Here is a 56,565-nt window from a genome sequence, read left to right as displayed (position 1 = left end):
TCACGATGCCGCCCGGGTGCTTCAGCCAGGCCTGCTCTGGCGCAGCGGCCTTGGGCGGCGGCGCCGCGTCATAGGCCGGCAGCAGCGGGTTGCAGGAAAAGGCATGCAGGATGTCCGTGAGCAGCAGCTCCTGGTGCTGCTGCTCGTGGTGGCAGCCCAGCTCGATCAGCGTGCGTGATTCGGCGGGCGCATGGGGCAGCAGGTCGGCCAGGGCTGCATCGACATGGGCGCGGTAGGCCTTCACTTCCGTCAGCGACGGCCGGCTCAACAAGCCGCGCTGCGGTCGCGCATGCCGTGGGCCCAGGCTCTCGTAATAGGAATTGAAGAGCCGCGGCCAGCGTTCGTCGAAGACGCAGTAGCCGCGCAGATAGGGCGTCAGCACCATCGTCTCGAAGAACCAGGTGGTGTGGGCCAGGTGCCATTTCGCGGGGCTGGCATCGGGCATGGACTGCAGCTGCGCGTCCTCATCGGACAGAGGCGCGGCCAGGGCCAGCGTGTGGGCGCGAGTGGCCCGGAGCAGGTCGGTCAACATGGGGTGGAACCGTAGCGCAATCTGCTGCCAACGGTATGTCAGTGCAGGGCCACTGGCTGTAGGACGGCATCCCTAGGGTGGCACCCGTCCGCTTTCCACCCGGGGCCGCGACGTCGGACGCTGCTCGGAACCCTCAGCGGCTGCGTGCCAGCATGGCCGTGATCGGCAGCGCGACGAGCAGGCCCAGGGCAATGCCGGCGCCGTCCGCGAGCAGGTCGGCCCAGTCGCCCTCGCGCGGCGGCAGGAAGCTCTGCGCGATCTCGATGGCGCCGCCGAAGGCCAGCAATGCCAGCGCCAGCCAGGCCCAATCGCGCGGCCGTGGCCACAGCGCCCACACGCTGACGAAGCCCAGCGCGGCGAAGGCCATGGCGTGGTTGGCCTTGTCCCAGCCGGTGTCGACGGTCCTGGGCGGGGCCGGCGACAGGGCGAGCCAGAGGATGACAGCGACCAGCAGCGCAAGCAGCGCGCGCCACAGGGCGCGCTGGCGAATGAACAGATTCAATAGAGCGTCGGGCATGGGGGCGGCATTGTGGCGTGCCCGCATGTCACGCCAGGGACAAGACCGGCGGGCGGGCGCTGCCTAGAATCGAACGATCGTTCTATTTCACCCGCCTTCACCGCATTGAGGTCTCGCCCATGACAGCCCACTACGAAGTCCGCGGCCCCGTCGCCGTGATCACGCTGGACAACCCGCCGGTCAATGGGCTGGGTTTCGCCACCCGCGCCGCCGTTGCGGCCGGCGTGGAGCGTGCCGAAGCCGACCCGGCCGTCACGGCCCTGGTCATCACCGGCGCCGGCAAGGCCTTCTCGGGCGGTGCGGACATCAAGGAGTTCGGCTCGCCCAAGGCGCTGGCCGAGCCCAACCTGCTGAGCCTGATCGCGCTGGTGGAGGCCTGCAGCAAGCCGGTGGTCGCGGCCATCCACACCGTCTGCATGGGCGGCGGCCTGGAGCTGGCGCTGGGCTGCCATTACCGCGTGGCGCAGAGCGGCACCAAGGTCGCGCTGCCGGAAGTGAAGCTGGGCCTGCTGCCCGGTGCCGGCGGCACGCAGCGCCTGCCGCGCGCGCTCGGCGTGGAGCCCGCGCTGAACATGATCGTCAGCGGCGAGCCGGTGGAGGCGCAGATGCTGGCCATGGTCCCGGGCCAGAAGCTGTTCGACAAGATCGTCGATGCCGACGTGCTGGACGCGGCCGTCAAGTTCGCCGAAGAGGTGTCGGAGAAGCGGCCCTGCCCCAAGGTGCGCGACCTCAAGGCGCGCCACCCCAACGCCGAGGCCTACCTGCAGTTCGCCCGCAACATGGTGGGCGGCATGAGCAAGAACTTCCCGGCACCGCTGCGCTGCCTGGAGACCGTGGCCAACGCCGTCAACATGAAGTTCGACGACGGCATGCGTGCCGAGCGCGAGGGCTTCATGGCGCTGATGATGACGCCCGAATCCAAGGCGCTGCGCCACTTGTTCTTCGCCGAGCGCGTGGCCAGCAAGATCGCCGACGTGCCGGAGGACACGCCGCTGCGCACCGTCGCCAAGGTGGGCGTCATCGGCGCCGGCACGATGGGCGGCGGCATCTCGATGAACTTCCTGAACGCGGGCCTGCCGGTCACCATCCTGGAGACCAAGCAGGAAGCGCTGGACCGCGGCGTCGCGACGATCAGGAAGAACTACGAGTCCCAGGTCAAGAAGGGCAAGCTCAAGGAAGACAAGTACGCCCAGCGCATGGCGCTGCTGAGCACCACGCTGAACTACGCCGACCTGAAGGATTGCGACCTCATCATCGAAGCGGTGTTCGAGGAGATCGGTGTCAAGGAAGCGGTGTTCAAGCAGCTGGACGAGGTCGCCAAGCCCGGTGCCATCCTGGCGTCCAACACCTCGACGCTGGACGTTGACAAGATCGCGTCGTTCACCAAGCGGCCGCAGGACGTGGTGGGCATGCACTTCTTCAGCCCGGCCAACGTGATGAAGCTGCTGGAGGTCGTGCGCGGCAAGGCGACGGCCAAGGACGTGCTGGCCACGGTGATGGCCATTGGCAAGAAGATCAAGAAGACGGCGGTGGTGTCCGGCGTCTGCGACGGTTTCATCGGCAACCGCATGATCGAGCAGTACAGCCGCCAGGCCGGCTTCCTGCTGGATGAAGGCTGCACGCCGCAACAGGTCGACAAGGCGGTCGAGAAGTTCGGCTTCGCGATGGGCCCGTTCCGCATGGGCGACCTGGCCGGCAACGACATCGGCTGGGCCATCCGCAAGCGCCGTTATGTCGACAAGCCGGGCATGAAGTACTCCGCCAGCTCCGACCGCCTGTGCGAACTCGGTCGTTTCGGCCAGAAGACCGGCGCAGGCTGGTACGACTACCAAGCCGGCAAGCGGGACGCCATCCCGTCTCCCGTCGTCGACGAGTTGCTGAAGAAGCACCGCGAGTCCATCGGTGCCAAGACACGTGACATCAGCGACGAGGAGATCGTGCATCGCCTGGTGTTCGCGCTCGTCAACGAGGCCGCGCACCTGCTGGAAGAAGGCATCGCCCAGCGTGCTTCCGACGTGGACATGGTCTATCTCACCGGCTACGGCTTCCCGATCTGGCGCGGCGGCCCGATGTGCTACGCCGACACCGTGGGCCTCTTCAACGTCGTGCAGGCGATGAAGCGCTTTGCCAAGAACCCGATGGACGACGGTGCGTTCTGGACGCCCGCTCCCTTGCTTGCTCGCCTCGTGGCTGAAGGCAAGAGCTTCACGTAATCAATCTGATGGATTGCGTGCCAGACCGATCGAGCGAAGCGAGTAGCTCTGGCACCAACTGACTAGGAAAAAAGATGAGCAACGCACTGATCGTCTCCACCGCCCGCACGCCGCTGACCAAGAGCTGGAAGGGCGCGTTCAACATGACCCATGGCGCCACGCTGGGTGGCCATGCCGTCAAGGCCGCCGTCGAGCGCGCGGGCATCGAAGCCGGTGCCATCGAAGACGTGCTGATGGGTTGCGCCAACCCCGAGGGGGCCACCGGCGCCAACATCGCGCGCCAGATCGCGCTGAAGGCCGGCCTGCCGGTCACGGTGAGCGGCGTCACCATCAACCGCTTCTGCTCCAGCGGGCTGCAGACCATTGCGATGGCCGCGCAGCGCATCATCGCGGGCGAGGGCGATGTCTACATCGCCGGCGGTGTGGAAAGCATCTCCTGCGTGCAGCAGGAAATGAACAAGCACATGCTGACCGACCCGGCGCTGCTGAAGATCAAGCCCGAGATCTACTGGAGCATGCTGCAGACCGCCGAGAACGTGGCCAAGCGCTACAACATCTCGCGCGAGCGCATGGACCACTACGGCGCCGGCAGCCAGCAGAAGGCGTGCGCCGCGCAGGCCGCCGGCCTGTTCAACGACGAAATGATCTCGGTGACGACGACGATGGGCGTGGCCGACAAGGTCATGGGCCTGATGAGCAAAGAGGTCACCGTCAGCGCCGACGAAGGCCTGCGCGATGGCACGACCTTCGAGAGCATCAAGGACCTGCGCACGGCGCTGCCGGGCGGCGTCATCAGTGCCGGCAATGCCAGCCAGTTCAGCGACGGCGCGGGCGCCTGTGCGCTGGTCAGCGAGCAGTACGCGTCCACGCACAGCTTGAAGCCCATCGGCCGCTTTCTCGGCTTTGCGGTGGCCGGCTGCGAGCCCGACGAGATGGGCATTGGCCCCGTCTTCGCGGTGCCCAAGGTGCTGAAGAAGCTGGGCCTGACGGTGGCCGACATCGACCTGTGGGAGCTGAACGAAGCCTTCGCCGTGCAGGTGCTGTACTGCGCCGACACGCTGGGCATCCCGATGGACAAGCTCAACGTCAATGGCGGCGCCATCGCCGTCGGCCACCCGTATGGCGTGTCGGGCCAGCGGCTGACGGGCCATGCCCTCATCGAAGGCAAGCGTCGTGGTGCCAAGCGCGTCTGCGTGACGATGTGCATCGGCGGCGGCATGGGCGCGGCGGGCGTGTTCGAAGTGCTCTGATGAGCGTCACTCCAGAGGTCTTCCTGGCGATGGGTCGCGAGATCCTCGCCAAGCAGCCGTTCAGTGTGCTGCTCGGCGCGGAACTGGCAGACCTGTCGCCCGGCAAGGTCGATCTGCAACTGGCGCTCAAGCCTGAGCATCTGCAGCAACACGGCTTTGCCCATGGCGGTCTCGTCAGCTACCTGGCCGACAACGCGCTGACCTTTGCCGGCGGCACGGCGATGCAGGTGCCGGTCGTGACGTCGGAGTTCAAGATCAACTACGTGCGTCCCGCGGTGGGCGAGCGCCTCGTTGCGCGCGCCACGGCGGATGCCGTCAGCAAGACGCAGGCGGTGTGCCGCTGCGAGGTGTTTGCCGTCAAGGACGGTGCCGAGAAGCTGTGCGCGTTGGCGCAAGGCACCATCGTTCGACTCGCCCAGGATTGACCCGTGCGTGAGACTCTCGACTTCCTCTTGTTCGACTGGCTGAAGGCCGCCGACCTGACCGCGCGCGAGCGCTTCGCCGAGCACTCGACGGAGACCTTCGCCGCCGTGCTCGACACCTGCGAGCGCATCGCCCGCGACAAGTTCGCGCCGTTCAACCGCCTGGCCGACACGCAGGAGCCTCATTTCGACGGCGAGCGCGTGCACCTGCCGCAGGCCACGCACGACGCGACGCTCGCGTATGCCGAGTCCGGCATGCTGGCCGCGGCGCAGGACTACGAGTTCGGCGGCATGCAGCTGCCCTGCGTCATCGAGATGGCGGGCAACGCCTTCTTCAGCAAGGCCAGCGTGGCCATGGGCGGCTACGCGATGCTGACGTCGGGCAACGCCAGCCTGCTGATGGCGCATGGCACGCCGCTGCAGCGCGAGGTCTTCGCGAAGAACGAGTTCGCCGGCCGCTGGTTCGGCACGATGTGCCTCTCCGAGCCGCAGGCCGGCTCGTCGTTGTCCGACGTGGCGACGCGCGCCGAGCTGGAGGACGAGGCCGATGCCCTAGGCCCGCGCTACCGGCTGACGGGCCACAAGATGTGGATCTCCGGCGGCGAGCACGAGATCACCGAGAACATCGTCCATCTGGTGCTGGCCAAGGTGCCAGGGCCGGACGGCAAACCGATCCCCGGCACCAAGGGCATCTCCCTGTTCATCTGCCCGAAGTGGCTGGTCAACGAACGCGCCGAGCTGACCGGCGAGCGCAACGACATCGTGCTGGCCGGCCTGAACCACAAGCTCGGCTACCGCGGCACGACCAACTGCCTTCTGAATCTGGGCGAGAAGGGCCAGGGCGCCGTCGGCTATCTCGTCGGCAAGGTCGGCGACGGCCTGCGTTGCATGTTCCACATGATGAACGAGGCACGCATCGGCGTCGGGCTTGGCGCGGTGATGCTGGGTTATGCGGGCTATGAGGCCAGCCTCGAGTACGCCAAGCAACGCCCGCAGGGGCGGCCGATGACGGCGGCCGGCAAGGATTCGGCAAGCCCCCAGCGGCCCATCATCGAACACGCCGACGTGCGCCGCATGCTGCTGGCGCAGAAGAGTTATGTCGAAGGCGGCCTGGCGCTGGAGCTGTACTGCGCGCGCCTGGTCGATGAGTTGCACACCGGTGACAACGCGGCCGAAGCTCAGGCCGTGCTGGACGTGCTGATCCCCATCGCCAAGAGCTGGCCCAGCGAGTGGTGCCTGGAGGCCAACTCGCTGGCCATCCAGGTGCTGGGCGGCTATGGCTACACGCGCGACTTTCCCGTCGAACAGTACTGGCGCGACCAGCGGCTGAACATGATCCACGAGGGCACGCACGGCATCCAGGCGCTGGACCTGCTGGGCCGCAAGGTGGTGCAGCAGGGCGGGGCGTCCCTGGCGGCGCTGGCCGCGCGCATCCAGCAGACCATCGAGCACGCCATCCAGACCGACTGGGCGCCTCAGGCCAACCAGCTGGCCGCCGCGCTGGCGCAGGTGGGTGGCGCCACCAAGAAGGCGTGGAGCACCGGCGAGCCCGAGGAGGCGCTGGCGAATGCCGTGCCCTACATGCAGGCCTTCGGCCACACGGTGCTGGCCTGGCTGTGGCTGGACGTGGCGCTCAGCGTCGACGGCACCAGCGACTTCGCGCAGGGCAAGCGTGCCGCGGCGCGCTACTTCTTCGCCTACGAGCTGCCCAAGATCGGCGCCTGGCTGGACGTCGTCGCACGCCGCGAGCCGCTGTGCCGCGACATCAAGGCCGAATACTTCTGAACCGGAGACATGAGATGACGAGCAAAGTCCAAGACCTCTTCGACCTGAGCGGCCAGGTGGCCCTGGTCACCGGCGGCTCGCGCGGCCTGGGGCTGCAGATCGCCGAGGCGCTGGGCGATGCCGGCGCCAAGGTCATGCTGACCTCGCGCAAGGCGGCCGACCTGGAGGAAGCCGCGGCCCACCTGCAGGCGCGCGGCATCGACACGCGCTGGATCGCCGCCGATGCGTCCAAGCCCGAGGAGGCGCAGCGCGTCGTCACCGAGACGATGGAGCGCATGGGCCGCATCGACATCCTCGTCAACAACGCCGGCGCCACCTGGGGCGCGCCAGCCGAAGAGCATCCCATCGAAGCCTGGGACAAGGTCATGGACCTGAACATCCGCAGCCTGTTCGTGTTCGCGCAGGCGGTGGCCAAGGCCAGCATGATCCCGCGCAGGTCGGGCCGCATCATCAACGTCGCGTCCATCGCCGGCCTGTCGGGCAACTCGGGCGCGATGCGCACCATCGCCTACAACACCAGCAAGGGCGCGGCCGTCAACTTCACGCGCGCGCTGGCCGGCGAGTGGGGCCAGTACGGCATCACCGTCAACGCGCTGGCGCCAGGCTTCTTCCCGAGCAAGATGACCAAGGGGCTGCTCGCCAGCATCGGCGAGGAGAAGCTGGCCGCGCACGCGCCGCTGAACCGGCTGGGCGACGACGAGGACCTGAAGGGCGCGGCACTGCTGTTCGCATCCAAGGCCGGCAAGCACATCACCGGTCAGATCCTGGCGGTGGATGGCGGCGTCAGCGCCGTGCACGGGGGATGATCGACGGATGGAATTCCCCGTCTCCATCCCCTTCGTCCAGCAACTGGGCTTCACCCTGCACGCCATCGGCGACGGCGAGGCCGAACTGCGGCTGACCGTCACCGATCAGCACCTGAACTCCTGGCGCGTGGCGCATGGTGGCGTCGTCATGACGCTGCTGGACGTGGCCATGGCCCACGCCGCGCGCAGCGTGAACCGCCACCAGCCGGACCTCGGCCCGGGCGTCGTCACCGTCGAGATGAAGACCAGCTTCATGCGCCCGGGCGAGGGCGAGCTGCGGGCGGTGGGCAAGCTGCTGCACCGCTCCACGACGATGGCCTTCTGCGAGGGCTCGGTGTTCGGCGCGGACGGCAAGCTCTGCGCCCACGCGACTGGCACGTTCAAGTACTTGAAGGCGCTGCCGACGCAGGGCCGCAAGCTCAAGCCGCTGGGCGGCGAGGGCGATTAGCTTCCCCCCGCATCGCTCTCGGGTTTGAGCGAAGTTATTGAAACGCCGTTCCGATAACGGGCACAATCGCGCCTGCGCCAGCACCTCTCCTGGGTGCACGGTTGGCCAGGTCGCTCAGCCGGGACCATGCAGTCCCGCCCTTCTTGGGGTTGTCGCCTGGCATGACGGCCCGCGCTTGAGGCCCTCTGGTCCGAGCCGCGCCATCTTCGCCCCATTCCGCTCAGCCCCGAAAGCCACCCGCCATGAAGATCGCCCTCATCATCGAGAACAGCCAGGCCGCCAAGTCCGAGATCGTGCACAGCGCGCTCAAGACCGTCGTCGAACCGCTGGGCCACAGCGTCCACCACTACGGCATGTACACGCCGGAGGACAAGGCCTCGCTCACCTATGTCATGAACGGCCTGCTGGCCGGCATCCTGCTGAACTCCAAGGCCGCCGACTTCGTCGTCACCGGCTGTGGCACCGGCATGGGCTCCATGCTGGCCTGCAATTCCATGCCCGGTGTGTTCTGCGGCCTGGTCATCGACCCGACCGACGCCTTCCTGTTCGGCCAGATCAACGACGGCAACTGCCTGTCCATGCCCTATGCCAAGGGCTTCGGCTGGGCCGCCGAGCTGAACCTGCAGGACTGCTACCGCAAGCTGTTCGAGAACGAGCGTGGCGTCGGCTACCCGAAGGAGCGCGCCGCCATCATGGCCAAGAACCGCGGCATCCTGAAGGACCTGAAGGCCGCCTCCTGCAAGGACATGCTGACCACGCTGAAGGCCGTCGACCAGGAGCTGCTGAAGGCCGCCGTCTCGGGCGAGAAGTTCCAGGACCTGTTCTTCACGAACTGCCAGGACGACGCCATCGCCGCGCACATCAAAAGCGTGCTGAAGAGCTGATCCCGGTCGCGACGGTCTCGCGGGCTGCGAGACTGTCGCGATGCCTGCCGCTCCTCCCCATCTCACGCTGCGCACGCTGACGCGCGGCGATGGCCTGCTGGGCCTGCGCCCGCACGGTGCCCTTGGCCCACGCGGTGAACAGGTGACGGTGGCCACGCTGGCGCGGCGGGATGCCGACGCCGAGCAGGCGCTGCAGAAGCTGGGCCTCATCGCCCTCGACCCCGCGCTGCTGCAATGGCGCGGTGCGCCGCCCCCGCTCGGTGGCGAATCCCTCTGGACGCTGGTCCAGGAAGAGTTCTTCGGCGATTTCCATGCCGAGAAGGTGCCCGAGCTGCAGGCCCTGGGCTGGCAGGTCACGACCGAGCCCGGCTTTGCCCACCACAGCCAGTTCGTCGACGGCTGGCAGCTGAGCCTCAACGAAGCAGCGCCCGAAGTGCCCAAGCCCGGCCGCCGTGTCGAAGGCCTGGGGCTGGAGCGGCGCACCGGCGCCTGGCTGGTCAGCCTCGGCATGGAGGTGGACGGGCAGCAGCTCGACCTCGCGCCGCTGATCGCCAACCTGCTGCGCCGCGACAAGCGCTGGCTGGACGCCGTGACCATCGCGGCCATCGAGGACGACGCCCTCGTCTCGCTGCGCGCCCCGGGCGGCCGGCGCTATCACGCGCCGGCCGCGCCACTGAAGGCCATCATGCTGGCGCTGCTGGACCTGCTCAAGCCGGTGCAACTGGAGAAGGGCGAACCGCTGCGCCTGAGCGACTGGGACGCCGACCGCATCCGCTGCATCGAGGAGGAGTCGCGCGGCCACTGGCAGATCCACGGCGACGCCGGCCTGAAGGCGCTGGGCCGGCGCCTGCTGGCGGCCGGCGCGCCGTCGTCGCTGCCGCAGCCCGCCGGTCTCGGCCTCATGCTGCGGCCCTACCAGCTGCACGGCCTGGCCTGGTTGCAATACCTGCGCGAGCAGGGCCTGGCCGGCATCCTGGCCGACGACATGGGCCTGGGCAAGACGGCGCAGGCGCTGGCGCACATCTGGGCCGAGAAGCAGGGCGGCCGGCTGGACCGGCCGGCGCTCGTCATCGTGCCCACTTCGCTGCTGTTCAACTGGCAGCAGGAGGCCGCACGCATCGCGCCGGGCCTCAGGCTGGTGACCTGGCACGGCGCCGGCCGTGCCGCCGTCGACCTGGCTGACGCCGATGTCGTGCTGACCACGTACCCGCTCGTCTGGCGCGACCTGCGCGCGCTGTCGGCCCAGCCCTGGCACCTGCTGATCCTCGACGAGGCGCAGGCCGTCAAGAACGCGCAGGCCCGCGCCGGCCGCGCGCTGCGTCGCCTGGACGCGCGCCACCGCCTGGCGCTGACCGGCACGCCGCTGGAGAACCACCTCGGCGAGCTGTGGTCGCTGTTCGACCTGCTGATGCCCGGCTTCCTCGGCGACTCGCGCACGTTCGCGCGCCACTGGCGCAAGCCCATCGAGGTCAACCGCGATGGCCCGCGCGCCCGGCTGCTGGCGGCACGCGTGCGGCCTTTCATCCTGCGGCGCATGAAGACCGAGGTCGCGGCCGAGCTGCCGCCGCTGACCGAGCTGGTCAAGCGCGTGCCGCTGGTCGGGCAGCAGAAGCAGCTGTACGAGAGCGTGCGCGTCGCGGCCGACCACATGGTGCGGCGCATCCTGGCGCGGGACGGCTTCAGTGCCACCAGCCTCATCAGCGTGCTCGACGCGATGCTCAAGCTGCGTCAGGTCTGCTGCGACCCGCTGCTGCTCAAGGGTGTGCAGGTACCGCCCGGCGTGGAGCGCGCCAAGCTGGCCTGGCTGCGCGAGCACCTGCCCGATTTCGTCGCGCAGGGCCGGCGGGTGCTGGTGTTCTCGCAGTTCACCGAGATGCTCGACCTGATCACCGCTGAACTGGATCGCATGCAGCTGCCGCACCTGCGGCTGACCGGCCAGACGGCGGCGTCGGCGCGGGGCGAGGTGGTGCGCCGCTACCAAGCCCGCGAGGTGCCCATCCTCCTTGCCAGCCTGAAGGCCGGCGGCGTGGGCCTGAACCTGACCGCCGCCGACACCGTCATCCACGTCGACCCGTGGTGGAACCCGGCCGTGCAAGCCCAGGCCAGCGCGCGCGCCCATCGCATCGGCCAGGACCAGCCCGTCTTCGTCTACCAGGTGGTCGCACAAGGCAGCATCGAGGAGCGCATGCTGGAGCTGCAGGCGCGCAAGCAGGCGCTGGCCGACGGCCTGCTCGGGCGCGACGACGGCGCAGCCTTGAGCAAGTTCAGCGCAACGGAGCTGAACCTGCTGCTGGCGCCGCTGGAGGCCGCCGAGCTGCCCGACGAAGCCGTCGTTCAGCAGCGTCAGTAGCCCTTGGTTTCCTGGGGCAGCAGGCCCGCCAGGGTGCGAAGGCGCGCGCGCTGCTCGTCCTTCATCAGCCGGCCGTTCGCGACGTGGCGGACGATCCAGGGCAGCGGCTTGATGCGGCCGCCCGCTGCCATGGCCAGCACGCAGGCCTTGGCGCATTTCTCGAACAGCTCGGCATTGAGGGCCAAGCGCGCGCCCGTCATGCCCAGCACCAGGGGCTGGTCGTCCAGCATCAGCACGTTGGTGCCGCCGCGCAGCGCATGGGCCAGGTCTGCGGTGCCGCGGACGGGCGATGGCATCGCGCCGAGATGCCGGACCTGCTCGTCGAACACCCCGGCCAGGGTGCCGCCGAAGTCGGCAAGCCGCAGGCCGAAATCGCCGCCGCCCGTTGCGACGGCACACACGTCGTGGCGCTCCGCGTAGGCCGCCGCATGCAGTCCGTCGCCGTCCACCGCCAGGCGTTGCGGCTCGGCGTCGGTCGCGGTGCCGAACCACATCGCGGCCGTGCCCGGGATGCGCAGCGACAGGCTGGGCGCGGGACCGCCCAGCAGGCGCTTGACGCACAGGCGCCCGCGCACATCGCACCACTGGATCTTCAGCGCTTGTTCCGTATCCATCGGCGTTCAGACCAGCGCGAACACGTCGTCGAAGCGGTTGAGCGCGTCGTCGATGACATCGTCGGTGTCGGCCAGGCTGGTGTAGATGCGGCTGCCGGCCAGCGTCACCAGACCGTGGGCGGTGTAGGCGGCGCCCATCTCCTCCATCATGTGCTTGCGGCGCCTGGCTTCGTCCTTGACCTTGAGCAGCTTCCACAGGCTGCTGGTGTCCAGCAGCAGCACGCCCGCGGTTTGCAGGTGCACGATGGAGCCCATGTTGTAGGCCACGTAGGGCAGCTTGCGGCGCTGGATGATCTCGTCCAGCCCGGCCCGCAGGCGGTCGCCGGCCCGGCCTGCGACGACGGCGGCGTTGCTGCGGTCGGCCTCCTGCAGCGCGTGGTAGCCCGCCACGCAGGACAGCGGGTTGGCCGACAAGGTTCCGCCGACGAAGGCGCGCCGCGAGGTCGTGCCGATGCCGCCGACCAGCGCCATCATGATGTCCTTCCTGCCACCGATGGCGCCGGCCATCGGGTAGCCGCCGGTCAGGCATTTGCCCAGCACGGTGATGTCCGGCGTGACGCCGAAATACGCCTGCGCGCCGCCCATGCCGACGCGAAAGCCGGTCACCACCTCGTCGAAGATCAGCAGCGCGCCGAACTCGTCGCACAGCGCGCGCACCTGGCGGTTGTAGCCCGGGTGTACCGGCCGCGTGCCGCTCTCGGGGCCCAGCGGCTCCAGCAGCACGGCCGCGGTGCCGCCGCGCAGGCGGTTGAGCCGCAGCGTGCGGCGCAGCGCGTCGAGGTCGTTGGGCAGGCACTCCTGCGTATGGCCGGTGGCGCCGCGCGGGATGCCGGTGGCCTCCATACGGCCGGTGTTCGGCAGGCGCATGCCGTAGACGAGCTGGTCGCTCCAGCCGTGGTACGCGCCGCCGACCTTGATGATCCATTTGCGGCGGGTGTAGGTGCGCGCCAGCCGCACGGCGCCCATCACCGCCTCGGTGCCCGAGCCCAGCAGCCGCAGCATCTCCACACCCGGCATGTGCCGGCAGACGAGCTCGGCCAGCTTGACCTCGTACTCGTGCAGCAGCCCGGTCACCGGGCCGCAGCGGTCGATCAGCTCATGCACCTTCTGCCGCACGGCGGGGTGGTTGCTGCCCAGCAGCGTGGGGCCGCCGGCCTGCAGGAAGTCGATGTAGCGGTTGCCGTCGATGTCGGTCAGGTGGGCGCCCTCGGCCTGCACCACGGCCAGCGGGAAGGGGTGGTTGAAAGCCAGGTTGTGCTGCACGCCGCCGGGGATCACGGCCTTGGCCTGCTCGGCCAGCCGCCGGGAGCCGCTGCACTTCTCGTCGAAGTAGCGCATGACCTGCGGCATCGCATCGGCGCGGATGGGGCGCATCGGCTGTGCCACCAGCTCGGCGAAGCGGCGGTAGAGGGCGTCGACGTCGGGCCATGCGGAGATGCCGCTGCGCGGTGCGGTGGCCGCGGTGTGGGCGGAGGCGAGGTTGCTCATGGCGGATTGCGAAGTGTCAGGAAGGGGTGCGGCGCTGCAGCGCGTCCAGGACGCGCTGCAGCGCCGGGGCCGCGGCGGCATCGGCCGCAGCGCGCGCAGCGATGCGCGCGCGCAGACGGGCACTGGCCAGCTGCTCCAGGTCCTCGACCGCCTGCAGGGCGGCGGCGCTGTCGCGCCCGCAGCACAGGATGCCGTGGTTGCGCATCAGGTAGGCGTTGACGTCCGGCGCGACCTGCCGGGCCAGCTTGGCGGAGAGCCAGGCGCTGCCCGACGGCGCGTAGCCGGCCACCGGCACGCGTGCGCCCAGCGAGGCGCGCAGTTCGGGCGGCACGGCCAGCTCGCGGCCGAGCAGCGCACAGGCGCTGGCCACCGGCTGGTGGGTGTGGATGCTGCAGCCCACGTCGGGGCGCGCGCGCAGCAAGCGGGCATGCAGCGAGGCCTCCACCGTGGGCGCCTGGTCGCCGTCCACCTTGGCCAGGTCTGTCAGGCGCAGCACGCAGACGTCCGCCGGCCCCATCGCGAAGTAGTCCATCGCCGACGGCGTGACGGCCACGTGCTGCGCATCGATGCGCAGCATGATGTTGCCGCCCGTGCCGGCGAAATGGCCGCGGCGCGACAGCACCAGGCAGAGCTCGACGACATGGGCGCGCGGTGCTTCGAAGTTCATGGAGCGCTCGCCCGCGGCGCGTTGAGGCGGTGGTACAGCGGGGCCAGCCGGGTGCGCACCTCCTTGAAGTCGGCGAACTTGTCGCCGTACAGGCGCCGCAGCGCTTGCGAAGGCTCGAAGACGCGGCGCACGCGGCGCAGCCGCGTCAGCTCGTCGAAGCGCAGTGCGCCAATGCCCACGCCGGCGATGAAGGCGGCGCCGATGGCATTGGCCTGGATGGGGCTCTCGACCTGGCGGATGGGCTGGCCGGTGACGTCGGCCATGATCTGGCACCACACGGCGCTTTGCGCGCCGCCGCCCACGGCCGTGACGGTGCCGGGGTCGCGGCCCAGCAGCTTGGCGAAGGGCTCCATCATCCAGCGCGTGTTCAGCGCCACGCCTTCGAGCACGGCGCGGAAGATGTCCTCGCGCGAATGCTCCAGCGACAGGTTGAGCAGCCCGGCGCGCAGTCGCGGGTCGTCGACGGGCGTGCGTTCGCCGAACAGCCACGGCGTGTAGATCAACCCGCGCGCGCCGGGCGGCACGCGCGCGGCGATCTGGTTGAGCAGGTCGTAGACGGCGGGATGCTCCTCGTCGCTGGCCAGCTCGTCGGGGTGGTAGAGGATGCGGTCGCGCAGGAAGGACAGGTTGGCGCCGGCCGTGGACTGCAGCGCCATCGCCAGGTAGCGCCCGTCGACGGCGCAGGGCACGGCGGCGATCTTGCGCCGGATGTCCGTCTTCATGAACGGCACATGCGCGCCCAGCCATGACGACGTGCCGAGGTAGAGGTGCGATTCGAAGTCAGCGACGGCGGCACCGACGGCCACGGCCGAGTTGTCCACCGCACCTGCCACGACCGGCGTGCTGGCGCGCAGGCCGAGCGCCTGGGCCACCGCCGGCAGCAGCGTGCCGATGATGTCGGTGGACTTGACGATGTCGGGCAGCTTGTCCGCGTCGACACCCAGCAGCCGGATCAGCGCCGCGTCGTAGCGCACATGATTCACGTCGCGGTTGTCCGTCACCCAGGCCGTGAGGATGGAGTCCTGCGTCGCGCAGGTGCGGCCGCACAGGCGCAGGTTCATGTAGTCCAGCGCATTGAGGAACTTGTGCGTGCGCTCGTACAGCGCCGGCGCCTCGTCGCGCACCCAGGCGATGTGGCCGGCCAGGTCGCGGCCGGTGCTGGACGGCGCGCCGCCGGTCAGCCGCAGCCAGCGCCACAGCTTGAGCGGCCCGTAGCCCTCGACGTTGACGAAGGCGCCGCGCGCCCGGCGCGCGATGGCCGCCGCGCCGCGCGCGTCCAGCCAGCTGATCGCGCGGCCGATGGCCTGGCCGGCTCGGTCGACGCAGACGGTGACCTCGGTCTGCGTGGAGCAGCAGACGGCCACCACGCGGCCGCGGCGCGGCGCGTCGGTGGCCAGCAACTCGCCGGCAGCGCCCAGGAAGGCCTGCCACCAGTCCAGTGGCTCCTGCTCGGCCATGGCGCCCTGGGCATGCAGCGCGACCGGGCGGAAGGCCCAGGCCAGCACGCTGCCGTCCAGCGCCACCAGGGCGCATTTGCAGCCCGACGTGCCGAGGTCGACCGCCAGGACCAGCCGCTCGTCTCGCTCTGGGAGCATCAGAACTTTCGCGACACGGAGACGATGAAGCGGTTGCCGTCGGTGGCGCGCAGCTGGTCGCCGTCGACGGCGATGAAGAGCTCGCGCACCTTGGTGCGGGTCGTCACCCACTCGGCGTTCCACTCGAAGCCCCAGTGCTTGTGCGTGAGGCCGATCGAGTAGTCGCTGAAGTTCGCCTCCGCGAAGTTCTTCACCTTCTGGTAGCCGGCGTGCAGGTTCAGCGTCGTCGTCGGCGAGAGTGAGTGCCTGTAGCCCAGGTCCAGCAGCCAGGTGCCGCGCGAGCCGTGGTCGCCGCGCGCGTAGCACGCCAGCGCGGCCGTCGGGTCGGTGCTCAGCGCCAGCATCGTGCCGCAGACCCCGCCGGTGTTCGCGCCGCGGTAGGTCTTGGAGAGGACGTGGAGGATGCGGCCCTCCAGCGCGCCGTAGCCGACCTCCAGCACCGCGAAGGCCGAGTCGTACTTGGTGCGGCGGAAATCGGCCGGCGCACCCGCTTCGAGGTCGATCGCATGCGGGGCCTCGAACTTGGCACCGGGAAAAATCTCGGCGGCGAGCCCGACGCCGAAATGCCAGCCGTCCGGGTCGCCGAAGCGGTAGCCGCCGCCCAGCAGCAGGTCGTAGCCGTCGCTGTCGAGGAAGACCTTCTTGCTGACGGTGTTGATCTCGATGAGGCCGATCAGCCCACTCTCGTGCGCGGCCTGGACCGACAGCTTCACGGCCGGCCGGTTCATCGAGTCGGACACGCCGCGCGTGCGCAGGTCGGACAGCAGCTTGACCTCGGTGTCGATGGCGAAGCTCGCCGTGTCGGCCGCGCAGGCCGGCATCGCTGCGGCGGCGGCGATGAGCAGGGCGATGGAGCTCTTCGGGTGCATGAGGCGGGCCTTTCTGAGGCAGGTGGCGGGTATGGGAGGACCGGGGAATCAGCGCTTGCAGACCGGCGACGCGGGCAGGGCGGTGACGCGCCGGAGCTGCTCCGTCTGGCCGAGGATCTCGGTGCCGATGTAGGCGCGGATGTGCAGGTCTCCCGACTTCACGCGCAGCGCGCCCTTGTATTTCTTGCCGTCGCGCGGGTCGAACACCCAGCCGTCGCGCCAGGCCTCGTTCTCGTAGCGCTCCAGGCGGGCGATCTGCACGCCGCAGGTGTCGTTGGGCTGCCCGGCGTCCTTGTCCCAGACGATGTGGCCGCACAGGGCGCCGGGCTTGTCGGCGCAGGCCTTGAACTCGATGACGGCGTCCTTCTCGGCTGTCAGCCACTGCCCCTTGGCATCGTCAGGGCTGGCGGCGAACGCCGGCAGTGCCAGTGCCCAGGCGAGCAGGGGAACGAGGCGATGGGGGCGTGGCATGGTCGTGGCTTCCCGTTGATTGGATAGTCATAGCTACTGTATAGCGATGACTATCGTTTCTCAAGAAGCCAGTCTCGGGACAAACCCGCGAGGCGCTGCCGGCTGGGCCGCGCGGGTGGGCGCGTCAGGCGGCCCGTGCCAGCGTGCGCCTTGCAGACGCCGATGCGACCAGCGCCAGCGCGGCGGCTGCGGCGAAGGCCGCGCTGACCATCGGCACCGCGGCGGCGCTCTCGCCCTCGACGACGAACGACGCCACGAGCGGCCCGAAGGCGATGCCGAACAGCTGTGCAGCCGGCACCAGCGAGGCTACGCGGCCGCTGCCGTCGGCATCGAACGCCAGGCCCATCTGGTAGGGCGCGATGAAGAGCCAGACGAAGGCGAATGCGGCGCACAGCGCGGCAAACTGCCATGTGCCACCGCTGGGTGTGCGCGACACGGCCAGCGCGATGGCCGCCAGCAGCGCCGAGCCGGCGAGGAGCGTGGGCCACGCGTGCAGCCGGCGCACCAGCGCGGACCCGGCGCAGCCGCCCACGATCTGCATGCCAAGTGCCGCGGCGATCAGGGTCTGGATGTCCTTGGCTTCGAAGCCGGCGTCCTTGCCCAGCGGCTCGAGATAGGCCCACAGCGAGCCCAGCGTGGCCATCTGCAGGAACACGGTGAGCAGCGGCAGCCCGGTCTGCCGCGACCAGCGAAAGCCCGTCTGCGCCGGCGCTGCCAGTGGCTGCAGGCCGCGCGGCATGGCGCGAGCGAGCAGCAGCGGCAGCAGCATCAGCGCGGCGACGACCTGGAAGGCACCCTGCCAGCCCAGCGTCGGGATGACCCAGCGCGCCAACGCCAGGCCGGTCAAGGCCTGGACGGCGGTCTGCACGACGAAGAACACGCCCGCCAGGCGGGCCGGGTTGGCGCAGCGCACGATGACCGCCGTGGTCGCCCACACGAGCAGGCCCTCCGCCAGCCCCGCGGCTGCGCGCACCAGCGCGAAGCCGAGGTCGCCGCTGACCCGGGGCGTCAGTGCGTCCAGCGCCAACGCACACAGAGTGGCCATGGCGGTCACGGTGCGCAGGTGTTTCAGGGGCCGCGCGAGGTCGCCCAGCAGCACGCCGATGCCGAGCGCGACGATCTCCGCCATCGCGACCAGCCCGACGCCCTCCAGCGTCACCTGCCGGGCCTCCACCAGCTCGCCGAGCAAAATCGGCTGCAGCCCCAGGACCAGCAGCGCGGCCGAGCCGGCCAGCAGTGCGGTCACCATTTCGGCGACGGAGATCTCCGTCTTCAGTGTTTGCGTGTGCAATGCAGGCCCCTTGGGGTGGCGTTGCTAAAGTATAGTGATGACTATCGTCTTGAGATCGCCCTTGTCCCTCAGGGAATGCCCGGTATGACCCGCAACGCCACCGCCAAGCCTTCGCGTCGACGCACGCAGCATTCGCTGGAACCCAAGGCCCAGCCGGTGCAGCAACGCGCTGCCGACACCCTCGAGCGCATCCTGGAGGCCGCGGCGCAGACCTTGTCGGATGTCGGCATCGAACGCCTGTCGACCAACCTCGTCTGTGAGCGCGCCGGGTTGACCCCGCCGGCGCTGTATCGCTATTTCCCGAACAAGTACGCGCTGTTGTCGGAGCTGGGGCAGCGGCTGATGCAGCGCCAGAACGAATGCGTCGGGCGCTGGATGACCGAGGAGGTGCTGGCGGGCGGCGTGGCGACGCTGGAGCCGGCGCTCGCAGGCGTGCTGCTCGACACCTACGAGGTCACGCGCGAGACCGAAGGCGGCGTGTGGATCATGCGTGCGATGCGCGCGGTGCCGGCGCTCCAGGAGGTGCGCCTGGCGTCGCACACGGCCGTCACCGAGGCCCAGATGAAGCTGCTGGTGCGCGCGCTGCCGGGGGCCGACAAGCCCGAGCTGCGCCTGGCCAGCCGGGTCGTCGTCGAGCTGGTGTATGCGGCCGTGGAGATGCTGTTCGACGAGGCGATGGACGCCAAGGCCGTCGCGCGCGTTGTGGCCGGCATGTTGAGCAGCCATCTCGAACGCGTGCCCAAGGCGCAGCCCGCGCGGGGCCGGCGCAAGGGCGCGGCTGAGGGCGCCTGACATCGCCGCTGGCTTGCGCGCCGTCAAGGCCGCGCGGCTGAACTCCGCGCATGCTGAGCGCACCTGTGGTCGAGGGCATGGCGCCCGTCGCAGGCGACGCACATGGCCAAGAAATTTCCCATCAAGCCTGCCAACCCCGAGCGCATCTGCTGGGGCTGCGACAGGTACTGCCCATCGGATGCGCTCCAGTGCGGCAACGGCACGCTGGCGACGCCGCATCCGTCGGAGCTGTTCGGCGATGACTGGATGGACTGGGGCCTGGATGCGCGAGCCGCGGCCGTGCCCGACGCCGCTGTGGGCGAGACCGCGCCGGAACAGGAACAGGCTTAGGCGGTTTCCTGCAGTGCCTCCGGCACGATGGCCGGCCGGCGCAGCACCGGGCGGACCATGAACACGCCGGGGTCGCGGCCGTAGTCCAGCAGCAGGCAGCGCACTCGCGCCTGCCAGAGCGTTCCCAGCTCCGCTTCTTCCACCGCGCTGGCCTTGCCGGCGGCGACCTTGGCCATCAGCGGCTCGATGGCCGGTGCGGCAGCCACCTTGGATGGCTCGGCGCCCACGTCCACGGCGGCGCGGGTGTCCTTGCGGGTGAAGCGCAGCAAGGCCAGCAGGTCGGGCCGGTAGCGCATCAGGCCGGCGCGGCCGAAGCGGCCGCCCAGGCCCTTGAAGCCGGTGCTGCCGGCCGCACCAGTCAGCATCTGCACCACCATCGCGATGACGCCGTTGTTGCCATGGCGCGCATCGTCACGGAACTCCACCTGCAGCCCGCCGCGCTGCGGCAGCGAATCGGGGTAGAGGTGTTCCAGTGCCAGATAGGTCATCCAGTAGGCCGACGCGACCGTCGGGCAGGCGTGGCCCGCGAGACGCACCGCATCGGCGAAGCCGTACTCGAGCACACCGTCCCGGGCTGCGCCGAGCACGCGAGCGAGCGGGTCCTGCACGCGCAGCCGCGGGATTTCGTCGAAGTAGGGCGGTAGTTGCATGGTTGTAGGTGGGGATGGCTGTCAGATGACCTTGGAGAAGCGGTGCCTGTCCTTGGCCTGCTGCAGGTGCTTGTCGAACACCATCGCGATGGCGCGGATGAGGAACCAGCCGGCGGTGGTGACTTGGATGGCGCGCTGCTGCAGCTGCACCAGGCCGGCGTCGACCATGCCCTGCAGCGCGGCCAGCTCGCGTTCGAAATACTGCGGCACGGCGATGCCGTGTGCCCGCTCGATGGGCTCGAACTCGAGGCGCCCCTGGCACATCAGCGCCATGATGACGTCGCGGCGCAGCGCGTCGTCGGGGTCGAGCGCGTAGCCGCGCACCACAGGCAGCCGGCCTTCGTCGAGCATTTCGTAGTACTCGGGCAGCGTCTTGGCGTTTTGGTAATAGGCAGCGCCGACGCGGCCGATGGACGACACGCCGAGCGCCACCAGGTCGCAGTCGGGCTGCGTGCTGTAGCCCTGGAAGTTGCGGTGCAGACGGCCTGCGCGCTTGGCGACCGCCAGCGAGTCGTCGGGCAGCGCGAAGTGGTCCATGCCGATGTAGTCGTAGCCGCGCGCCAGGAAGCCGGTGATGGCGTCGCCCAGCATCGCGATGCGGTTGCCCGGTGCGGGCAGGTCGGTGTCATGGATGCGCCGCTGCGGCTTGAAGCGCTCGGGCAGGTGGGCGTAGGCGTAGAGCGCGATGCGGCCGGGGCGCAGCTCGCCGATCTGCTGCACCGTGCGCGCAAAGCTCTCGGGCGTCTGCTTGGGCAGGCCGTAGATGAGATCGGCATTGATGGAGACGTAGCCGAGCTCGCGGGCGCTTTGCATCAGGTCGCGCACCATCTCGAAGGACTGCACGCGGTGCACCGCCTGCTGCACCTCGGCGTCGAAGTCCTGCACGCCGAAGCTGAGCCGGTTGAAGCCGAGGGTGCGGAAATGCGCCAGCCGTGCCGGCGTGACGGTGCGCGGGTCGACCTCGATCGAAACCTCGGAATCGGGCGTGAGCTGGAAGCTCGTGCCGATCGCATGCATCACGCGGGTGAGTTCATCGTCGGACAGGAAGGTGGGCGAGCCGCCGCCGAAGTGCAGCTGCGAGACCGGGCGCCCGGCGCCGAGCGACTTCACCACCAGGGCGAGCTCGGCCTCCAGGTAGTCCAGGTACTGGGCCGCGCGCTCATGGTGCTTGGTGATGATCTTGTTGCAGCCGCAGTAGTAGCAGAGCTGCTCGCAGAATGGGATGTGCACGTACAGCGACAGCGGGGCGGCGGAGCTGCCGCTGCTCAGCTGCGTGAGGACCGTCAGCGTGTCCTGCGGCCCGAAGTTCTCGGCGAAGCGGTCTGCCGTGGGGTAGGAGGTGTAGCGCGGGCCGGGGGTGTCGAACTGACGCAGGAAGTCCTCGGTGAGCAGGGTGCGGACATCGGCGAGGGAGGCGGTGTTGGCAGGCATGCGTCATGGTCCCGAAAGCGGCGGGCTGCGGGCTTGACCTCGGTCAAGGCAGGCGCCTAACCCAGCACCGCAACGAAGCCCCATGGGCTTTTTGTCATGGCGACCGACGCGATCCAGGCGACGACGGCCAGCGCGCCCGTCCATGCCGCGGCACGCACCGCCAGCGGCCGGCCCGGGCGCAGCGCGACGACGCCGAGCGCCACATAGACGACCAGCCCCAGCAGCTTGGCAAGCAGCCAGGGCGCGCGGTCCGGCGTCAGGCGCAGCGTCCACGCCAGCATCAGCGCCGACAGCAGCAGCACCGAATCCACCAGGTGGGGCAGCGTCCGGGCCGCGCGGCTGCGCACCCAGGAGGCGCCCGCCAGCGACGCCGCGCCGCGGATGAAGAAGCCGGTGATCGACAGCGCGACGGCCGTCTGGTGGACCAGCTTGAGCGTGAGGTAGTCCATGGCTCAACCCGGCCGGCCGTCGATGCGGGGCCGCGACAGCACCGGCCAGTAGCGGATGGCATAGAGCCCGAAGCCGGCCGACCACAGCACGGCCGACGCCATCACGGCATGCAGCATCAGCGTGGGCGCCACGAGCGGCACGGCCACGCGCACGACGGCCGACAGCAACACCAGCACGTAGCAGGCCGTCTCGTAGCGGTCGGCGCGCAGTGGCCGCCCGGTGTGGCCGCGGGCGGTGCGGGTCATCATGCCGATGATGAGCCCGCCCACCGCGCCGACCGTCAGCGCATGGGTGGCCGCGCTGGAGGGCACCTGGCCGAGTTCGCCGAGGCCGCGCAGCAGCAGGTGGACGGGCACCCAGGCATAGGCCAGCTGCAGCACCCAGACCAGCGGGGCGCGCAGCGTCTTCCACGGCTGCCACAGCGCCCAGCGCCAAGCATGGGCGACGAACGCCACCGCGGCGATGGCCGCCACCGGCCAGCCTTGCAGGCCGATCACGTCGACGGCGAGCAGTGCCAGCACGGCGCCCAGCGCGGTTTTCTCGACGCGGGGCTGCCGGGTCGCGTTCGTGCCGGGGACGCCGTTGTTGGTGAACATGGGGATGACGCGACCGCCCATCACCGCGAGGATGAAGAGCATCACGTCCAGCGCGACGCGGATGCCGGGCCACGCGTGCGCGGCAAGCAGGCCGAGCTGCGAGAGGTGGATGAAGGCGGCGGCCAGCGCGAGCAGCGCCAGCAGGCCGACGAAGAAGTAGTTGCGCTTGTTCTGCGCCTTGACGAACGGGATGGCCAGCGCGATGGCGGCGGCGAGCGGGAAGGCGACGTTGGCCACGGCCGCGGCGACGCCGTACGGCGTCAGCACCAGCACGCGGGCGGCGAGCCACAGGCCCGCGAGCAGCGCGAGCTTCCAGCCCTTCGGCGTCGGCAGGCCGGTCCAGTTCTGGCCGGCGGTGAAGAGGAAGCCGACGACCACGGCCAGCGTGAAGCCGAACAGCATCTCGTGGGCGTGCCACAGCGGGCCGGCCAGGTAGGGCTGGCTCAGAATGCCGGAGAACTGCAGCGCCCACAGCGGGATCGACAGCGCACCGAAGAGGCTGGCCAGCAGGTAGAAGGGGCGAAAACCGAGTGCGAACAGCGCAAAGCCCTGCGGCGCGCGCCGGGGTGGTTCCTGGATGTTCAGCAGCGTTGCCATGGGGCACTCAAGCGATGGCGGTGGCGACTTGCGGCCGATGGATATGCAGGATGCCCGCGAGCTCGCGAGGATTGCGGGTGATGTCGGCCAGCGTGTAGCGGTCGAGCACCGCATAGAAGGCCTTGACGGCTTCGGCGAGCACGCCCTTGAGCCGGCAGCAGCTGACGATGGCGCAGCTGCTCTCCTCCTGGGCGAAGCACTCGGCCGGCGCCGCCTGGCCCTCGGTGTCGCGGACGACATGGCCGACGCAGATCTCGCTGGCTGCCTTGGCCAGCACCAGGCCGCCGCCCTTGCCACGCGTGGTCGCGACCCAGCCGCGCTTGCCCAGGTGGTGGACGACCTTGGTCAGGTGGTTTTCCTTGATGTCGAAGGCGCGGCAGATCTCGGCGATGGTGGCGCGGCGGTCCGGGTCCGCGGCCAGGTAGATGAGCACGCGCAGGCTGTAGTCGGTGAATGCAGTGAGCTTCATGTGATCTCCAACCAGAAGGAAGGGGAGGGCGCGAGCCCTCCCGATCGTGTCAACGTTCGGCCGCTGCGGGAATCGCCCCGACCGGTGCCGCCTTGCTCGACGTGCGGCGCAGCAGGTGGATCGCGTAGACGGCGAGCAGCACGCTGCCGGCCGCGAACACGATGTCACCCGGAACGCGCAGCCACACGAAAGTCTCCATCACCTTGGAGTGGATGACTTCCGGCGAGCGCGCGTACCACAGGCCGGTCGTGATGGCGTGGTAGGCCTGGTAGATGCCCGAGGGCAGCAGCGACATGAAGACCATCATCGCCAGACCGATGTTCAAACTCCAGAAGGCGGGCTTCAGGAACTTGTCGGCATGCAGCGCCCGGTCGTACAGGCCGCGCAGGCAGAACAGCATCAGGCCGATGCCCAGCATGCCGTACACGCCGAAGAGGGCGGCGTGGCCGTGGGCGGCCGTCATGTTCAGGCCCTGCACGTAGTACAGCGAGGCCGGCGGGTTGATGGCGAAGCCGAGCAGCCCGGCGCCGACGGTGTTCCAGAAACCGACCGCGACGAAGGACATGATGACCCACTTGTAGGCACCCAGCCAGGCGACGTTCTTCGAGCGGCGATAGGTCTGCAGGGCTTCCAGGCCGATCAACGTCAGCGGCACCACTTCGAGGGCCGAGAACACGGCGCCCACGGCGATCACCGAGGTGGGCGTGCCGGTCCAGTACAGGTGGTGCAGCGTGCCGAGGATGCCGCCGAACAGGAACACGATGGTCTCCGCCACGATGGCTCGGTTGGCGGACGCCGCGCGCACCAGGCCCAGGTTGGTGAAGATGAGGGCGACGACGGCGGTGGCGAACACCTCGAAGAAGCCTTCCACCCACAGGTGCACCAGCCACCAGCGCCAGTACTCGATCATCGAGTAGTGGGTGTGCTGGCCCCAGGTCAGCGAGCTGGCGTAGAAGCCGCCGATGCAGGTCGCCGACAGGAACACCATGGCGATCAGGCCGCGGGTTTCCGACGGCTTCTTCAGGGCCGGCCACAGCGCGCGGCCGAGCAGGAAGACCCAGAACAGCAGGCCGACGAAGAGCAGGATCTGCCAGAAGCGGCCCATGCTCGTGAACTCCAGGCCCTGGTTGCCGAACCAGAAGCTGAAGTCGACGCCGCGGTGCTGCAGCGTGCCCAGCCAGCCGGTGACGGTGGAGCCCAGCACCACGACGATGAGGGCCCAGAACAGCGCGTCCACGCCGAGCTTCTGCAGCTTGGGTTCGCGGCCCGAGAGCAGCGGCGCCACGTACAGGCCCGTCGCCAGCCAGGCGGTGGCGATCCAGAAGATGCCGATCTGCGTGTGGACCGTGCGGCTGACCGTGTAGGGCAGCACCTGCGCGAGCGGCAGGCCGAAGAAGGACTGGCCCTCGACGGCGTAGTGCGCCGTGACGATGCCCATGCCGATCTGCAGCAGCATCAGCGCGATGACGATGAAGAAGTACTTGCGTGTGGCCTTCATCGACGGCGTCGCCTTGGCGCCGAGCAGCGGGTCGGCCTTGGGCACCTGGGCGGTCTCTTCGTGCGAGTCGCCCTTGTGCAGCCACAGCATGGCGGCGATGCCGGCCAGCAGCAGGATGATGCTGACCATCGACCACATGGCGGCCGAGGTCGACATGGTGTTGCCCACCAGCGGCTCGTGCGGCCAGTTGCTGGTGTAGGACAGGCCGGCTTCATTCGGCCGGTCCGTGGTGGCGGCCCAGGCCGACCAGAAGAAGAACGCGGTCAGCGCCTGGCGGTGCGCCTTGTCCGGCAAGGTGCCCTCGGTCATGGCGTAGTGGTCGCGCAACTGGGCGAGCTTGGGGTCGGTGCCGAACAGGCCTTCATAGTGCGAGGCGACCTCGCGGATGGCCTGGGCGCGCGCGGGCGTGACCGTCACCGTGCCGTTGCTGTCGTCATAGGTGTTGCGGCGCATCTCGGTGCGCACGCCGGCCGCGACGGCGGCCTTGTCGCTGTCGCTGAGGGTACCGGCGCGCTGCTGCTCGGCCGTGCGCAGGGACTGCAGCGTGACGGCCTCGCGGTGCAGCCAGTCGGCCGACCAGTCCGGCGCGACGTAACTCCCGTGGCCCCAGACGGTGCCCAACTGCTGGCCGCCCGCGGCCATCCAGGCCTGCTGACCCAGCTGGATCTGCTCGCCGGTGTAGAGCACGTCCCCGTCGGCCGTCACGACCTGCTTGGGGATGGGCGGCGCAAAGAGATAGATCTGGTAGCCCAGGTAGCCCAGGCAGCCAAATGACAGGACGAAGATGAGGCCCAGCCAGCGCCAGAGCCTGTGTGTCGACTTCATGATGCTTCCTAAAGTGGTTCAGTTGTTCAGGCGCCGCCGCATGAGCCGCAGCACTGCCCGTTCCCATGGCCGGTGGCCAGCCTGGTGATGCGCACCCGCCAGACCTCGGGCCCGACCTCGACATAGTCCCAGGCGAACTTGCCCGGCACCTGCTCCTGGAACTGGAAGTACAGCGGGCGGGGGTCGTGGTCGTTCACCAGCTCCATCGCCTGGTTGGCGGCAAGGCTGCGGAACATCGTGAAGATCGTCGGGTGTCGCTCACGCGGCGCGATGGTGCGCACGTCGAGGGTCGGAAAGGCTGCTTGGACGGACATGGGTGCCTCCTGGCGGTTAAAGCTTCATTTGTGATGCATCTATTGTGGAAACCCGGTGTTCACTCGGGTTTGATTTGCATCAACCTGGAGGTGGGTGCGCAGCACTGCGGCGGCGTTCGGTAGGCGCTGTCTGTGCCGCGGCGGGCGCGCGCGGCGCGGGGGTGCCTAGGCGCTCGGCGCCTGGGGGTCCAGGTCGTCGAAGACGACCGGCACGCCTGCGGCAGCAGCGATCTGGGCCGCGTCCAGCGTGCCGACGTGAGGCACGATCAGCCCGTCATAGAGCCGGCCCAGCAACTGGAAGGTGGGAGCGTCGAGCGACGGCCCGGGCAGCAGTTCAGAAGCCAGCAGCCGCGTCACATGCGCGCCCCGGTCTTGCAATTCGGCTTCCACCATGCACAAGGGTGCGTCCCGATGCGTCACGACGCGGGCGAACAAGCGCCCACGCGCTGCCGGGGACAGGGGTTGGACGAAGTGATCGGCGGCGTTTGACACGCGCCCTAGCGTAGAGGCGCGTGCCGTGGCGGGGTTGATGTGGCGCAAACGCAGACGCCGCAGCGGCGGCAGCGCGGGCGGTTGCCTGCCTGAATTGCCGCAAGCCATACTCCCGCACGCCGGCATCCAGCGCGCGATGGAGGGGCGCGATGTCGGTGACGCCGCCACCCGCGGCCCTTCCATACAGCCCCTGAGGAGAAGGCCTTGAACACGTTGAACAACCTGAGGATCGGCACCCGGTTGATCGGAGGCTTCGCCCTCGTCATCGGCCTGCTGATTGCAATGGCAGTGATCGGCATCACGCGCGTCAATGCGGTCGATGACAACGCCGAGGTCATCCTGCACGACCGCTTCGTCAAGGTGGCGCAGGCTCAAACGATAGAGAACGAGGTCAACAAACAGCTGCGCGCGATGCGCACCGCGCTCATCGTCACGGAGCCTGCGCTGGTCGAGAGGGAACTGGCCAAGATCGAGACCTCGCTGCCAGTGGTGAACCAGGCCATCGAGAAGCTCGTTGCCACGGTGCACAGCGACCGCGGCAAGGCGGCGCTGAGGGACCTTGTCGATAGCCGCGCCAAGTTCAATGAAAAAGAGGCCGTGCTGCTCGCGCATCTCAAGGCAGGCAAGGTCGACGACGCGCGCAAGGAGCTCGTCGTCGACATCCTGCCCGCGCAGGATGTCTACCTGCACGCGGTGGAGGCGTTCGTGAAGTCCCAGACCGACAGCATGGAACAGTTCGGCGCCGAAGCGGCGGAGATGGCAGCGAGCGCCAAGCGGCTCATCGTGGCGCTGTCGGTCCTGGCCGTGCTGATCGCCGCCGCGGTGGCCTACATGCTGACCCGTTCGATCACCCGGCCGATTGCTGAGGCCGTGCACATGGCGCAGACCGTTGCGTCGGGCGACCTGACGACCGTCATCGAGGTGAAAAGCCGCGACGAGACCGGCCAGCTGCTGACGGCGCTCAAGGCCATGAACGAGAGCCTGACGCGTATCGTTCACCAGGTGCGACAGAGCAGCGAGTCCATCGCGACGGGCGCGACGCAGGTCGCGACCGGCAGCGCCGATCTGTCCCAGCGGACCGAAGAGCAGGCCTCCAATCTGGAGGAGACGGCGGCGTCCATGGAGGAGCTGACGACGACCGTGCAGCGCAGCGCCGACTCGGCCCGCGCCGCGACGTCGCTGGCCGCATCGGCCAGCGCGGTCGCGACCAAGGGCGGCGCCGTGGTCGCGCAGGTCGTGTCCACCATGGGCGACATCACTGCGAGCTCCAGGAAGATTGCCAGCATCACCGGCGTCATCGACGGCATTGCCTTCCAGACCAACATCTTGGCCTTGAACGCCGCAGTGGAAGCGGCTCGCGCGGGCGAACTGGGGCGGGGGTTCGCCGTCGTGGCAGGCGAGGTGCGCGCGCTGGCCCAGCGCGCCGCCACGGCGGCCAAGGAGATCAACGGCCTGGTGGGGGAAAGCCTGAGCCGGGTCGAAGCTGGCGGCGGGCTGGTGGCAGAGGCCGGGTCGACGATGGACAGCATCGTGACGCACGTGCAGCAGGTCGCCCAGCTGATCGCCGAGATCGGCACGGCGTCGGATCAACAGAGCATCGGCATCGGCGAGATCAGCAACGCCGTCGGCATCCTGGACCAGGTCACGCAGCAGAACGCCGCGCTGGTCGAGGAATCGGCCGCCGCGGCGGACAGCCTGAGCCAGCAAGCCCACCGGCTGACCGAGGTCGTGGGCGCCTTCAAGCTGCCGGTGGTCAGGTAGGGGCGCCGCCCAAAGGAAAAAGGACTTAGGAGCTTTCGCTTCTAAGTCCTTGATTTCTCTTCTTATTTTTGGTCGGGACGGCGGGATTCGAACTCGCGACCCCTTGCACCCCATGCAAGTGCGCTACCAGGCTGCGCTACGCCCCGACTGAGCCAAGCAGTATAGACCAGAAATTGGGAGCTCAGCTCAGCAAGCTGGCGCGAATCGCAAGAAGTTCGGCCCGGATCTGATCGAGGGACGTCAAAGGCTCCATCGCCAGCACCGGCAGCGTGAGCGATGCTTCGGCCGCTTTCAGCGGCTGGGCATGCAAGACGGCGTGGCGGGGCGCCGGCAGATGGGGCGGTACCGCAGCGATATCGGGACCGTCGCCATCGTCCACTGAATCCAGCGCCTGGGCGGCCTCGGCCTCGTCGCGGAAATTCTGCGCCGCGGCCTGCGGCAGGCCCTCGCTGAGCTGGTTGCGCGCGCCGCTGATCGTGAAGCCCTGGTCATAGAGCAGGTCGCGGATGCGGCGGATCAGCAAGACTTCATGGTGCTGGTAGTAGCGCCGGTTGCCGCGCCGCTTCATGGGCTTGAGTTGGGTGAACTCCTGCTCCCAGTAGCGCAGCACATAGGGCTTCACGCCGCACAGGTCGCTGACCTCACCGATGGTGAAGTAGCGTTTGGCGGGGATGGCGGGAAGCGCCTTTTCCATTGCAAATCAACAAGTTCGCGAGGGGAGGGCAGACTCTACTCGAAGTCTTCCCCCGCGGGCGCATCGCCTTGCACCACCCCCTTGAGTTTGTGGGAGGCGTGAAAAGTCACGACGTTGCGGGCCTTGATGGGAATGGATTCGCCGGTGCGCGGGTTGCGCCCCGGGCGCGGCGCCTTGCGGCGGATGTTGAAGTTGCCGAAGCCGGAAAGCTTCACGTCCTGGCCCTTGACGAGGCTGTCGTGCAGGATGTCGAAGAAGGCCTCGACCATGTCCTTGGACTCGCGCTTGTTCAGGCCCAGCTTGTCGAACAGCAGTTCGGCCAGTTCCGCCTTGGTCAGCGTGGGCGTCTCCAGGCTGCCGATGACGACCGCTGCGGCTTCTTTCTTGACGTCGTTCGCGTCCATGATTTGTTCCTCCTCCTGAGGGTCAGCCGCGCAGGCGGGCGCCGAGTTGGCTGCTGGCTGCCGCAACGATGGTCGCCACGGCCGCGTCGATGCGTTCGTCGGTCAGCGTGGCTTCGTCGTCGAGCAATTCCAGGCGCACGGCCAGGCTGCGTTCGTCGGCCTGCAGGTCGGTCGCGGCGCCGGCTGCGGGCTTGAAGACGTCGAACAGTTTGGCGGAGCGCAGCAGTGCGCCGCCCGCGTGCGTGATGGCGGTCATCAGCGCGTCGTGGGGGATGCCGTCCTTGACGACCAGCGCCAGGTCGCGCTGCACGGCCTGCTGGCGCGGCAGGGGCTGGCCTTGCGGCAGCGTGCGGGTCAGCGCAGCGTCAAGATCCAGCTCGAACACGACAGGGGCGCCGCCGCTGATTTCGTAGGCCTGGCGCCAGCGCGGATGCAGTTCGCCGACGACGCCGATCGGTGTGCCATTCAGGCTGATGCGCGCGCTGCGGCCCGGATGCAGCGCCGGGTGCTCGGCGGCTTCGAAGACCAGCGTTTGCGGTGCAAACAGGGCTTCCAGGTCGCCCTTCACGTCGAAGAAGTCGACGGCGCGGTCGCGCTGGCTCCATTGCTGCTGGTCGGCAGGGCCCCACGCCAGGCCGCCCAAGCGCAGCGGCTGCTCGATGCCGGCGACCGAAAGCGGACCGTTGGTGATGTTGGCATCGCGCTTGAACACGCGGCCCAGCTCGAACACCCGCACGCGCGTCGCGCGGCGGGTTTGGTTGTGGCGCAGCACCTGCACGAGGCTGCCGATGAGGCTGGTGCGCATCACCGACAGCGGCGCGGCGATGGGGTTCAGCAGCTTGATTGGATTCGCTTCTCCAGCCAGCTCGCGCTCCCAGCGTTCCTCGACGAAGCTGAAGTTGATCGTCTCGAAGTAATCGCGCGCGGCCACGGCGCGGCGCAGCGCGTGCGTGGACTGTCGGCTCTCCGAGCGCGTGCGGCCCACGATGGGTGCCAGCGGCGCGGTCGATGGCAGCGTCGGGTAGCCCAGCACGCGGATGATTTCCTCGATGAGGTCTTCCTCGATGAGGATGTCGAAGCGCCAGCTCGGCGGGGTCACCGTGATCACGCCGTCGGCGGCAGTGAACGGCAGCCCCAGGCGCGTGAACACGCCTTCGCATTGCGCCTGCGTCACCGGCATGCCGATGACCTTGGCTGCACGCGCGACGCGCAGTGCGACCGGCTTGCGCACCGGCACGTTTGGCGCCTGGTCGTCCATCGGGCCGACCTGCGTTTGCGCCGTGCCGCAGATGTCGACGATCAGCTGCGTGATGCGTTCGATGTGCTCGACGGTTTGCGACGCATCGACACCGCGCTCGAAGCGGTGGCCGGCGTCGGTGGAGAAGTTGTAGCGGCGTCCGCGGCCCATGACGGCCTCCGGCCACCAGAACGCGGCTTCGACATAGACGTTGCGCGTGTCGTCGGACACGGCGGTGTGGTCGCCGCCCATGATGCCGGCGAGGGATTCCACCTCGCGCGCGTCCGAGATGACGCCGACCTTTTCGTCGAGGGGAACAGTGTTGCCGTTGAGCAGCTTGAGCTGTTCGCACGCCTTGCCCCAGCGCACGACGAGTCCGCCGCTGATCTTGTCGAGGTCGAAGATGTGCGACGGGCGGCCGTACTCGAACATCACGTAGTTGGAGATGTCCACAAGGGCCGTCACCGAACGCTGGCCGCAGCGCTCCAGGCGCTGGACCATCCAGGCGGGCGTCTTGGCTTTCGTGTCGATGCCCTTGACGATGCGGCCCGAGAAACGGCCGCAGAGGTCGGTGGCTTCGACGCGCACCGGCAGCTTGTCGTCCGTCGTCGGCTTGACGGCCGGGAACTCTGCCTTCAGCAGCGGTGCGCCGGTCAAGGCGGCCACTTCGCGGGCGACGCCGAAGACGCTCAGGCCGTGGCCGAGGTTGGGAGTCAGCTTCAGCGTGAACAGCGTGTCGTCGAGGTTCAGGTGTTTGCGAATGTCTGCGCCGATGACGGCGTCGGACGACAGCTCCAGCAGGCCGCCATGGTCTTCGCTGAGCTTGAGCTCGCGGGCCGAGCACAGCATGCCGAAGCTCTCCACGCCGCGCAGCTTGCCGACGCCGATCTTGAAGTGCTTGCCGTCCTCACCGGGCGGCAGCTCGGCGCCGACCGTCGCCAGCGGCACCTTGAGGCCGACGCGCGCGTTGGGCGCGCCGCAGACGATCTGCAGAGGTTCGGTGCCACCCGCGTTGACCTTGCAGACGCGCAGCTTGTCGGCGTTGGGGTGTTGTTCGGCTTCGATGATTTCAGCGACGACGATGCCGTGGAAGGGCGGTGCGACGGCGCGCAGCTCTTCGACCTCCATGCCGGACATGGTCAGCAGCTCGGCGAGCTGCGTGGTGTTGAGCGGCGGATTGCAGAACTCGCGCAGCCAGGACTCGGGGAATTGCATAGCTCTTGTCGAATTACTTGAACTGCGAGAGGAAGCGGAGGTCGCCGTCGAAGAAGGCGCGCAGGTCGTTGACGCCATAGCGCAGCATGGCCAGGCGGTCGATGCCCGAGCCGAAGGCGAAGCCGATGTAGCGCTCCGGGTCCAGGCCCATGTTGCGGATGACCTGCGGGTGCACCTGGCCGGAGCCCGACACCTCCAGCCAGCGGCCCTTCAACGGTCCGCTCTCGAACATGATGTCGATCTCGGCGCTGGGTTCGGTGAAAGGGAAATAGCTGGGGCGAAAGCGCAGCTGCAGCTGGTCGGTCTCGAAGAAGGCGGTGATGAAGTTCAGGTAGACCGCCTTCAGGTCCTTGAACGAGATGTTCTCGCCAACCCACAGGCCTTCAACCTGGTGGAACATCGGCGAGTGGGTGGCATCGCTGTCGACGCGGTAGGTGCGGCCCGGCGCGATGACGCGGATCTGGGGCATCGTGTCCTGCCCCGCGTAGCGCTTGGCATGGGCCTGCGCGTAGCGGATCTGCATCGGGCTGGTGTGCGGGCGCAGGTTCAGCCAGGCGCCGTTCTCGTCCTTCATGTCGACGTAGAACGTGTCCTGCATCGAGCGGGCGGGGTGGTTCTCGGGGTTGTTGAGCGCCGAGAAGCTGTACCAGTCGGTCTCGATCTCGGGGCCGTCGGCCACGTCGAAGCCCATCGAGCCGAAGATGGCCTCGATGCGCTCCATGGCGCGTGTGATCGGATGCAAGCCGCCTGTGCCGCGCTGCCGGCCGGGCAAGGTCACGTCCAGCGCTTCGGCCTTGAGCTGCTTTTCCAACTCGGCAGCCGCCAGCGCATCGCGGCGGGCAGTCAGGGCGGCCTCGATGCCGACCTTGAGCTGGTTGATCTCGGCGCCGCGGGTCTTCTTCTCCTCGATGCTGAGAGCGCCCAGGCCCTTCATCAGTTCGGTCACGCGGCCTGACTTGCCGAGGAAGCGCGCCTTGGCGTTTTCGAGTTCGGCTGGCGTCGGTGCGGCGGCGAAATCGCTTCGGGCCGCATCAAGAAGAGCGTCGAGATCAGACATTCGGAATTCGAAATGAGAAAGGGCCGACCCTGGTGGGCCGGCCCTGAAAGTTTGCGTGCCCCGACGTGAGTCGAGGCGAATCGCAATCAGGCGAGCGCGGCCTTCACCTTGGCGAAGATGCTGGCAAAGCCAGCCGGGTCGTTGACGGCCAGATCGGCGAGAACCTTGCGGTCGATCTCGATCTGGGCCTTCTTCAGACCCGCCACGAACTTGCTGTAGGACAGACCCAGACCACGCGATGCAGCGTTGATACGGGCGATCCAGAGCTGACGGAAAACGCGCTTCTTGGTACGGCGGTCACGGTAGGCGTATTGGCCCGCCTTCATCACCGCCTGCTTGGCGATGCGGAAGACGTTCTTACGACGACCCCGGAAGCCCTTGGCCAGAGCCAAGACCTTCTTGTGACGGGCACGAGCGGTTACACCACGTTTGACGCGAGGCATGTGTTTCTCCTTGAGTCAGTGATGAATTACAGGCCAGCAAAGGGCAGCATCTGAGCGATGTGACCCATGTTGGTTTCGTGCACGGTGACGGCGCCGCGGAGCTGGCGCTTGTTCTTCGTGGTCTTCTTGGTCAGGATGTGGCGCTTGAACGCCTGACCGCGCTTGACGGTGCCACCCGGACGAACGCGAAAACGTTTTTTCGCGCTGCTCTTGGTCTTCATTTTGGGCATGGGGATGCTCCTTCTAAGTGTGTCCCTGGGGCGATGCCGGTGAGCCCGGCATGCTTGTTGGCCTCAGGAGACTTGTGAACTGGCCGGCGACCAAACCGACCAGTCAAACCTGTTGCGGTCTCAGCGCTTTTTCGGCGCCAGGACCATGATCATCTGCCGACCTTCGAGCTTCGGCATGTTCTCGACGATCGCCACGTCGGCCAGTTCATCGCGGATCCGCTCCAGCAGGCGCATGCCGATGTCCTGGTGGGTGATTTCACGGCCTCGGTAGCGCAGCGTGACCTTGCCCTTGTCACCGTCTTCAGCGATGAAGCGGCGCAGATTGCGCATCTTGATCTGGTAGTCGCCTTCGTCCGTGCCCGGACGGAATTTGACTTCCTTGATTTCGATGATCTTCTGCTTGGACTTGGCTTCAGCAGCGCGCTTTTGTTCCTGGTACTTGAACTTGCCGTAGTCCATCAGCCGGCAGACCGGCGGATTGGCGGTGGCGGAGATCTCGACCAGGTCCACATCCATTTCGCCCGCCATACGCAGGGCTTCCTGGATGCTGACGACCCCGATGGGTTCGTTTTCGGGGCCGTTCAGACGGACTTCAGGGGCCATGATTTCGCGGTTCAACCGGTGCTTGCGCTCCGGAATCGCACGACGGTCGGCAAACGTAGCGATGGTGTAGACCTTTCAACGGGCCCCAAGGCGAGGAGCCCAAACAAAACAAATCGCGCCCGGACGGCTTGTCAGACCTTGTTCGCGATGTCTGCACAGACTCTCGAGAGGAAGTCTTGCAAAGGCATCACGCCCAGATCCTGATTGCCACGGGCGCGTACCGCAACGCTGCCATTCGCCTTTTCCTTGTCGCCTACGACGAGGATGTACGGCAGCTTTTGCATGGAATGCTGGCGGATTTTATAGGTGATCTTCTCGTTGCGCAAATCGGCCTGGGCCCTAACCCCTTGTTTTTGCAGCGATTTCACAATTTCAGACACGTAATCGGCCTGGGAATCGGTGATGTTGGCCACCACGACCTGCGTCGGCGCGAGCCAGACGGGCAGCGCGCCGGCGTGCTGTTCGATCAGGATGCCGATGAAACGCTCCAGGCTGCCCACGATGGCGCGGTGCAGTATGACCGGGTGCTTGTGCTGGCCATCCTCGTCGACGAACTCGGCGCCCAGGCGGCCCGGCATCGAGAAGTCGACCTGCATCGTGCCGCACTGCCACTGACGGCCCAGCGCGTCCTTGAGCGTGTATTCGATCTTGGGGCCGTAGAAGGCGCCGTCGCCAGGTGCGACCTCGAACTCGACGCCGGAGGCGCGCAGGCTTTCCATCAGCGCATGCTCGGCCTTGTCCCAGACCTCGTCCGAACCGATGCGGGCGTCCGGGCGCGTCGCCACCTTGTAAATGATATCGGTGAAGCCGAAGTCCTTGTAGACCTTCTGCAGCAGCGCCGTGTAGGCGACGCATTCCGGCAGGATCTGGTCTTCGGTGCAGAAGATGTGCCCGTCGTCCTGCGTGAAGCCGCGCACCCGCATGATGCCGTGCAGACCGCCCGTGGGCTCGTTGCGGTGGCACTGGCCGAACTCGCCGTAGCGCAGCGGCAGGTCGCGGTAGCTCTTGACGCCCTGCTTGAAGATCAGGATGTGACCGGGACAGTTCATCGGCTTGAGCGCGTAGTCGCGCTTCTCCGACTCCGTCGTGAACATGTTGTCCTTGTACTTCTCCCAGTGGCCCGAGGCTTCCCACAGCGTGCGGTCCAGCAGCTGCGGGCCCTTGACCTCCTGGTAGCCGTTGTCGCGGTAGACGCGGCGCATGTACTGCTCCACCTCCTGCCAGACTGTCCAGCCCTTGGGGTGCCAGAAGACGACGCCCGGGGCGTGCTCGTCGATGTGGAAGAGGTCCAGCTCCTTGCCGAGCTTGCGGTGGTCGCGCTTCTCGGCCTCCTCCAGCATCGTCAGGTACTTCTGCAGGTCGTCCTTGGTGGCCCAGGCCGTGCCGTAGATGCGCTGCAGTTGCTCATTGCGGTGGTCGCCGCGCCAATAGGCGCCGGCCACCTTCATCAGCTTGAAGTGCTTGAGCTTGCCGGTGCTGGGCACGTGTGGACCGCGGCAGAGGTCCTCGAAGGCGCCTTCCGCGTACAGCGACACGTCTTGGTCGGCCGGGATGCTTTCGATGATCTCCGCCTTGTAGGCCTCGCCCATGGCCTTGAAATGCGCCACGGCCTCGTCGCGCGGCAGCACGCGGCGCACGACCTTCTCATCCTTTTTCGCGAGCTCCGTCATCTTGGCCTCGATGGCGGCCAGGTCGTCCGGCGTGAAGGGGCGCTTGTAGGCGAAGTCGTAATAGAAGCCGTTCTCGATGACCGGGCCGATGGTCACCTGCGCGTCGGGGTAGAGCGACTTGACGGCATAGGCCAGCAAGTGGGCCGTCGAGTGGCGGATCAGCTCCAGGCCGTCGGCATCCTTCTCGGTAACGATGGCGACCTGGGCGTCGTGGGCTATGACGTGGCTAAGGTCGACGACCTTGCCGTCCACCTTGCCGCCTAAAGCGGCCTTGGCCAGGCCGGCGCCGATGCTGGCGGCAACGTCGCCAACGGTCAGCGCGGCGGGGTATTCACGGCGCGAGCCGTCGGGGAGTTGAATCGAGATCATGGGTGCTCCGGGAGCGAAAACAAAAAAGCGCGGCCACTTGCCGCGCTTGATTGGTGAAGTCCGAAAAGGACTGGCGTGACGAGCCGCGGCCGACTAGTTACCGGTGGTGCCGGTGAAGGTGGTCGTAGTTCGCGGTGTCATAACCAGGGTGCCTTTCTCGCTCTTGTTAAAGGAGTCTTGAGGGGTGGAGCGCGGATTCTAAAGCGGCAGCGCTGAAATCGAGTCGCGCTGCGCCAACGCGACGAACTCATCGGCCAGTCGCTGGCTTTCGCCCACGGCGACGCGCCAGCGGCGGCGGCGTTCGCCGGCGTCCAGCTTGATGAAGTCGTTGCGGTCGGGCAGCTTGCTGCCCGGCAACCGGTCGATCCACTCGGGCGACGGGCACAGCAGCACGACGTTGTCGAGGAACACGGTCGAGCGGTGGCGGTGCTTGAGCGCCTTGTCCAGCCAGCCCGGGACGACCTGGCGCTGGAAATGCGGATAGAGCACCAACGGCGCGTGCGCTTGCTGCAGCGCCCGGTAGTCCAGGTGCAGGTGGTAGTCGGTGATGCCGCCATCCCAGTAGGCACCCCGCGGCGCGCCGGGCAGGTCATGCTGGGCTTGCAGCCAGAAAGGGATGGAGCAGCTCGCCAGCAGCGCGCCGCGGAGGTTGGCGCGCGACAGGTGCACCTCGCGGCTGGTGAAGTCGTTGAGCTTCAGCGGCAGGCGGTCGCGCGGGTCGGAGAAGACGACGCGCTCCAGGAAGCGGCCCAGCAGCGGGCGCGACACGGCATTGGCCGCGAAGGCGCCGAGGTAGCCCAGCGGGGTGCGCAGCCTGCCCTCGCGCGCGAGCAGCCCGGCGCGACCTCGCGACGTGACGACGTGCAGCCGCCAACGCGGATGCGCCAGCACCTCGGTCTCGCGGCCTTCGAAGATCTCGGCCAGGATCTCTCCGAAGCGCCGGCTGACCCCTTCCGGCCGCGGTCGCTTCTCGCCGGGCAGCACGTCGTACTCCTGCGTCACGTAAGCCTCGGCCATCGTGTCGAACGCCGCGGTGACGTCGCGGTGGGCCAGTGCAGCGGTGGCCATGCGCCACGCGCCGATGCTGGCGCCGACGAGGTGCACGGTCTGGCGGCTTTGCGGCAGCCAGTCGCCGAAGACATAGCGGTCCAGCCCGTTGAGGATCAGCCCCTTCGGACCGCCGGCAGCGGCAGGTATCAACCCGACGTCGTCGGCGCGCAGGCCGCGCTCCGCCAGCCGCGCTTTCGCGGCGGGGCCGGCAAAGACCTGCAGGGCGCCCGAGCTCATGCTTGGAAGATAGCGGGGATCAGAACTTGTGTTCCCAGTTCACGGCCCACCACGGCACGGGGTCACGGCGGTTCAGGTTGTAGTCGGGCGTGTCGATGATGACGACGCGCGTGCCCTGCTTGGGCTGGAACAGGCCGTTGACGCTGACGCGCACGCTGTCCTGCTTGCCGACCTGCATCGCCGCGAAGGCGTCCAGCGAGCGCGCGGCCAGCGAGGTCTGGCTCTGCAGCACGCTTTGTCGGACGTCGAACTCGGGTGCGATCTGGGCGCTGAAGCCCATGCTGACCGGCAGGCTCTTCATGCGGTAGTCGGCACCGAAGTTGAACTGCCAGGGCTGCTGGCCTTCCAGGCGGTTGTCGGGGCCGGGAATGTCCGCGACCGTGGACCGGTAGAGATTCAGCGACGCACGCAGGTTGAGGTTGGTGCTGGGCTCGAAGAGGCTGGGGAACAGTTCGCTGGCGCGGCCCTTGACCTCCATCTCCAGGCCCTGGGTCGTGGCCTTGCTGAGATTGACCTGGGTGATGACGTAGCGCTGCGTGTCCGCATAGTCCACCGTCATCAGCCGCGGGCGGTCGGTGCGGATCAGGTTGGTGATGCGGCGGTGGAAGACGCCGACCGAGATGAGGCCGCCTGCCGGCAGGTACTTCTCGTAGGCCACGTCCAGCCCGGTGGCCAGCTCAGGCTTGAGCTGCGGGTTGCCGATGCGGTCGGGGCCGAGTTCGGTGTTGATGCGGGCGTTGGGCCCGCGCACCTCGTAGTCGGTGTTGACGGTCGGCCGGGCAATCAGCTGCTGCACGTCGGCCGCCTTGTAGCTGCGCGTGAGGCTGGCGCGCACGAGGTCGCGGCCCTTGGGGTCGGGCTTGAAGTTCAGGTGGAGCAGCGGTGTCGTCACCTTGCTGGTGCTCTCGAACTGGCTGGCCTGGCCTTCGCTTGCCGTCTGGATCTGCTCGTGGCGCACGCCGGCGTAGGCCGACCACTGGTTGTTGATCTCCCACTCGTCCTGCACGTAAACGGCCGAGCGCGTGATCGTCGCGTTGAAGGGCTGGCCTTCGACGCCGGTCAGCAGATCCTCCCACTTCGCTTCGGTCCCCTTGCGGTAGTCGAACTGCCGCGTGCTGCGGATCTCGTCGCGGGTGCGGCGTTCGAGCTCGGCGCCGGTCGTGATGGTGTGAGCCTCGCCAGCGTACTGGCTGTACTTGCCCGACAGCGTCGCATTGCGGTTGCGGTTGTCGCCCGACGTGACGCGGTCAATGGCCGGGGTGCCGTCCTTGTTGCGGCCGAAGAACTCGAAGTTGAAGTCCGCACCGCCGCTGCCGACGCCAGCGCGCAGCTCGATGCGGCGGTCTTCGCCGAAGCGGTTGTTGTATTGCAGGTTGAGGCGCTGGGCCTGGAAGGTGCCGCGGTTACGGGTGTTGTCGAGCAGGCTCGGCGGGATCACGCTCTTGCTCGGCTTGCTCTGGTCCTCGAACACCACGTCGGTGGTGTTCTCCCCCTCGCTGCGGAAGCGGTTCTGCACGAAGAAGCCCTGCACCGACAGCGTCTCGTCGTCGCCCAGTTTCCAGTTCAGGCGCGGTGACATGTTGAAGCCGTGGCCGAACGAGCGGTCGCGGCCCTCGTTGCGCAGGCCGGTGAGGCCCTTGTCACGCACGCGGTCTCCGCTGCTCTCGTTGACGAAGTTCCACTGGTTGATCGAGATCGGCAGCACGAAGCCGAGGCCGCCGACGATGCGGTCGCCATACGTGAAGCCGGCATTGAGGACCGGCTTCTCGCTGGCATAGGCCATTCCCACGCGCAGGTCCTTCTGCACGACCCGTGGCGCGTCCTTCAGGATGATGTTCAGCGTGCCGGCGATGGCTTGCGCGCTCTGGTCGGCGGTCGGGGCCTTGCTGACCTCCAGGCGCTCGACCTGCGCGGGGTTCAGGTTGTCGAGGCTGAACCCCGGCGGCGCGGGCTCGCCGTTGACCAGGATCTGCGTGTAGGCACCGCCCAGGCCCCGCATGCGCAGCTGGCCGCCGGAGACGTTGATGCCCGGCAGGCGCTTGAGCACGTCGGACAGCTGCGTGTCGCCGTACTTGTCCAGCTCGTCGCGGCCGTAGAGCTGCTTGGCCACCGGCTGGCGGCGGCGCAGGTCGGTGTCGGTCTGTTGGCGCGTCACCGACACGCGCTCGAGCTGCTGGTTGCCCGGCGTGGGCGTGGCGGCAGCGCGGTCGACCTCCTGCTGAGCCAGAGCCAGGACGGGGCTGAGCAGAAGCAACGAGGCGAGGGCGGGGGTTTTCAAGAGGAACTCCGGGGTTTCGAGGCGGCGCGGAACATAGCCGCGCGCGGGACGCACCGCAGCGACGCTGCGACCATCTGCAGATTCAGGGGCGCCAATCGACGGCCCGTGGTGCGGGCCGTGATGATCGCAGCGGCGTGTGACGATGTCGAAGGTCAGCGCTTGAGCTTGGCGAAGGCCGCGGCCATCGCGCCGCCGGCGGCAGGTTGTGGATCGCGCGAGCCGTTGCCAGGGCGCTCATTGCGGGCGGCCGGGCGGAAGCTGTTGTCCTGCTTGGGCCCGCGCGGCGCCTGCGCGTCCAGCTTCATCGTCAGCGAGATGCGCTGGCGCGCCAGGTCCACCTCCAGCACCTTGACCTTGACGATGTCGCCCGTCTTGACCACCTCACGCGCGTCGCTGACGAACTTGTTGGACAACTGGCTGACGTGGATCAGGCCGTCCTGGTGCACGCCCAGGTCGACGAAGGCGCCGAACTGCGCCACGTTGCTGACGGTGCCTTCGAGCAGCATGCCGGGCTGCAAGTCCTTCACGTCCTCGACGCCGTCGTTGAAGCGCGCGACCTTGAAGTCCGGGCGTGGGTCGCGGCCGGGTTTCTCCAGCTCGGCCAGCACGTCCTTGACGGTGATGAGGCCGAACTTCTCGTCGGCCAGCAGCTCGGGCTTGAGCGTGCGCAACACCTCGCTGCGGCCGACCACGTCGGTGGCCGGGCGCTTCAGCAGCGCCAGTGCCTTCTCGACCAGCGGGTAGGTCTCGGGGTGCACGCCGCTGAAGTCCAGCGGGTTGTCGCCGCCGCGGATGCGCAGGAAGCCGGCCGCTTGTTCAAACGTCTTGGGGCCCAGGCCGGTCACGTCCAGCAACTGCTGGCGGTTGCGGAAGGCGCCGTGGGCATCGCGCCAGCGCACGATGCTGCTGGCCACCGAGGCCGACAGGCCGGACACGCGGGCCAGCAGCGCCTGCGATGCGGTGTTCAGGTCCACGCCGACCTTGTTCACGCAGTCCTCGACGACGGCGTCCAGCGCGCGGGCCATCTCGCTCTGGTTGACGTCGTGCTGGTACTGGCCGACGCCGATGCTCTTGGGGTCGATCTTGACCAGTTCGGCCAGCGGGTCCTGCAGGCGACGGGCGATGGAGACGGCGCCGCGCAGGCTCACGTCGAGATCAGGCAGCTCCCTGGACGCGAACTCACTCGCCGAATAGACCGAAGCACCGGCCTCGCTGACGACGACCCGCTCGATCTGCACGTTCGCATCCAGCGCCTGCAGCTTCTTGATCAGCTCGCCGGCCAGCTTGTCGGTCTCGCGGCTGGCCGTGCCGTTGCCGATGGCGATCAGGTTCACGCCGTGCGTGGCGCACAGCTTGGCCAGCGTGTGCAGGGCGCCGTCCCAATCGCGGCGGGGCTCGTGGGGATAGACGGTCGCCGTGTCCAGCACGCGGCCGGTGTCGCTGACGACCGCCACTTTCACGCCGGTGCGGATGCCCGGGTCCAGTCCCATGACGACGCGCTTGCCGGCCGGTGCCGCCAGCAGCAGGTCGCGCAGGTTCTCGGCAAACACCTTGATGGCGGTGGCCTCGGCCGCCTCGCGCAGGCGGGCGAACAGGTCGCGCTCCAGCGTCAGGCTGAGCTTGACCTTCCAGGTCCAGGCGATCGTCTTGCGGATCAGCGCGTCGCCGGAGCGGTTGGCATGGCGCCAGCCCAGATGGCTCGCGATGCGGCCTTCGGCCGGCGTCGGCTGGCCGGCAACGACCTCTTCGTCCAGCACCAGCTTTGCATCCAGCAGCTCCAGCGTGCGGCCGCGGAAGACGGCCAGCGCGCGGTGCGACGGCACGGTCCTGATCGGTTCGGCATAGTCGAAGTAGTCGCGGAACTTGGCGTGGTCCGGTGTGTCGGGGCTCTTGCCGTCCATCAGCTTGCTCTGGAACAGGCCCTCGGCCCACAGCCACTCGCGCAGCTTGCCCACCAGCACGGCGTCCTCGGCCCAGCGCTCGCTGAGCAGGTCGCGCACACCGTCCAGCACCGCATGAGCATCGGCAAAGCCGGCCTCGGCGTTGACGAAGCTGGCCGCTTCATCGAGCGGCACCAGCGACGGGTCGGCGAACAGCTTGTCGGCGAGCGGCTCCAGCCCGGCCTCGCGGGCGATCAGCCCCTTGGTGCGGCGCTTGACCTTGTAGGGCAGGTAGAGGTCTTCGAGTTCCTGCTTGGTCGGGGCGGCCTTGATGGCAGCCTCCAGCTCCGGCGTCAGCTTGCCCTGTTCGGCAATGCTCTTGAGCACCGCCTCGCGCCGGTCGGCCAGCTCGCGCAGGTAGGCCACGCGGGCATCCAGCTCGCGCAGTTGGATGTCGTCGAGGCCGTCGGTGGCCTCCTTGCGGTAGCGGGCGATGAAGGGCACTGTGGCCCCGCCGTCCAGCAGCTCGACGGCGGCCTGCACCTGGGCGGGCCTGACCTTGAGTTCGGCGGCGATCTGGGAAACGATCAAGTGGTCCAAAACGGGCTCGGGAAGCGACGACAAAGCCCGCGAGTTTCCCATGAGCCCGGCCGGCCAGGCCGGCTCTTCTACACGCTCAGACCGGGCGGCGGTGCAGGCGCGACAAAGCGCCGTCTCAGTAGGCGTCGAGGCCGGCCCCGGGCATAGAGCGCACGGTAGCCGTCCTCGGTGCCTTCCGCGAGTGAGCCGACCGCTGCCACGGCCAGGTAGGCGATCGAGTACAGCAGCGCGGAGGAGACGGCGCCCGAGAACGTGCTGTCCGGATTCACGGGATCGCCGGCCGACGCGGCCGTGCCCATGCTCGTGGGCGTGACGTGTGCGGCCGCGGCGGCGGACTTGCTGCCGATGGATTGGGTGTCCAGCACGTGGGCCGTCAGCTCGCCACCTCGGGGCAGCAGGTGGAACAGCTCCTGCGTGCTGTCCTTGTCACCGATCAACGTGCTGGCGGACACCTGGTTGGCGGCGAGGTGCCATTGCCCGATGTCCGTGGCCTGGAATCCGCCCGGAAGCGTCGGGAGGCCGGCGAAGGGAACCTGGCCGAACGCTGCGCCAGCATGCAGCAGGCCGAGGGCCATGGCGAGGGAGGTGCTGAGAGCCGTGCGGGCCATGCAGGGGGACAACAACCGACGAGGGAAGACAGGGAAAGCAGGCGCCCTCAGCAGCGGCTGCGGCGCCCGACCCGCAGGCCGAGCAGGCCTGCGATCAGCAGCAGGGCTGAGGCCGGCTCTGGCACCGCCGAGATGGCGTTGAAGGGCACGGTCGCACCGCCGCCCACGGACACGCCGGTGATCTCCATCGTGTGCGAGAAGTCGGCGAAGCCGCCGTTCTGCGCCCCGGTGAACAGGAAGACCGTCATGCCGTAGTAGTAGCGGCCACAGGCCGGCGAGAACGGCGTGTCGCAATCGATGCGCGTGCCCTGGGCGGACACGTGCAGCGTGGTGTCGACATCCAGCGCGGTATGCATCGTGTCGCTCTGCGCGGCGAAGACGTCGAGATGCGTTTGCGTGCTGGAGTGCGCCGAGATCAGCTCCTGCAGCAAGGGATCTCCACCCACCTCGAAGGCGCCGAGGCCGGCCTTCTGCAGGAAGGTGTAGGAGCCGGCGGCCGTGTAGTTGGCCTGGGTGCCGAGCGCCAGCGCGGTGACGGCGGCGCCCGAACGGTCGGCGCCCAGCGAGCGGGCGCCTGTGGTGCCCATGTGGCCGTCGAGCTTCAGGTCGAAGGTGATCGTCGTGTCCTGGTCGAGCACCGCCCAATAGGCCACCGTGGCATGGCCCACCGCGATGCTGCCGGTGCTCATGGGTTCGAGCGGCGCGCCCGCGGATGCCGACGCGCCGGCGCTGAACGCACCCACGCGAGCAAAGCTGGACGCCAGCTTGCCGCCGGACACCTGGGAATCATCGGCGCTGCGGCTCAGCAGGGCCGGAGTAGGAAAGTACTCGGTGCTGCCGCTCTGGCGCAGGGCACCGTCGATCAGCGTGCCGGCCATCACACCGTTGCTGAGGACGAACCACTGGTTGAGCTCCATCCCGTACAGGTTGGACGGGTTGGGTGCGCCCAGGGTCGGCGGCGTGACGAGGGAGACGGCGGAAGCCGGACCATGGGCCAGTGAAGCAGCCACGCCGAGGGCCAGCGTGGAAAGGCGCAGGAGGTTCATTTTCTTTGAAGTGGTGATGACAGCGCCGCGCAGTCTAGAAGTGCGCGCAACGCGTTCTTCACACTTCGGGCCTACGGCTTAGGGGCCTCGCTCGGACTCATTGCAACAGTGTGTGACGGCGGCCTACCCAACGCAGCAGCCCCAGGGCCGCCGCCCGGCCGCTGGCGAAGCTGGCCGTCAACAGATAGCCGCCTGTCGGCGCTTCCCAGTCGAGCATCTCGCCAGCGCAGAAGATGCCGGGCAGGGCGGTCAGCATGAGGCCCTCGTCCATCGCCTCGAAGCGCACGCCCCCGGCGGTGCTGATTGCCTCGGCGACCGGTCGCGCTGCGTGCAGATCCAGCGCCAGGCACTTGAGGGCGGCGGCCAGCGCAGCGGGGTCGTGCATCTGCTCGCGGGTCAGCAGTTCGTGCAGCAGGCCGAGCTTGAGCGGGCTCAGGTGCAGGCGGCTCTTCAGGTGGGAAGACAGTGAGCGGCTGCCGCGCGGGTGCTTCACTTCGGCGAACACGCGCTCCGCCGTGAGCTGGGGCAGCAGGTCCAGGTGCAGGGTGGCGCTTCCCGTGCGGTCGATCTGCTCGCGCAGGTGGCGGCTGGCCGCGTAGACGAGCGAGCCTTCGAGGCCGGTGGCAGTGATCACGAATTCGCCCGGGCGGCTCGCAAAACCTGCTGTGCCCAGCGCCACGGGCTTGACGGGCTGGCCGGCGAATTCGCTGGCGAAGCGTTCGCTCCAGCCGGGGCCTTGCGGGTGAGCCGCGGTCGGGCCGACGTCGAAGCCGCAGTTGGCGGCCCGCAGCGGCGCGATGTCGACTCCCCGGGCGCTGAGCCACCCGGCCCAGGCGCCGTCCGAGCCGAGTTGCGGCCACGAGGCGCCGCCCAGCGCCAGCAGCGTGGCGTGCGGCGTGACGAGGCGCTCGCCGTCAGGCGTCTCGAAGCGCAGCGCTGCCAGGCCCGTGTCAGCGGTCCAGCCGGTCCAGCGATGGCGCATCGCGAACTTGACGCCGGCCGCGCGGAGGCGGTGCAGCCAGGCGCGCAACAGCGGCGCGGCCTTCAGGTCTTTTGGAAACACGCGGCCCGACGTGCCGACGAAGGTCTCGACGCCCAGGCCTGCGGCCCAGGCGCGCAGCGCCTCGCCGTCGAAGCTGCGCAGCAGCGGCTCGATCTGCGCAGCGCGCTCGCCGAAGCGGCCGACGAAGGGCTCGAACGGCTCGGAATGGGTCAGGTTGAGGCCGCCCTTGCCGGCCAGCAGGAACTTGCGGCCGATGCTGGGCTTGGCGTCGAAAACGGTGACCGCGTGGCCTGCGGTGGCCAGCACCGCGGCCGCCATCAGGCCGGCAGGGCCGCCGCCGATGACGGCGATGGAAATCGGGGAACTCATGCCCCGATTGTCCCTGGCTCAGTCGGCGCGCAGCTTGGCGCGCAGCCCGGCGCCGATCTCCGGCTTGTCGGCAAACGGGTCGGTGGGGTTGCGTTGCAGCATCACGTCTTCCAGGCGCGTCTGCACGCCAGCCAGGGCCTGGGGGTGGCTGAAGATGTAGAACTTGTCGTGGTCGATGGCGTCGAACACCATGGCCGCCACGTCCGCGGCAGTCAGCTTGCCGGAGGACACGGCCTTGTCGGTCTGTGCCTGGGAGATCAGCTGGCTCTTCGTCGGCTTGCCCGCGGCAAATTCGCCGGGGCGGTTGCGGTGGCTCTGGTTGATGCCGGTGGGCACGAAGAAGGGGCACAGCACCGAGGCGTGAACCTGGTCGGTGACGAGGGACAGGTCTTGGTACAGCGTCTCGGTCAGCGACACGACGGCGTGCTTGGAGACGTTGTAGACACCCATGTTGGGCGGGTTCAGCATGCCGGCCATCGAGGCGGTGTTGACGATATGACCCGAGTAGCCTGGGTCGGCCTTGGCGGCTGCGAGCATCATGGGCGTGAACAGGCGCACGCCGTGCACGACGCCCATCAGGTTGACGCCCAGCACCCATTCCCAGTCGCTGAGGGCGTTCTCCCAGATCAGGCCGCCCGAGCCGACGCCGGCGTTGTTGAAGACGAAGTGCGGCGCGCCGAAGCGCTGCTGCACGGCCGCGGCCAGCGCCTCCATCTGATCGGCCTTGGCGACGTCGACAACGCGGGACAGCACCTCGACACTCGTGAACTCGGCGGCGGCCTTCTCCAGCGCATCGGCCTGCACGTCGACGAGGACGAGGTTCATGCCGCGTTGCGCGGCGAGCCGGGCGGTTTCCAGGCCGAAGCCGGAGCCGGCGCCGGTGATGACGGCGGTCTTCTTGCTCATGTCTCTTCCTTTCGCATCTCGATGTGCGGGATGCCGTCTTCCATGTAGGGCGCGCCGACGGGCCGGAACCCGAAGCCGGCGTAGAAGCGCTCCAGGTGCGCCTGGGCATGCAACGTGACCGCGACGCCGGGCCACAGCCGCGCGCATTGCGCCACGGCCTCGGTCATCAGCGCGCGGCCGACGCCGCCGCTGCGCGCGGTGGGTGCGGCGACGACCCGGCCGATGAGGGCGTCGGGCGCCTTCAGGCCGGGCGGCAGCAGCCGCGCATAGGCCTTGAGCGCGCCGTCGTCTTCGCCGTGGCCCTGCAGGTGCAGCGTTTTCGGATCGAGGCCGTCGATGTCAAGGAACACGCACTGCTGCTCGACGACGAAGACCTCGGAGCGCAGCGCCAGCAGGTCGTAGAGCTGCTGCGCGCTCAGCTCGCTGAACGGCAAACAGGTCCAGCGCATCAGTTCAGTTTGACGAGCTGCTTGCCGAAGTTCTTGCCCTTGAGCAGGCCCATGAAGGCCTCGGGCGCGCTGGCGATGCCCTGCGCCACCGACTCGCGGTACTTGAGCTTGCCGGTGGCGACCAGCGTGCCCAGTTCCTTCAGCGCCTCGGGCCACACGTCCATGTGCTCGGAGACGATGAAGCCCTCGACCTTCATGCGGTTGACGAGGATGAGCTGCGGCGCGGCCATCGGGATGGGCTGGCCGTCGTAGCCGGAGATCATGCCGCACATGGCGACGCGGCTGAAGGCGTTGGCACGCAGCAGCACGGCGTCCAGGATCATGCCGCCGACGTTCTCGAAGTAGCCGTCGATGCCGTTCGGGCAGGCGGCCTTCAGGGCGACCGACAGCGATTTGACGTCGGGGTGCTGCTTGTAGTCGATGCAGGCGTCGAAGCCCAGCTCCTCGACGACGTAGCGGCACTTGTCCGCCCCGCCGGCCAGGCCCACGGCGCGGGCGCCGCGCGCCTTGGCCAGTTGGCCCACGACCGAGCCGACCGCGCCGCTGGCGGCGCTGACGACGACCGTCTCGCCGGCCTTGGGGTTGATGATCTTCACGAGGCCGTACCAGGCCGTCACGCCGGGCATGCCGACGGGGCCGAGGTAGGCGGACAGCGGGACGTGGGTGGTGTCGACCTTCTGCAGCACGCCGCGCTGGCTGGCGTCCACCGTCAGGTACTCCTGCCAGCCACCCATGCCGACGACCTTGTCGCCCACGGCGAAATGGGGGTTCCTGGACTCGACGACCTCGCCGACGGTGCCGCCGATCATGACCTCGTCCAGCGGCTGCGAAGCCGCGTAGCTCTTGCTGTCGTTCATGCGGCCGCGCATGTACGGGTCGAGGCTGAGGAAGTGGTTGCGCACGCGCACCTGGCCGTCGGCCAGCGGCGCGAGGACGGCTTCGACGAGGCGGAAGTTGTCGGGCGTGACCTCGCCCTTGGGGCGGGAGGCGAGGACGATCTGGCGGTTGATTGGGCTCATTGGGGAGGCTGCCTGTTCACATGACAGCCGCCATTGAAGCACCCCGGCTGGGAGCCCCGCGTCCCAGGGGCGACAACGGTTTCGCCTGGGAAGCCGTCGTCAGGCTTCGGCAAAGAACCGGCTCGGCGGCATGCCCACCGTGCGGGTCACCATCGCGGTGAAGGCGCTGGCGCTGGCGTAGCCCAGCTCGGCGGCGATGTGGCTCATCGGCCGGCCGCGCGCCGCCAGCGTCAGCGCGTGGGCCAGCAGCAGCTGCAACCGCCATTGCGCGAAGCTGGTGCCCAGCTGCTCGCGGAACAACCGGCTCAGCGTGCGCGCGCTGGCGCCGGCCTCCGCGGCCCAGTCCTCCAGGCCTGCATGACGGCCCGGCTCGCGCAGCATGGCCTCGCACAGGCGGCGCAGCCGCACGTCGCGGGGCAGGGCCACGCCCAGGGCCAGCGGGCGGGCGCGTTGCAGCTCGATGAGGGCGAGTCGCTCGATGCCGCGGCGGCGCTCGGTGTCCGCGGCCGTTTCGGGCGGAGCCGGGTCGGGGGTCGAGGGCAGGGCCAGCACCAGCTCACGCAGCAGCGCCGACACCTCCAGCACGCGGCCCACCTGCCAGGCGTCGCCGTCGAGCAGCTCCGGGCCGAGGTAAAGGGTGCGCAGGTCGCACTGCTCGATGGCCGTCACCGCGTGGACGATGCCGGGCGGGATCCACACGGCGCGTGACGGCGGCACGATGTAGGTGGACGCCTCGGTGTTCACGCGCACGGCGCCCGTGACCGAGAAGACCAGCTGCGCCCAGTCATGCCGGTGCGGCTGGATGTCCGCCAGGTGCTCCAGCAGGCGTGCCTTGGCGCGCAGCGGGCGCTCGGGCGTGGGTGCGAAGCGCTCGGGCGAGAAGGCGGGAAAGCTCTGGCGGCCGGCCATGGCGGGATTTCGATAGAACTTGACGAACCATCGTAACCGCGCCGATCCGCCGCTGCCTAGAGTGGGGGCATGGACACCGCCCTCGCTTCCTCACCCGATGCCGGCCAGCAGCGCCGCAGCGACATCACGACCATCTCCACCATCGGCGTTGCGCACGGCACCTCGCACTTCTTCCACATGCTGCTGCCGCCGCTGTTCCCGGCCTTCATCCAGGCCTTCGGCCTGAGCTACTCGGAACTGGGCCTGCTGGTGACGACCTTCTTCGTCATCTCCGGCGCGGGCCAGGCGCTGGCGGGCTTCCTCGTCGACCGCATCGGCGCGCGGCCGGTGCTGTTCGCGGCGCTGGCGAGCTTCTTCCTTGCGTCGGTGGCGGCGGGGCTGGCCCAGGGCTTTGGCGGGCTGATGCTGGCCGCGGCGCTGGCCGGCGTCGGCAACGCTCCTTTTCACCCGGCCGACTTCACCATCCTCAACAAGCGCGTCTCCCAGCCGCGCCTGGGCCACGCCTTCTCGGTGCATGGCATCAGCGGCAACCTCGGCTGGGCGCTCGCGCCGGTGTTCTCGCTGACCATCCTGCAGGCCACGGGCAACTGGCGTTTTGCCTACCTGGGCACGGCGCTGGTGGCGCTGGCCGTCATGGGCCTGTTGTTCTGGCAGCGTGCCGCCCTCGACGACCGCCAGGGCTCCTGGGGCCACGCCAAGCCGGTGGCCGGCGCGAAGCCCGAGCATCCGATGGCCTTCCTGAAGCTGCCGTCGGTGTGGCTGTGCTTCTCGTTCTTCTTCTGGACGACGGCGGCGCTGTCGGCCATCCAGAGCTTTGCCAGCCCGGCGCTGAACCAGATCTACGGCCTGCCGCTGGCGCTGACGGCCTATGTCGTCACCGGCTACATGCTGGCCGGCGCGGCCGGCATGGTTTGCGGCGGCTTCCTGGTGGCCCGGGCCGAGCGCCTGGAGCGCACCATCGCCTTTGCCATGGCCTTCGCCGCGGCGCTGCTGCTGCTGGTGGCCACCGGCTGGCTGCCCGGCGGGCTGGCCGCGGTGGTCGCCGCGCTGGCCGGTTTCGGCACCGGCCTGGCCGGCCCGTCGCGCGACATGCTGATCAAGCGCGCCTCGCCACCGGGCGCGACCGGTCGGGTCTACGGCACGGTGTATTCGGGGCTGGACATCGGCTTCGCGGTGGCTGCGCCGGTGTTCGGCGCCATCCTCGATCATGGTTTGCCACGCGCGGTCTTTGCCGGGTCGGCAGCCGCGCTGCTGATGGGGATCGCGTCGGCCGGGCTGGTGGGGCTGGGGTTGAGCCGCAGGGCATCGGCCGCGGTGCCGGCCTGACGCCACGGCGCCGCTGCCGGGCGCTTGCCCCCACTTACCATGCGCGACACCGCCCGCCCTCGGGTCGAACCGTCGCGCCATGAACTTCAAGAGTTTCGTCACCTCGCCGCGCCTTGAGCACAACGCCTTCCTGGCGTTGCTGGTCGCCGTCACGCTGGCCTTCGTGTGGATCCTGCAGCCCTTCGGCGGCGCGGTGTTCTGGGGGGCGGTGATCGCGATCGTCTTCGCGCCCATCCAGATGAGGTTGTTGCGCCGGTGGCCGCGGCGGCCCACGCTGGCGGCGCTGGCGACGCTGTCGCTGGTCGTGCTGCTGGTGGTGCTGCCGCTGACGCTGCTGACCGGCATGTTGGTGAAGGAAGGGGCGGCGCTGTACCAGCGCGTGCAGTCCGGCGAGACCAACTTCGTGCGCTATTTCGAGCAGGTCGTCTCGGTGCTGCCGGCCTGGCTGCACGACCTGCTGGAGCATTTCGGGCTGACCGATCTCAAGGAACTGCAGGCGCGCATCACCGATGCCGTCGGCCGCGGCAGCCAGATGATCGCGACCTACGTCTACAGCGTCGGCCAGAACGCGTTGGACGTCGTCGTCGGCTTCTTCGTCATGCTGTACCTGGCGTTCTTCCTGCTGCGCGACGGCGCCAGCCTGACCCGGCGCATCCGTGCCGCGGTGCCCCTGGAGCCGGAGCACCGCCGCCAGCTGGCGGAGAAGTTCATCACCGTCATCCGGGCCACCGTCAAGGGCAACATCCTGGTCGCGGCCGCGCAGGGGGCGCTGGGCGGCCTGGCGTTCTGGTTCTTCGGCATCCAGGGCGCGTTGCTGTGGGCCGTGCTGATGGGCTTCCTGTCGCTGCTGCCGGCCATCGGCGCGGCGCTGATCTGGCTGCCGGTGGCCCTCTATTTCCTTGTGACGGGCGCCATCTGGCAGGGCGTGACGCTGATCCTCTACGGCGTGCTGGTCATCGGCCTCGTCGACAACGTGCTGCGCCCCATCCTCGTTGGCAAAGACACGCAGATGCCCGACTACCTGGTGCTGATCTCGACCATCGGTGGCATGGCTATCTTTGGCATCAATGGCTTCGTCATCGGCCCGGTCATCGCGGCGATGTTCATGGCAGTGTGGGACCTGTTTGCCACCGCGCGCGAAGAGGCGCTGACGACGCCGCCACCGCCCGAAGGCAAGGGGCCGGGCGGCTAAAGTCTGCACATGACTAGACAACCCACCCCCTCACGCCTGGCCGGCCACAAGCTGGTCGAGGCGCTGATTGCCCAGGGCGTCGACACCGCCTTCGGCGTGCCTGGCGAAAGCTACCTCGCGGTGCTCGACGGCTTCCACGAGTACGCCGACCAGATCCGCTTCATCGCCTGCCGCCAGGAGGGCGGCGCGGCCTTCATGGCCGAGGCGCAGGGCAAGCTGACAGGCCGCCCCGGCATCTGCTTCGTCACACGCGGCCCGGGCGCGACGAACGCCAGCATCGGCCTGCACACCGCCTTCCAAGATTCGACGCCGATGATCCTGTTCATCGGCCAGGTCGCCAGCGACCAGCGCGACCGCGAGGCCTTCCAGGAGGTCGACTACCGCCAGATGTTCGGCCCAGGCACGCTGGGCATGGCCAAGTGGGTGGGCGAGGTGCATGACGCCGAGCGGCTGCCCGAGTACGTCGCGCGCGCCTTCCACACCGCCATGCAGGGGCGCCCCGGGCCGGTCGTGCTGGTGCTGCCCGAGGACATGCTGACCAAGCCCATCACGGCGCCCGTCGTCGCGCCCGCGCGACCGGCCGAGGCCGCGCCGACGCCCACCGCCCTGGCCGAACTGCGCGAGCGCCTGGCCGCGGCGAAGCAGCCGCTGGTCATCGCCGGTGGTGGCGGCTGGACGGCCGAGGCGACCGCTGCGCTGCAGACCTTTGCCGAAGCCTGGCAACTGCCCGTCGGCTGCGCCTTCCGCTTCCAGGACCTGTTCGACAACGCGCACCCGAACTACGCCGGCGACGTCGGCATCGGCATCAATCCCAGGCTGGCGGCGCGCGTGAAGGCCGCGGACCTGATCCTCGCCATCGGTCCGCGGCTGGGCGAGATGACGACCGGCGGCTACACGCTGCTGCAGGCGCCAAGGCCGGCGCAGCAGCTCATCCACATCCATGCCGGCGCCGAGGAGCTGGGCCGGGTCTACACCGGCGAGCTGCTCATTAACGCGAGCATGAGCCAGGCCGCGCCCGCGCTCGCCGGCCTGACGCCGCCGGCCGACATCGCCTGGCGCGACTGGACCGCCGCGGCCCATGCCGACTACGAGGCCAACCTGGTGCCCACGCCCGTGGCGCCGCTGGACATGGCCGAGGTCATCCGCCTCATCGATGCCAAGCTGCCCGAGGGCACGATCTTCACCAACGGCGCCGGCAACTACAGCGGCTGGCTGCACCGCTTCCACCGCTACACGGCGCTGCACCGCTTCGGCAGGACGCAGCTGGCGCCGACCTCCGGCGCGATGGGCTACGGCGTGCCCGCTGCCGTCGCCGCCGCGCTGCTGCAGGACGAGCGCTGGGTCGTGAACATCGCCGGCGATGGCGACTTCCTGATGACCGGCCAGGAGCTGGCCACGGCCACCGGCTATGGCGCGAAGAAGCTGCTCGTGATCGTCGTCGACAACGGCACCTACGGCACCATCCGCATGCACCAGGAGCGCGAGTACCCCGGCCGCGTGTCGGGCAGCGACCTGTTCAACCCCGACTTCGCCAAGCTGGCCGAAGCCTTCGGCTTCGCGGCGCTGTACGCCGAGAACACCGGGCAGGTCGGCCCGGCGCTGGACGCCGCCATCGCCGCGGGCAAGCCGGCGTTGCTGCACCTGCGCCTGTCGTCGGACGTGTCCACCTCGCGCTCGACGCTGACCGCCATCCGCGAAGCGGCGCAAAAGGCTCACCATGCTTGAGCTTGAACTGCGCGGCGAGTACATCGAGCTCGACAAGCTGCTCAAGGCCGTGGGCCTGGTCGAAAGCGGCGGCCGCGCCCGCGTGCTCATCGCGGCCGGCGAGGTCAGGGTGGACGGGCAGGTCGAGCTGCGCAAGACCGCCAAGATGCGCGCCGGCCAGGTCGTCGAGTTCGGCGGCCAGCAGGTGCGCGTGCTGGCCCGTGCCGGCGGCTGAAGCCGTCCACCGCAGTCCTGGTGCAGACCCGCCCCCTCAGTCGCGTGGGTTCAGGGATTGCCCGGCGTTGACCGCCCAACGCAAAAACGAAACACTGTTCCAACTGCTCGCTGAGCCGATACCGCCGACCGGTCACCGCCGGGTGGCCGGGGTGCCGACAGCCGATGCAGCGCGGTGCGCCTGCTGCGCCCGCTCCCTCTCCTGACGCCCAAGCGAGCCGGTGCCGCGCGGGCCGATGCCTCCTCTCGGCCTGCTGCCGATTCCCCGTCCCTGAAGCTGATGCGCTGCGCGCCTGACCCCTGACGGGCCAGGTGCCGGGTGGGCCTGCGCCCGCCCGCGGCCGGCGCATCGCAGGGGGCGGCATGCACACACCACACATCGCGCGCCACAAGAGCGCGCCCAGGAGACATGCCATGACTTCACGCAAGCCCAGGCTGGGCCTGCTGGCTTCGTCCATCTCGCTCGGCCTGCTGGCCTGCGGGGGCGGCCAGGAGAACGCCGCGACCTTCGCCACCGCGCAGCAGTCCAGCGAGCAGGCCGGTGCCGGCCGCCTCGATGCGACGGGCACCGCCACCGCCGAGACCGCGACCGCCAAGGCATTGGCCGTGCGCGACCCGCGGCCCATCGCGCCGGCGCCCGCGCCCGTCATCGACGCGCTGAGCCTGACCGACCCGGGCGCGCCGCTGCTGTTCGACACCGGCACGCGCAGCTATGCCGCACCGACCACCCTCAGCGGCCTGCACAACCCGGCCAACTACCGCGCCGCGCCGCAGCTGCCGGCCTGGCAGTTCGCCACCGTGGACCCGACCAATGGACAGCTGAGCTTCGAGCGCGAGACCGCGCCCGACATCGGCTGGCACGGCCAGTCGCGCAAGGGCAAGGTGCGCGTCACCGGCGGCGCGTCGGCCGCTGGCCACCGCGTCTACACCGTGTTCAACAAGGAGCAGCTGCTGGCCGCGCTGCGCGAGGCGAAGAACGAGCCCAAGATCATCCGCATCGTCGGCCACATCGACTTCCGCTGGCGTGACGGCAACACGGTTTTCGAGGAGTACACGGGCTTCCTGGACCAGAAGAACGGCGGCTCCTTCTCCATCCCGTCCAACACGACGTTGGTGGGCATCAACGACAGCAACGGCCGCCCGGCGCGCATCACCGGCACGCAGATCCTCATCGGCATCGAGGCCGCGCTGGCGCCCGGCGGCAGCCCCGAGGCCGACTTCAAGAACTGGGTGGCCGCCGGCAAGGACCCCGAGCTGTACCCGACCTGGACGCGCAACATCATCCTGCGCAACCTCGCGATCGATACGCCCTGGGACGTGAACCCCGAGGACAGCGGCAACGCCTACATGGACGGCATCGCCATCACGCGGGCGCAGCAGGTGTGGATCGACCACGTCACGATCAGCGACGGCGACACACCCGACTCGCTGGCCAGCGACACGCGCCACGACGGCGCGCTGGACATCATCCGCGGCAGCGACTACGTGACGGTGTCCCACAGCGTCTTCACCAAGCACCACAAGACCACGCTGGTGGGCAACGGCGACGCCGGCCGCGCCTGGAGCGACGCCGGCCGCCTGCACGTGACGATGACCGGCAACTGGTGGGACCACCCGTACAGCCGGCTGCCGCTGGTGCGATTCGGCCAGCTGCACCTCTACAACAACCTGCTCAGCGGCAGCACGACGACGGACGACGTCGACAGGAAGTTCGCCTCCGGCCTGGACGTGCGCTACCAGTCCGACGTGATCTCGGAGAACAACTTCTACGAGTTCACCGGCCTGAAGCCGCGCGAGGTCTGCGGCAAGCTGGCCGGCGGCAGGGACGCCATCAGCTTCCGCAGCTCGGGCCATCGCTTCATCAGCGACAAGGGCGACGACGGCAAGCCGATGACGGGTGCCGTGGACGTGCAACTGCAGGGCTGCGAAGGCCTGCCGGTCCAGCAGAACTGGGTGCCGCCCTATGCCTACACGCTGCGCAGCGCGGATGCCACGCGCGGCGCCGTGCAGCAGTCGGCCGGTGCCGGCCGGCTGGGCCTGTATGCCGTCGCCGGCCCCGTGCCCGCGCCGCTGCCCAGCTCGCCCGCGCCCAGCCCGGCGCCCACGCCAAGCCCCTCGCCAAGCCCCAGTCCCTCGCCCAGCCCGGCCCCAGCGCCCAACCCCGGCACGGCCTGCACCGCCACGCTGCCCTGCGGAGACGGCAGTGGCGAGCTGACGCTGAGCAGCGCGGTCACCGCTGCCGTGCCGGCCGCGAGCTACGCGCAGGCCACGGGCACCTACACGCTGTCGGGTGCGGGCGTCATCAACACCGGCAGCCCTTATGCCTTCAACTTCAAGTACACGGCGCTCACGGGTGACTTCACCTTCACGGCCCGCGTCGTCGCGCAGGGCGGCAGCGCCGACTCTGCCCGCGCCGGCGTGGTGGCGGCCGACGCGCTGACGGGCACGCCGGTCTATGCCTGGACGGCGCGCTATGCCTCCACCGGCGAGATCCGCGCGGCCATCAACGCCAACAACAAGTCCAACCTGGCCGGCTTCTCCAGCTCGACGCCGCCGGTGTGGGTGCGTGTGCAGCGGCGCGGCAACGCGCTGTATTCGGCCGCGTCCACCGACGGCATCACCTGGGCCGAGAAGACCAACGTCAGCGTGACGGTGCCCAGCCTGTACGTCGGCCTGGCGCTTTCGTCCGGCAGCAACAGCACGGCCGTCACGGCCGATTTCGACAACGTCAGCATCGTCGGCGGCGGCCGGTGATCGAGGAAACCCCAACCATGAAATTCCGACTCCGACCCCTGGCCGCGCTGCTGCTGGGCCTCATCGCCGGCACGGCACAGGCCGGCGCGACCGACGAGGTCGCCTACGCCTCGCTCGGCGGCGCCACCGTCAGCTTCACCGAGCTGGCCGCCAACGCGTTTGACAGCGTCCTCATCGATGGCCTGCTGAGCAGCGGTGGCGTCCAGTTCGGCGAGCGCTTCGCCGGCCAGGAACTGGCCGTCGCCAAGGCGCCGCGGCCGGGCGAGGTGGCGCAGGACTGGTTCGACGACCTCAGCTTCGGCAGCCCCACGGCGGGCCTGGCGCTGCTGGCCGGCGCGGCCGGCGCCAACCTGGGCGCCTACCACTATGGCGACGCCGATGGCGCCGCGCTGTTCGGCATGGGCCCGCTGGCCGGCGCCGCCGACGGCTTCGGCGCCATCTCCGCCCGCTTCGCCTCGCCGGTGTCGGCGCTGGGGCTGCAGCTGCGCGACGCCGATGGCGGCGCGGTCACGCTGAGCCTGTTCCGCGCCGACGGCAGCCTCGTCGAGGCCGTGGACCTGGGCGGCCGCAGCGATGGCCGCTATGCCTTCGCCCGCACGGGCGGCGCGGCCGACATCGCCGGCTTCACGCTGACGAACCGCGACAGCTACTACGGCGTGTCCATCGACAACC

52 protein-coding genes and 1 tRNA gene (2 of these 53 running past the window's edge) are annotated in these 56,565 nt (G+C 68.8%); 17 read left to right on the top strand and 36 right to left on the bottom strand.

What is annotated here, in order from left to right; genetic code table 11:
- Together egtB and ASD35_RS23085 are read right to left on the bottom strand one after the other, a co-directional pair.
- A protein-coding gene (gene egtB, locus ASD35_RS23090; protein ID WP_056877255.1) for an ergothioneine biosynthesis protein EgtB crosses the window boundary here: on the bottom strand, positions 1-532 show its beginning. It extends 611 nt beyond the left edge of the window; the window shows 532 of its 1,143 coding nt (coding positions 1-532); its start codon is at positions 530-532; the stop codon falls past the left edge of the window.
- A gap of 133 nt (positions 533-665) precedes the next feature.
- Positions 666-1,049: a VanZ family protein gene (locus ASD35_RS23085; RefSeq protein WP_162254511.1), complete on the bottom strand. Its 384-nt coding sequence runs from the start codon at positions 1,047-1,049 to the stop codon at positions 666-668.
- 119 nt (positions 1,050-1,168) lie between these two features.
- Here ASD35_RS23085 and ASD35_RS23080 point away from each other — a divergent pair, with 119 nt between their 5' ends.
- From ASD35_RS23080 to ASD35_RS23045, 8 genes are all read left to right on the top strand, one after another.
- A complete protein-coding gene (locus ASD35_RS23080; RefSeq protein ID WP_056877253.1) occupies positions 1,169-3,262 on the top strand; it encodes a 3-hydroxyacyl-CoA dehydrogenase NAD-binding domain-containing protein in 2,094 nt (697 codons plus the stop codon).
- 74 nt (positions 3,263-3,336) lie between these two features.
- Positions 3,337-4,512: an acetyl-CoA C-acyltransferase gene (locus ASD35_RS23075; protein ID WP_056877252.1), complete on the top strand. Its 1,176-nt coding sequence runs from the start codon at positions 3,337-3,339 to the stop codon at positions 4,510-4,512.
- On the top strand, positions 4,512-4,937 hold the full coding sequence (locus tag ASD35_RS23070) for a PaaI family thioesterase (RefSeq protein ID WP_056877251.1): 426 nt from the start codon (positions 4,512-4,514) through the stop codon (positions 4,935-4,937). The genes ASD35_RS23075 and ASD35_RS23070 overlap by 1 nt, the downstream gene beginning before the upstream one ends.
- Positions 4,938-4,940: 3 nt before the next feature.
- Complete coding sequence (locus ASD35_RS23065) at positions 4,941-6,719, top strand: acyl-CoA dehydrogenase (RefSeq protein ID WP_056877250.1); 1,779 nt, start codon at positions 4,941-4,943, stop codon at positions 6,717-6,719.
- 14 nt (positions 6,720-6,733) lie between these two features.
- Complete coding sequence (locus tag ASD35_RS23060) at positions 6,734-7,525, top strand: SDR family oxidoreductase (protein ID WP_056877249.1); 792 nt, start codon at positions 6,734-6,736, stop codon at positions 7,523-7,525.
- 7 nt (positions 7,526-7,532) lie between these two features.
- Positions 7,533-7,973 carry a PaaI family thioesterase gene (locus ASD35_RS23055; protein ID WP_056877248.1) on the top strand — a complete coding sequence of 147 codons (441 nt, stop codon included), beginning with the start codon at positions 7,533-7,535 and terminating at the stop codon, positions 7,971-7,973.
- A gap of 242 nt (positions 7,974-8,215) precedes the next feature.
- Positions 8,216-8,857 carry an RpiB/LacA/LacB family sugar-phosphate isomerase gene (locus ASD35_RS23050; protein ID WP_056877247.1) on the top strand — a complete coding sequence of 214 codons (642 nt, stop codon included), beginning with the start codon at positions 8,216-8,218 and terminating at the stop codon, positions 8,855-8,857.
- A 40-nt stretch (positions 8,858-8,897) separates the two neighbouring features.
- Positions 8,898-11,207, top strand: coding sequence for a DEAD/DEAH box helicase (locus ASD35_RS23045; protein ID WP_056877246.1), 2,310 nt, complete (start codon positions 8,898-8,900; stop codon positions 11,205-11,207).
- On the opposite strand, the gene ASD35_RS23040 is transcribed toward ASD35_RS23045, so the two are convergent.
- From ASD35_RS23040 to ASD35_RS23010, 7 genes are all read right to left on the bottom strand, one after another.
- Complete coding sequence (locus ASD35_RS23040) at positions 11,201-11,821, bottom strand: hypothetical protein (protein ID WP_056877245.1); 621 nt, start codon at positions 11,819-11,821, stop codon at positions 11,201-11,203. The two genes, ASD35_RS23045 and ASD35_RS23040, sit on opposite strands and share 7 nt — an antisense overlap.
- Positions 11,822-11,827: 6 nt before the next feature.
- Entirely contained in the window at positions 11,828-13,309 is a 1,482-nt protein-coding gene (locus ASD35_RS23035; RefSeq protein WP_056877244.1) for an aspartate aminotransferase family protein, read from the bottom strand.
- 16 nt (positions 13,310-13,325) lie between these two features.
- On the bottom strand, positions 13,326-13,976 hold the full coding sequence (locus tag ASD35_RS23030) for a class II aldolase/adducin family protein (protein WP_056877243.1): 651 nt from the start codon (positions 13,974-13,976) through the stop codon (positions 13,326-13,328).
- A complete protein-coding gene (locus ASD35_RS23025; protein WP_056877242.1) occupies positions 13,973-15,571 on the bottom strand; it encodes an FGGY-family carbohydrate kinase in 1,599 nt (532 codons plus the stop codon). Before ASD35_RS23025 ends, ASD35_RS23030 begins: the two co-directional genes overlap by 4 nt.
- A complete protein-coding gene (locus ASD35_RS23020) occupies positions 15,571-16,440 on the bottom strand; it encodes a TorF family putative porin (RefSeq protein ID WP_056877241.1) in 870 nt (289 codons plus the stop codon). Before ASD35_RS23020 ends, ASD35_RS23025 begins: the two co-directional genes overlap by 1 nt.
- Positions 16,441-16,488: 48 nt before the next feature.
- Positions 16,489-16,911: a DUF2147 domain-containing protein gene (locus tag ASD35_RS23015; RefSeq protein ID WP_056877240.1), complete on the bottom strand. Its 423-nt coding sequence runs from the start codon at positions 16,909-16,911 to the stop codon at positions 16,489-16,491.
- Between the two features lie 124 nt (positions 16,912-17,035).
- Positions 17,036-18,202, bottom strand: a complete 1,167-nt coding sequence (locus ASD35_RS23010; protein WP_235538431.1) for an MFS transporter — start codon at positions 18,200-18,202, stop codon at positions 17,036-17,038.
- A gap of 84 nt (positions 18,203-18,286) precedes the next feature.
- Between ASD35_RS23010 and ASD35_RS23005 the strand changes: the two genes are divergently transcribed.
- Entirely contained in the window at positions 18,287-18,994 is a 708-nt protein-coding gene (locus ASD35_RS23005; RefSeq protein ID WP_056877239.1) for a TetR/AcrR family transcriptional regulator, read from the top strand.
- A 102-nt stretch (positions 18,995-19,096) separates the two neighbouring features.
- A complete protein-coding gene (locus ASD35_RS23000; RefSeq protein ID WP_056877238.1) occupies positions 19,097-19,324 on the top strand; it encodes a DUF3079 domain-containing protein in 228 nt (75 codons plus the stop codon).
- On the opposite strand, the gene ASD35_RS22995 is transcribed toward ASD35_RS23000, so the two are convergent.
- The 8 genes from ASD35_RS22995 to ASD35_RS22960 form a co-directional block, all read right to left on the bottom strand.
- Entirely contained in the window at positions 19,321-19,974 is a 654-nt protein-coding gene (locus ASD35_RS22995; RefSeq protein WP_056877237.1) for a hypothetical protein, read from the bottom strand. The genes ASD35_RS23000 and ASD35_RS22995 overlap by 4 nt on opposite strands.
- A 21-nt stretch (positions 19,975-19,995) precedes the next feature.
- Positions 19,996-21,405 (bottom strand): oxygen-independent coproporphyrinogen III oxidase, encoded by a 1,410-nt coding sequence (gene hemN, locus ASD35_RS22990; RefSeq protein ID WP_056877236.1) that lies wholly within the window; start codon positions 21,403-21,405, stop codon positions 19,996-19,998.
- Between the two features lie 56 nt (positions 21,406-21,461).
- Positions 21,462-21,854: a SirB2 family protein gene (locus ASD35_RS22985; RefSeq protein ID WP_056877235.1), complete on the bottom strand. Its 393-nt coding sequence runs from the start codon at positions 21,852-21,854 to the stop codon at positions 21,462-21,464.
- A gap of 3 nt (positions 21,855-21,857) precedes the next feature.
- Positions 21,858-23,048 carry an NnrS family protein gene (locus tag ASD35_RS22980; protein ID WP_056877234.1) on the bottom strand — a complete coding sequence of 397 codons (1,191 nt, stop codon included), beginning with the start codon at positions 23,046-23,048 and terminating at the stop codon, positions 21,858-21,860.
- 7 nt (positions 23,049-23,055) lie between these two features.
- Positions 23,056-23,517 carry an Rrf2 family transcriptional regulator gene (locus tag ASD35_RS22975; RefSeq protein WP_056877233.1) on the bottom strand — a complete coding sequence of 154 codons (462 nt, stop codon included), beginning with the start codon at positions 23,515-23,517 and terminating at the stop codon, positions 23,056-23,058.
- Positions 23,518-23,566: 49 nt separating this feature from the next.
- Positions 23,567-25,840, bottom strand: a complete 2,274-nt coding sequence (locus ASD35_RS22970) for a nitric-oxide reductase large subunit (protein WP_056877232.1) — start codon at positions 25,838-25,840, stop codon at positions 23,567-23,569.
- A 26-nt stretch (positions 25,841-25,866) separates the two neighbouring features.
- Positions 25,867-26,154: a DUF2249 domain-containing protein gene (locus ASD35_RS22965; RefSeq protein WP_056877231.1), complete on the bottom strand. Its 288-nt coding sequence runs from the start codon at positions 26,152-26,154 to the stop codon at positions 25,867-25,869.
- Positions 26,155-26,319: 165 nt separating this feature from the next.
- A complete protein-coding gene (locus tag ASD35_RS22960; RefSeq protein ID WP_157275718.1) occupies positions 26,320-26,532 on the bottom strand; it encodes a hypothetical protein in 213 nt (70 codons plus the stop codon).
- A 318-nt stretch (positions 26,533-26,850) separates the two neighbouring features.
- On the opposite strand from ASD35_RS22960, the gene ASD35_RS28435 reads away from it, so the two are divergent.
- Positions 26,851-28,407, top strand: a complete 1,557-nt coding sequence (locus ASD35_RS28435) for a methyl-accepting chemotaxis protein (protein ID WP_056877229.1) — start codon at positions 26,851-26,853, stop codon at positions 28,405-28,407.
- Between the two features lie 69 nt (positions 28,408-28,476).
- Here the strand turns inward: ASD35_RS28435 and ASD35_RS22950 are convergent.
- The 19 genes from ASD35_RS22950 to ASD35_RS22860 form a co-directional block, all read right to left on the bottom strand.
- Positions 28,477-28,553, bottom strand: a tRNA-Pro gene (locus ASD35_RS22950).
- A gap of 35 nt (positions 28,554-28,588) precedes the next feature.
- On the bottom strand, positions 28,589-29,101 hold the full coding sequence (locus tag ASD35_RS22945; RefSeq protein ID WP_056877228.1) for a MerR family transcriptional regulator: 513 nt from the start codon (positions 29,099-29,101) through the stop codon (positions 28,589-28,591).
- Positions 29,102-29,136: 35 nt separating this feature from the next.
- Positions 29,137-29,505, bottom strand: coding sequence for an integration host factor subunit alpha (locus ASD35_RS22940; protein ID WP_056877227.1), 369 nt, complete (start codon positions 29,503-29,505; stop codon positions 29,137-29,139).
- 22 nt (positions 29,506-29,527) lie between these two features.
- Complete coding sequence (gene pheT, locus ASD35_RS22935; RefSeq protein WP_056877226.1) at positions 29,528-31,957, bottom strand: phenylalanine--tRNA ligase subunit beta; 2,430 nt, start codon at positions 31,955-31,957, stop codon at positions 29,528-29,530.
- Between the two features lie 13 nt (positions 31,958-31,970).
- Complete coding sequence (gene pheS / locus ASD35_RS22930; RefSeq protein ID WP_056877225.1) at positions 31,971-33,014, bottom strand: phenylalanine--tRNA ligase subunit alpha; 1,044 nt, start codon at positions 33,012-33,014, stop codon at positions 31,971-31,973.
- Positions 33,015-33,100: 86 nt separating this feature from the next.
- Positions 33,101-33,457: a 50S ribosomal protein L20 gene (gene rplT / locus ASD35_RS22925; protein ID WP_025564000.1), complete on the bottom strand. Its 357-nt coding sequence runs from the start codon at positions 33,455-33,457 to the stop codon at positions 33,101-33,103.
- A 26-nt stretch (positions 33,458-33,483) separates the two neighbouring features.
- Positions 33,484-33,687, bottom strand: coding sequence for a 50S ribosomal protein L35 (gene rpmI, locus ASD35_RS22920; RefSeq protein ID WP_056197410.1), 204 nt, complete (start codon positions 33,685-33,687; stop codon positions 33,484-33,486).
- Positions 33,688-33,807: 120 nt separating this feature from the next.
- Complete coding sequence (infC, locus tag ASD35_RS22915; protein ID WP_082580371.1) at positions 33,808-34,353, bottom strand: translation initiation factor IF-3; 546 nt, start codon at positions 34,351-34,353, stop codon at positions 33,808-33,810.
- A gap of 68 nt (positions 34,354-34,421) precedes the next feature.
- Entirely contained in the window at positions 34,422-36,329 is a 1,908-nt protein-coding gene (gene thrS, locus ASD35_RS22910) for a threonine--tRNA ligase (protein ID WP_056877224.1), read from the bottom strand.
- Positions 36,330-36,527: 198 nt separating this feature from the next.
- Positions 36,528-37,616 carry a patatin-like phospholipase family protein gene (locus ASD35_RS22905; RefSeq protein WP_056877223.1) on the bottom strand — a complete coding sequence of 363 codons (1,089 nt, stop codon included), beginning with the start codon at positions 37,614-37,616 and terminating at the stop codon, positions 36,528-36,530.
- 19 nt (positions 37,617-37,635) lie between these two features.
- Positions 37,636-39,894, bottom strand: coding sequence for a TonB-dependent siderophore receptor (locus tag ASD35_RS22900; protein WP_157275717.1), 2,259 nt, complete (start codon positions 39,892-39,894; stop codon positions 37,636-37,638).
- A gap of 152 nt (positions 39,895-40,046) precedes the next feature.
- Positions 40,047-42,416, bottom strand: coding sequence for a Tex family protein (locus ASD35_RS22895; protein ID WP_056877221.1), 2,370 nt, complete (start codon positions 42,414-42,416; stop codon positions 40,047-40,049).
- A 26-nt stretch (positions 42,417-42,442) separates the two neighbouring features.
- Entirely contained in the window at positions 42,443-42,949 is a 507-nt protein-coding gene (locus ASD35_RS22890; RefSeq protein ID WP_056877220.1) for a hypothetical protein, read from the bottom strand.
- Between the two features lie 80 nt (positions 42,950-43,029).
- Positions 43,030-44,028, bottom strand: coding sequence for a hypothetical protein (locus tag ASD35_RS22885; protein ID WP_056877219.1), 999 nt, complete (start codon positions 44,026-44,028; stop codon positions 43,030-43,032).
- 97 nt (positions 44,029-44,125) lie between these two features.
- Entirely contained in the window at positions 44,126-45,400 is a 1,275-nt protein-coding gene (locus ASD35_RS22880; RefSeq protein ID WP_056877218.1) for a TIGR03862 family flavoprotein, read from the bottom strand.
- Positions 45,401-45,418: 18 nt separating this feature from the next.
- Positions 45,419-46,306, bottom strand: a complete 888-nt coding sequence (locus ASD35_RS22875; RefSeq protein ID WP_056877217.1) for an SDR family oxidoreductase — start codon at positions 46,304-46,306, stop codon at positions 45,419-45,421.
- On the bottom strand, positions 46,303-46,755 hold the full coding sequence (locus tag ASD35_RS22870; RefSeq protein WP_056877216.1) for a GNAT family N-acetyltransferase: 453 nt from the start codon (positions 46,753-46,755) through the stop codon (positions 46,303-46,305). Before ASD35_RS22870 ends, ASD35_RS22875 begins: the two co-directional genes overlap by 4 nt.
- Positions 46,755-47,774 (bottom strand): NADP-dependent oxidoreductase, encoded by a 1,020-nt coding sequence (locus ASD35_RS22865; protein WP_056877215.1) that lies wholly within the window; start codon positions 47,772-47,774, stop codon positions 46,755-46,757. The genes ASD35_RS22870 and ASD35_RS22865 overlap by 1 nt, the downstream gene beginning before the upstream one ends.
- 99 nt (positions 47,775-47,873) lie before the next feature.
- On the bottom strand, positions 47,874-48,683 hold the full coding sequence (locus ASD35_RS22860) for a helix-turn-helix domain-containing protein (protein ID WP_056877214.1): 810 nt from the start codon (positions 48,681-48,683) through the stop codon (positions 47,874-47,876).
- Between the two features lie 69 nt (positions 48,684-48,752).
- Between ASD35_RS22860 and ASD35_RS22855 the strand changes: the two genes are divergently transcribed.
- The 6 genes from ASD35_RS22855 to ASD35_RS22830 all read left to right on the top strand — a co-directional run.
- Positions 48,753-50,009, top strand: coding sequence for an MFS transporter (locus tag ASD35_RS22855; RefSeq protein ID WP_056877213.1), 1,257 nt, complete (start codon positions 48,753-48,755; stop codon positions 50,007-50,009).
- A gap of 79 nt (positions 50,010-50,088) precedes the next feature.
- Positions 50,089-51,201, top strand: a complete 1,113-nt coding sequence (locus tag ASD35_RS22850; RefSeq protein WP_056877212.1) for an AI-2E family transporter — start codon at positions 50,089-50,091, stop codon at positions 51,199-51,201.
- Between the two features lie 9 nt (positions 51,202-51,210).
- Positions 51,211-52,926: a thiamine pyrophosphate-binding protein gene (locus ASD35_RS22845; protein WP_056877211.1), complete on the top strand. Its 1,716-nt coding sequence runs from the start codon at positions 51,211-51,213 to the stop codon at positions 52,924-52,926.
- Complete coding sequence (locus ASD35_RS22840; protein WP_056877210.1) at positions 52,919-53,140, top strand: RNA-binding S4 domain-containing protein; 222 nt, start codon at positions 52,919-52,921, stop codon at positions 53,138-53,140. The genes ASD35_RS22845 and ASD35_RS22840 overlap by 8 nt, the downstream gene beginning before the upstream one ends.
- Before the next feature lie 413 nt (positions 53,141-53,553).
- The gene (locus tag ASD35_RS22835; RefSeq protein WP_056877209.1) at positions 53,554-55,893 is read left to right on the top strand and encodes a hypothetical protein; all 2,340 of its coding nucleotides are present in this window, start codon (positions 53,554-53,556) and stop codon (positions 55,891-55,893) included.
- 17 nt (positions 55,894-55,910) lie between these two features.
- Positions 55,911-56,565 carry the 5' portion of a hypothetical protein gene (locus tag ASD35_RS22830; protein WP_157275716.1) on the top strand. It continues 101 nt past the right edge of the window, so the window shows 655 of its 756 coding nt (coding positions 1-655); its start codon is at positions 55,911-55,913; its stop codon lies beyond the right edge, outside the window.

Origin of the sequence: Pelomonas sp. Root1444 (assembly GCF_001426885.1) — a bacterium.
In the GTDB taxonomy this organism is placed as follows: domain Bacteria; phylum Pseudomonadota; class Gammaproteobacteria; order Burkholderiales; family Burkholderiaceae_C; genus Pelomonas.
Note: the sequence above shows the minus strand (reverse complement) of the source record. Positions and strands in the feature narration are given on the sequence as shown.

Bases quoted from the DNA above. Each gene is read 5' to 3' on its own strand.
- ASD35_RS22905 (WP_056877223.1), bottom strand. From the start codon at position 37,616: ATGAGCTCGGGCGCCCTGCAGGTCTTTGCCGGCCCCGCCGCGAAAGCG.
- rplT (WP_025564000.1), bottom strand. From the start codon at position 33,457: ATGCCTCGCGTCAAACGTGGTGTAACCGCTCGTGCCCGTCACAAGAAG.
- ASD35_RS22985 (WP_056877235.1), bottom strand. From the start codon at position 21,854: ATGGACTACCTCACGCTCAAGCTGGTCCACCAGACGGCCGTCGCGCTG.
- ASD35_RS22885 (WP_056877219.1), bottom strand. From the start codon at position 44,028: ATGAACCTCCTGCGCCTTTCCACGCTGGCCCTCGGCGTGGCTGCTTCA.
- ASD35_RS22940 (WP_056877227.1), bottom strand. From the start codon at position 29,505: ATGGACGCGAACGACGTCAAGAAAGAAGCCGCAGCGGTCGTCATCGGC.
- pheT (WP_056877226.1), bottom strand. From the start codon at position 31,957: ATGCAATTCCCCGAGTCCTGGCTGCGCGAGTTCTGCAATCCGCCGCTC.
- ASD35_RS22870 (WP_056877216.1), bottom strand. From the start codon at position 46,755: ATGCGCTGGACCTGTTTGCCGTTCAGCGAGCTGAGCGCGCAGCAGCTC.
- ASD35_RS23080 (WP_056877253.1), top strand. From the start codon at position 1,169: ATGACAGCCCACTACGAAGTCCGCGGCCCCGTCGCCGTGATCACGCTG.
- ASD35_RS23000 (WP_056877238.1), top strand. From the start codon at position 19,097: ATGGCCAAGAAATTTCCCATCAAGCCTGCCAACCCCGAGCGCATCTGC.
- ASD35_RS23030 (WP_056877243.1), bottom strand. From the start codon at position 13,976: ATGAACTTCGAAGCACCGCGCGCCCATGTCGTCGAGCTCTGCCTGGTG.
- ASD35_RS22860 (WP_056877214.1), bottom strand. From the start codon at position 48,683: ATGGCCGGCCGCCAGAGCTTTCCCGCCTTCTCGCCCGAGCGCTTCGCA.
- rpmI (WP_056197410.1), bottom strand. From the start codon at position 33,687: ATGCCCAAAATGAAGACCAAGAGCAGCGCGAAAAAACGTTTTCGCGTT.
- ASD35_RS23005 (WP_056877239.1), top strand. From the start codon at position 18,287: ATGACCCGCAACGCCACCGCCAAGCCTTCGCGTCGACGCACGCAGCAT.
- hemN (WP_056877236.1), bottom strand. From the start codon at position 21,405: ATGCCTGCCAACACCGCCTCCCTCGCCGATGTCCGCACCCTGCTCACC.
- ASD35_RS22840 (WP_056877210.1), top strand. From the start codon at position 52,919: ATGCTTGAGCTTGAACTGCGCGGCGAGTACATCGAGCTCGACAAGCTG.
- pheS (WP_056877225.1), bottom strand. From the start codon at position 33,014: ATGTCTGATCTCGACGCTCTTCTTGATGCGGCCCGAAGCGATTTCGCC.
- ASD35_RS23060 (WP_056877249.1), top strand. From the start codon at position 6,734: ATGACGAGCAAAGTCCAAGACCTCTTCGACCTGAGCGGCCAGGTGGCC.
- ASD35_RS23020 (WP_056877241.1), bottom strand. From the start codon at position 16,440: ATGCACCCGAAGAGCTCCATCGCCCTGCTCATCGCCGCCGCCGCAGCG.
- ASD35_RS22995 (WP_056877237.1), bottom strand. From the start codon at position 19,974: ATGCAACTACCGCCCTACTTCGACGAAATCCCGCGGCTGCGCGTGCAG.
- ASD35_RS22945 (WP_056877228.1), bottom strand. From the start codon at position 29,101: ATGGAAAAGGCGCTTCCCGCCATCCCCGCCAAACGCTACTTCACCATC.
- ASD35_RS22845 (WP_056877211.1), top strand. From the start codon at position 51,211: ATGACTAGACAACCCACCCCCTCACGCCTGGCCGGCCACAAGCTGGTC.
- ASD35_RS23075 (WP_056877252.1), top strand. From the start codon at position 3,337: ATGAGCAACGCACTGATCGTCTCCACCGCCCGCACGCCGCTGACCAAG.
- ASD35_RS22855 (WP_056877213.1), top strand. From the start codon at position 48,753: ATGGACACCGCCCTCGCTTCCTCACCCGATGCCGGCCAGCAGCGCCGC.
- ASD35_RS22880 (WP_056877218.1), bottom strand. From the start codon at position 45,400: ATGAGTTCCCCGATTTCCATCGCCGTCATCGGCGGCGGCCCTGCCGGC.
- ASD35_RS23035 (WP_056877244.1), bottom strand. From the start codon at position 13,309: ATGAGCAACCTCGCCTCCGCCCACACCGCGGCCACCGCACCGCGCAGC.
- ASD35_RS23015 (WP_056877240.1), bottom strand. From the start codon at position 16,911: ATGCCACGCCCCCATCGCCTCGTTCCCCTGCTCGCCTGGGCACTGGCA.
- ASD35_RS22965 (WP_056877231.1), bottom strand. From the start codon at position 26,154: ATGTCCGTCCAAGCAGCCTTTCCGACCCTCGACGTGCGCACCATCGCG.
- ASD35_RS23085 (WP_162254511.1), bottom strand. From the start codon at position 1,049: ATGCCCGACGCTCTATTGAATCTGTTCATTCGCCAGCGCGCCCTGTGG.
- ASD35_RS22865 (WP_056877215.1), bottom strand. From the start codon at position 47,774: ATGAGCCCAATCAACCGCCAGATCGTCCTCGCCTCCCGCCCCAAGGGC.
- ASD35_RS23045 (WP_056877246.1), top strand. From the start codon at position 8,898: ATGCCTGCCGCTCCTCCCCATCTCACGCTGCGCACGCTGACGCGCGGC.
- ASD35_RS23050 (WP_056877247.1), top strand. From the start codon at position 8,216: ATGAAGATCGCCCTCATCATCGAGAACAGCCAGGCCGCCAAGTCCGAG.
- ASD35_RS22890 (WP_056877220.1), bottom strand. From the start codon at position 42,949: ATGGCCCTCGGCCTGCTGCATGCTGGCGCAGCGTTCGGCCAGGTTCCC.
- ASD35_RS22850 (WP_056877212.1), top strand. From the start codon at position 50,089: ATGAACTTCAAGAGTTTCGTCACCTCGCCGCGCCTTGAGCACAACGCC.
- ASD35_RS23070 (WP_056877251.1), top strand. From the start codon at position 4,512: ATGAGCGTCACTCCAGAGGTCTTCCTGGCGATGGGTCGCGAGATCCTC.
- ASD35_RS23040 (WP_056877245.1), bottom strand. From the start codon at position 11,821: ATGGATACGGAACAAGCGCTGAAGATCCAGTGGTGCGATGTGCGCGGG.
- ASD35_RS22980 (WP_056877234.1), bottom strand. From the start codon at position 23,048: ATGGCAACGCTGCTGAACATCCAGGAACCACCCCGGCGCGCGCCGCAG.
- ASD35_RS22895 (WP_056877221.1), bottom strand. From the start codon at position 42,416: ATGGGAAACTCGCGGGCTTTGTCGTCGCTTCCCGAGCCCGTTTTGGAC.
- ASD35_RS22970 (WP_056877232.1), bottom strand. From the start codon at position 25,840: ATGAAGTCGACACACAGGCTCTGGCGCTGGCTGGGCCTCATCTTCGTC.
- ASD35_RS22835 (WP_056877209.1), top strand. From the start codon at position 53,554: ATGACTTCACGCAAGCCCAGGCTGGGCCTGCTGGCTTCGTCCATCTCG.
- ASD35_RS22975 (WP_056877233.1), bottom strand. From the start codon at position 23,517: ATGAAGCTCACTGCATTCACCGACTACAGCCTGCGCGTGCTCATCTAC.
- ASD35_RS22875 (WP_056877217.1), bottom strand. From the start codon at position 46,306: ATGAGCAAGAAGACCGCCGTCATCACCGGCGCCGGCTCCGGCTTCGGC.
- ASD35_RS23055 (WP_056877248.1), top strand. From the start codon at position 7,533: ATGGAATTCCCCGTCTCCATCCCCTTCGTCCAGCAACTGGGCTTCACC.
- thrS (WP_056877224.1), bottom strand. From the start codon at position 36,329: ATGATCTCGATTCAACTCCCCGACGGCTCGCGCCGTGAATACCCCGCC.
- ASD35_RS23025 (WP_056877242.1), bottom strand. From the start codon at position 15,571: ATGCTCCCAGAGCGAGACGAGCGGCTGGTCCTGGCGGTCGACCTCGGC.